This window comes from Thiocystis violacea, from assembly GCF_016583565.1.
GTDB classification, from domain to species: Bacteria; Pseudomonadota; Gammaproteobacteria; order Chromatiales; family Chromatiaceae; genus Thiorhodococcus; species Thiorhodococcus violaceus_A.
The window spans coordinates 1-51,340 of sequence record NZ_NRRF01000035.1; the positions used below are offsets into that span (position 1 = coordinate 1).

Here is a 51,340-nt window from a genome sequence, read left to right on the forward strand (position 1 = left end):
TACCCCTTCACCGCCCCCGCCGTCAGCCCGGCTACAATGCGCCGCTGGAAGAGATGGGTAGGATGGGCAAAGTCCGCGCCCCGAGATCGAGCTTGGCCACAAGACTTGGCGGACGTGCCCATCTTGCAAGACGCCGAGCGGAGATGATGGGCACGCCCGTCGAACGCCCGCCTCCGCAGCCGGACCTCATCACAGGGGCTTTGCCCATCCTACGTGATCTTCCCCTTTCCCACTGACAACCGCCTCACCCCTTCACCGCCCCCGCCGTCAGCCCGGCCACAACGCGCCGCTGGAACAGCAGGATCAGCACGACCACCGGAATCGTCACCACCACCGAGGCCGCGGCGATGGAGCCGGTCGGCTGCTCGAAGCGCGAGGCGCCGGTGAAGAAGGCAATCGCGGCCGGCACGGTGCGCGAGTCCGTCGTCGAGGTCAGTGCCGCGGCGAAGAGAAAATCGTTCCAGGCGAAGATGAACACCAGAATGGCGGAGGCGAAGACGCCAGGCGCCACCAGCGGCAGGATCACCCACCGGAAGGCGCCCAGCCGGGTCGCGCCGTCGACCCGTGCCGCCTGCTCCAGTTCCCAGGGGATCTCGCGGAAGAAGGCGGAGATGGTCCAGATGGCGAGCGGCAGGGTCAGCGTGATGTAGGGGATGATGAGTCCCAGCCAGGTGTCGAAGAGCCCGAGCAGGCGCCAAAGGTCGAATAGCGGTCCGATGATGGCGATGGGCGGAAACATGGCGACGGCGAGCGCCCCGACCAGCACCGCCTGACGCCCAGGAAACCGCAGCCGGACGATAGCATAGGCCGCCAGGGTCGCGAGCGTCACCGAGATGGCGGTTGCAATGAGTCCAATGCCGAGCGAGTTGCCCAGGGCGGCGGGAAACTGCGGATCCCGAAAGACGGCCGCATAGTGCTCCAGACTGATCGCGCGCGGGAAGAAGTGCCCGTCCGTCAGCGTGCCGGCCGGCTTGAGCGAGAGCGATGTCAGCCAGGCGACCGGCAGCAGGGCGTAGACGATCAGAACGACGACGGTGAAACGCCAGAACAGCCGTTCGACCAAGGAACTGCCCTCGCCGGCTGGCCTCGCACTCATTCCTGCCTCCCTGCCCGTCGCAGGACCCCGACGCCGAGCAGACGGACATAGATCAGGGCGATGACAATCGTCCCGACGAAGATGAGCACTGAGACCGCAGACCCGAGCCCAAGGTTGAGTCGGGCGATCAACGCCTGATAGGCCAGGATGGAGACCGACTCCGTATCCTGCGCCCCGCGCGTCTGGACATAGACGGTGTCGAAAATCCGAAAGGCGTCCAGGGTGCGGAACAGCAGCGCGACCAGGATCGCCGGCTTCATCAGGGGCAACGTGATGTGCAGGAGCCGCTGCCAGGCGGTCGCTCCGTCAACGCGCGCCGCGCGGATCAGGTCGCCCGGCACCAGCGTGAGCCCGGCCAAGAGCAGCAACGCAACGAAGGGCGTGGTCTTCCAGATCTCGGTCGCGATGATGACGAAGAAGGCTGACCAGCGCTCCGCGAGCCAGGCCTGATCCAGTCCGAGCAGGGCGTTGACGAATCCGGTCGTGGGATCGAAGGCAAAGCGCCAGCCCAAGGCGGCGACCACGGTGATGATGGCATAAGGCACCAGCGATGCCGTGCGCAGGGCCACGCGGCCGAAGATGGCCCGATGCATCACCATTGCCAGGGCAAAGCCCAACAGCAGCTCGACCGCAACCGACCCGGCCGTGATGAGCAGCGTGTTGAAGAGCGCGCGCCACCAGACCTCGGCGGTCAGCACGGTCGCATAGTTGGCGAGCCCGACGAACGCCTGCTGGTCGGGAAAACGCAGATCGTAGCGGTGCAGCGACAGCCAGATCGCATAGAGGATCGGATAGGCCGTCACCAACAACATCGCAAGAACCGCCGGCGCGCACAACAGCCACCCCAGGCGGCGCTCATCCAGCGCCGGACGGCTCACAGCAACCCCTCCGAATGCAGCGCGCGCTCGACCGCCGCGCGCAGTCGATCGACGTCTCGCTCCGGGTCGATCTCGCGCAGCGGGTGCAGGGTCCGGCTGATGGCGAGCGAGATGTCGCTATACACAGGCGTCGGCGGACGCTGAACCGCGTCCGCAAGGGTCTGCCGCAAGACCTCGGCAAAGGGAAAGATGGCGCGGATCTGGGGGTCGTCATAGAGGGCAGCGATGGTCGGCGGCAGACCGCCCATGCGCGCGGCCAGGCGCTGATTGCCCTCGGACACCAGACAGGTCGCCGCCTCGAAGGCCAGCGCGGGATGCCGTCCCTTGGCGCCGATGCCGATGTTGATGCCGCCGATGGTGACATGACTCTGCATGCCCGGCTCGACCGCCGGCCAACGCGCCCAGCCCATCTGCTCGGCGACCTCAGGGGCATTGGCCTGGGCACTTGGCCAGACATAGGTGTAATTCAGCATGAAAGCGGAGCCGCCGCCCTCGAAGGCGAGCCGGCACTGGTCCTCGCGGCTGCTCGCCAGCGCGGGATCGGAGGCCGGCGAGCTGGCCAGCCGCTTCATGATCTCCAACGCCTTGCGCGTGGGCGCCGTCTCCAGAGAGACCTGCTTGCCGCTCGCGTCGAGCACCGAACCGCCCGCCGACGCCAGCAGCGAGACGAAGAAGACCGTCAGCCCCTCGTAACGCTCGCCCTGCGCCTGGATCCGTCCGTCCGGGCCGATGGACTCGGCCAGCTCGATCATCGCGCCCCAGGTCTGCGGCGGTGTCGGCACACGGTCGGTGCGATACCAGAGGAGCTGGGTATTGGTGGTGAAGGGCGCCGCCCAGAGACCACCCGCATAGGATCCGCTGGCGACGGGTCCGGCGATTCTGCCCCGCAGCACGGATGGCGCGGCCTCCTCCGGCCAGGGAAGGAGCCAGCCCGCCTCGGCAAACTCCGCCGTCCAGATGACATCCATGCCGATGAGGTCGATGTCGGTATCACCCGCGGCCAAGCGCCGGACTAAGAGCTCGCGCTGCAGGTCGGCATCCGTGGGCAGATCGGCGAGATCCAGGCGATAGCGGCCCCGCGATGTCTCAGCGCAGCGGCGGGCCGCCTCCTCGAAGGCGCCGGACTGCTCCTTGAAGACATACCAGCGCAGTGTCGGCGGACCCTCGGGCGCCGCCCGCTCGCAACCGTGGAGCAGGAGCGTCAGGGCGGGAATGAGCCAGGAGATGCGGGTGGATTGGACCGGCATCCCCTGACCTTAGGGGGCTTCCGCCAAGGGGTCAACCGCCCTTCGCGGCAATCGCGGTGGTTCGGCCGCCCGGTCAGTCCACGGCCTGCGCAACCGCCGGGACCGGAAAGCGGGCGCGCACCAGAACGCAGGCGAAGAAAAGCAGGATGTTGATGATCCCGACCAACACGAAGGGCGCCCTGGGATCGATGCCGTCGAAGATCCGTCCGCCCACGGCCGTGATCAGCAGAATGCCGATGGCACCGGCAATATTGAATGCGCTGAGGACGGAGCCGCGCGTCGCCTTGGGCGCCTCCTGGCCGATCAGGGACTGCGCGCCCAGATAGACGCTGATCTGACCAATGCCCAGCAGGATGTAGAACACCAGCCCGCCCCCCGGCGTCGGATCGACGAGCCAGATCACCGAGAGGTTGCCGATGGCCGCGAGCACCATGGACAAGCCCAAGGCGCTGACCCGATCCATCCGATCCATCAAAGGCCCCATGATCGGCGCCCAAACGAGGGCGGCGACCTGTGCGAGGATGAAGATGAGGGTGCCGTTCTTGACCGCCTCGGCCGTATCCATCCCCGCCGCCAGGCCGGCCGTGGTGCCCCAGAGGATGAGGAAGGTCGCATTGATCGACTGGTCGCCGCGCGCGATGAAGGCCGCCGCGTAGGAGAGCAGCACGCGCGGGTTGCGTGCCTGCCTGAAACCGCTCATGAAGAGATCCCGCACGCCGGGGCGCTCCTCACGCCGCACCGGCGTCCCCTTCTGAAGGCCGAAGAGCACCACGAAGGCGACGGCAACCGCCAGCGCGGCCACCGCATAATGGGTGTAGTAGCCCGCCTCGACGCCGTCCATGCCGCCGGCGGTGAGCGTCTTAGGCAAGCCGCCGAAGAACTGGTTGGTGAAGACGATGCCCAAGCCACTCAAGAGACCGACGATGGCGACCAGCTTGCCCCTCGACCGCTCGGCGGGATAGTCGACCAGCACCGTGGAGAGTCCGCCCGCGATGGTCACCACGCCCAAGGCATAGACGAAGCGGTAGACATAGAGATCGTCCACCCCGGTGGCCCGCGGATAGAGCACATAGGTCGCGGCCAGCAGCAGGAAGCCCATCGCGAAGATGGAGCGTCGCCCAATCCGGTCCACGAGAATCCCCACGGGCATGAAGAAGGTCAGGGTGACGATCTCGGTCCAGAACACCAGGTCGCCGCTGATGGTGCCCTGCTCTCCGATCGGGATGCCGAGGTGCTCGTTCAGGATGTAGGTTTGACCGATGGAGATGAAGGTCATCAAGCCGATGGAGAAGAAAGCGCCCACCAGCAGGGTCACGCCCTGCAATCGCGTCACGCTCGGGGCGAGATGGATGGGGCCGATCCGGTAGGTTCGGTCAAGGTCGGACATAGAGGCGTGTCTCTGGGCCGTTGGCCGTTGCGTATGGAGGGAAGGATAAGGGTCGCGATTATTCCATCACTTGCCTGTCTCGCCTAATTCCGCTCACCGCAACGGCATGGGGTGCCTCGACCAGGGTGCCCGGACCAAGCCACGCGCATCCGAACACACGCCATCTCGACTCAAAGCGAGAACGCCTGCTGGGGCAGCCGGGCGAGGCATGGCGATACGGACGCATGCGCGCCTCCAACTGGGTCGGCGAACGCGCGGGGGAGCGACCGGAAGAAGGGAAAACCGAAGGGCCGAAAGAAAAAAAGCCGCTCGAAAGAGGTGAGCGGCTTCTAAAGGAGGAGTGGATGATTTCGCGGGGATAAGGTTAGCAACCTGATCGACCGCGAAGATTTGAGATTTCGCAATCGAACGAAATGAACCGACCATCGTGTGCGGAATCTGAGACCTGCCGCACAAATCGGACGCCTGCCGCTTGACTGGCTCGCGCCTGGAACAGCGGTCCGGATAGGGGCTCTCAGCGACCAGCACGCAGCTTGGCGTAGAGCGCCGGTGGCGGCGTGGCACCGAGGAACAGCGCCACGGGAGCCCGCGAAGCACTCGCATCGGCTCCCGAGCGGGCACCCTCAGGTCAATGCGATGTCGGCAGCCCCAGCTCCTCCCAGAGCCGCAGGACCGGCTTGGACTGATTCATGGTGTAGAAGTGGATCCCAGGCGCCCCGCCCTCGATCAGGTGACGGCAGAGCTTCAGCACCACCTCATGCCCGAAGGCCCGGATGCTGTCGACGTCATCGCCGTAGCTTTCGAGTCGACGGCGTACCCAACGCGGGATCTCCGCCCCGCAGGCATCCGAGAAGCGGGCCAGCTGGGTGTAGTTGGTAATGGGCATGATGCCTGGGATGATCGGCAGATCGATCCCCGCCTCGCGGCAGCTCTCGACGAAGCCGAAATAGGCGTCCGCGTTATAGAAATACTGGGTAATGGCCCCGTCCGCGCCCGCCTCCACCTTGCGTTTGAAATTCTCCAGGTCGCGGGCCGGGCTACCGGACTGCGGGTGGTACTCGGGATAGGCGGCGACCTCGATGAAGAAGGCATCGCCGAATTCCGAGCGCACGAAGCTGACCAACTCGTTGGCATAGCGGAAGTCGCCGCCATGCCCTCCGCCCATGCCAGAGGGCATGTCGCCGCGCAGGGCCACCAGGCGCCGAATCCCCTGGTCGCGATAGCGTTCGAGGATCTCACGGACCTCATCACGGGTGGACCCGATACAGGCGAGGTGTGGCGCGGTGTCGATACCTTGGCCGCGAAGCCAGTCGACGGTCTCGAAGGTACGCTCGCGGGTCGAGCCGCCAGCGCCATAGGTGACGGAGAAATACTGAGGACCGACGGCGTTGATCCGCTCGATCTCGTGCTTGAGCTTTGCCATCCCCTCCGAGGTCTTGGGTGGGAAGAGCTCGACGCTATACATTGGTGCTTCTTGGAGAGGTGCTTCTTGGGTCTCAGTCGACATAGTGAGCCTCCAGCCTCCAGCCGCCACCAACACAACCGGCGGGTTGGCTCATTGCTGGCAACTGGAGGCCCAGATGTTCAAGCGCCCCTTCAGGCCGCGAGCCTGAGGGGGCTTTGGATACGGCCACGCCCACCCGGCGCGACAGGAGCGCCCGATGGAAGCTGGCCGCTGGAAGCGGGCGGCCTTTAGTAGCGGTAATGATCCGGCTTGTAAGGCCCGTCGACACTGACACCGATGTAGGCCGCCTGCGACTCCGAGAGCTTGGTCAGCTTGGCGCCGATCTTACCCAGGTGCAGTCGCGCCACCTCCTCGTCCAGGTGCTTGGGCAGCACATAGACACCGATCGGATACTCCGCCGTCTTGGTGAAGAGCTCGATCTGAGCCAGCACCTGGTTGGTGAAGCTGTTGGACATCACGAAGCTGGGATGACCGGTTCCGCAGCCCAGATTCACCAGACGCCCCTGGGCCAGCAGGATGATGCGCTTGCCGTCGGGGAAGATGATGTGGTCGACCTGCGGCTTGATCTCTTCCCACTCGTACTTGCTGATACCGGCAATGTCGATCTCGTTGTCGAAGTGCCCGATGTTGCAGACGATGGCCTGGTCCTTCATCGCGGCCATGTGGTCGTGGGTAATGATGTCCTTGTTGCCGGTGGCGGTGACGAAGATGTCGGCGATCGGGGCCGCATCCTCGATGGTTACCACGCGGAAGCCTTCCATCGCCGCCTGCAGCGCGCAGATGGGATCGACCTCGGAGATCCAAACCGTGGCGCCGAGCCCGCGCAGCGACTGGGCGCTGCCCTTGCCCACGTCGCCATAGCCGCAGACCATGGCGATCTTGCCGGCGATCATGACGTCGGTCGCCCGCTTGATGCCATCGACCAGCGACTCGCGGCAGCCGTAGAGATTGTCGAACTTGGACTTGGTGACCGAGTCGTTGACGTTGATGCCGGGGAACAGCAGGGTACCGGCCTTCGCCATCTCATAGAGACGGTGCACGCCGGTTGTCGTCTCCTCGGTGACGCCCAGGATGGCGTCCGCCATCTTGTGCCAATGCCGATTGTCGCGCTCGAAGGTGCGCCCCAGCAGACCCAGAACGGCCGTCCATTCCTCGTTGTCATCGGCGGTCGGCGCGGGCACCGCGCCCGCCTTCTCGTACTCGACGCCCTTGTGGACCAGCAGGGTGGCATCACCGCCGTCGTCCAGGATCATGTTCGGACCCTTGCCGTCCGGCCAGTTGACCACCTGCTCGGTGCACCACCAGTACTCCTCCAGCGTCTCGCCCTTCCAGGCATAGACCGGAATACCGGCAGCCGCCATGGCGGCGGCGGCGTGATCCTGCGTCGAGAAGATGTTGCAGGAGCACCAGCGCACCTCTGCGCCTAGGGCGACCAGGGTCTCCATCAGCACCGCGGTCTGGATGGTCATGTGCAGGCTGCCGGTGATGCGCGCACCGGTCAGCGGCTTGGAGGCGCCGTACTTCTCGCGCAGGGCCATCAGGCCCGGCATCTCGGTCTCGGCGATGTTCAGCTCCTTGCGGCCGAAGGCGGCCAGGGAAATATCGGCAACTTTGTAGTCGGTAAACTCACTCATGGTTAATCAACTCTTGATGAATCGTGAGTGAGCGCCGTTGAAAAAGTCGACCCAATCGCCGAGCCTGGCCCGATCCGTTCTGGGATCGGGTCGCAGCGCTCCTCGGCGCAGGGTTGTTGATGGGGCTTAGATCCCCGCGGCCTCTTTCAGCATCTCGGCCTTGTCCGTCCGCTCCCAGGTGAAGCCCGGCTCGGAACGACCGAAGTGGCCATAGGCCGCCGTGTCCTGGTACTTGATGAGATCGCGGTTGGTCAGGTCCAGCATGCGCATGATGCCGTAGGGGCGCAGATCGAAATGCGCGCGGATCAACTCGATGATCCGATGCTCGCTGATCGCGCCAGTACCGAAGGTGTCGATGGAGACAGACGTCGGCTCGGCGACGCCGATGGCGTAGGAGACCTGGATCTCGCACTTCTCGGCCAGGCCGGCGGCGACGATGTTCTTGGCGACGTAGCGCCCGGCATAGGCGGCGGAGCGGTCGACCTTGGAGGGATCCTTGCCGGAGAAGGCGCCGCCGCCGTGACGGGCCATGCCGCCGTAGGTGTCGACGATGATCTTGCGCCCGGTCAGACCGCAGTCGCCCACCGGCCCGCCGATGACGAACTTGCCGGTCGGATTGATGTGGATCTTGGTCTCGGCCTTGAGCCAGCCGGTGGAGTCCAGCACCGGTTTGATGATCTCCTCCATCACGGCCTCGTGCAGCACGCTCTCGCTGACGTCGTCGCTGTGTTGGGTGGAGAGCACGACCGCATCGACCGCGACCGGCTTGCCGTCGGCGTAGCGCATGGTGATCTGGGACTTGGCGTCCGGGCGCAGCCACGGCAGAGCGCCGTTCTTGCGGACCTCGGCCTGACGCTTGACCAGCCGGTGCGCGTAGTCGATCGGCGCAGGCATGAGCATGTCCGTCTCGTTGGTCGCGTAGCCGAACATCAAGCCCTGGTCGCCGGCGCCCTGCGCCTCTTCGCTCTCGCGGTCGACACCTTGATTGATGTCCTTTGATTGCTCGCCCAGCGCGATGAGCACGCCGCAGTTGTTGCCGTCGAAGCCGCAGTCGGAGTTGTCGTAACCGATATCCTTCACAACGCGGCGCACGACCTTCTCATAGTCGATCTTCAGATCGGCGTCGGTGACCGTGATCTCGCCGGCCAGCATGACGAAGCCGGTCTTCACCAGGGTCTCGCAGGCCACGCGCGCCTTGGCATGGTTGGGGTCGCGGCGATAGATCTCGTCGAGTACGGCGTCGGAAATCTGGTCCGCCATCTTGTCCGGATGGCCCTCGGAAACGGATTCAGATGTGAAGATGTAGTCCTTGCTCATAAAAACGAGGCCTGATCGGGGCGCAGGATCGCGCGTGAATGAAGCCGCGCATCATACCGTTTCGATCGCGACCGGAAAACCCAGCCGGCGAGAGAGAACATCGCCGCCGAATCCTAGCGGGACAAAACACGGGATTTGGATTCCACGGCGCTTCCGGTACCATGCCGCGACCACTGTAAACCAAGCACAGAGCTCGGAGGTTCCGCATGGCTTCGACTGAAACCCCCGTTTGCGACTTCGGCGCCCCGGCGCCAGACTTCTCGCTGCCCGGTGTCGACGGCAAGACCTGGACCCGCGACGACTGCAAGGGCGAGCGCGGCCTGCTGGTGATGTTCATCTGCAATCACTGCCCCTACGTGCAGGCGGTGCGCGACCGCCTCGTCCGCGACGCCCGCGAGCTGGCCGAACTCGGGATCGGCTGCGTCGCCATCAGCTCCAACGACGTCAACGACTATCCCGAGGACTCCTTCGACAACATGGCGCGCGTCGCCGAGGAGCACGCCTTCCCCTTCCCCTATCTCTACGACGCGAGCCAGGAAGTCGCCAAGGCTTACGGCGCCGTCTGCACCCCGGACTTCTTCGGCTACAACGCCAACCTGGGGCTGCAGTACCGTGGACGGCTCGACGCCAGCCGCAAGGAGGCCGCGCCCGCGGACGTTCGACGGGATCTCTTCGAGGCCATGAAGCTGGTGGCGGAGACGGGTGCCGGACCGAAAGATCAGATTCCGAGCATCGGCTGCTCCATCAAATGGCTGGCGAGCTGAAGGGCGCGCGAAAAAAGGCGACGGAAAAAGCTGGTCATTTCGGGCGCCAATTCTTAATATTAGCAACTTATAAATCTGTTTCTAGCGCCATAAGTTTGTTTTGATTCCGGGGTTTGGGTGTTTTGGTACAGAATGGCGCTCCTGTGAGGGCACCACGACCCCGCACCCTCGTTTCTGCGGAGGCACCCCCTTCTGGAACGAATCCCGCGCCCTGCGTGGCCGCAAGCCCGCTAACCGCCACCCAGCGCTGCGCCACGACCCGTCTCATCGTTTGTTGCTCAATCAGCTTGTTGGTCAACCAGTTTGTTGTTCAATGAGTTCGTTGCTCAGTGAAATCAGGCTGCCGACGGTTGCGGCCCACGCAAGATTTTGGTCACCGATAGCTTAGAGGAGGGGCTCATGTCCTCACGTAAAGAACTCGCCAACGCCATCCGGGCGCTCGCCATGGATGCGGTGCAGAAGGCCAACTCAGGCCACCCGGGCGCCCCCATGGGCATGGCGGACATCGCCGAGGTGTTGTGGAACGACTTCATGACCCACAACCCGTCCAACCCGCACTGGGCCGACCGCGACCGCTTCGTGCTGTCCAACGGTCACGGCTCCATGCTGATCTACGCGCTGCTCCACCTGACTGGCTACGAGCTGGGCATCGAGGATCTCAAGCAGTTCCGCCAGCTCCACTCCAAGACCCCTGGCCACCCCGAGTACGGCTATGCACCGGGCGTCGAGACCACCACGGGTCCGCTCGGCCAAGGCATCACCAATGCCGTCGGCATGGCGATCGCCGAAAAGGCCCTGGCCGCCGAGTTCAACAAGCCCGGCCATGAGATCGTCGACCACAACACCTATGTCTTCCTGGGCGACGGCTGCCTCATGGAAGGCATCTCGCACGAGGCCTGCTCGCTGGCCGGCGCGCTGGGGCTGGGCAAGCTCATCGCCTTCTACGACGACAACAACATCTCCATCGACGGCGAGGTCCGCGGCCATGGCGACACGCCCGGCTGGTTCCTCGACGACACGCCCAAGCGCTTCGAGGCCTACGGCTGGCAGGTCATTCCCAAGGTCGACGGCCATGATCCCGAGGCCGTCAAGACCGCGATCGAACAGGCGCGTGCCGCCGACGACAAGCCGACCCTGATCTGCTGCCAGACCATCATCGGCTACGGCTCGCCCAGCAAGCAGGGCAAGGAAGAGTGCCACGGCGCCGCGCTCGGCGAGGACGAGATCGCGTTGACCCGCGAGAACCTCGGCTGGAATTCTCCGCCCTTCGAGATCCCGGACAGCATCTACCAAGGTTGGGATGCCAAGGAGCGTGGCGCTTCGGCGGAAGCCGACTGGAACGCCAAGCTCGATGCCTACGCCAAGGCCTTCCCGGCCGAAGCCGCCGAGTTCAAGCGCCGCATGGCCGGCGACCTGCCCGCCGACTGGTCCGCCAAGGCGGATGCCTTCGTCGCCGCCGTGGTCGAGAAGGGCGAGACCATCGCCTCGCGCAAAGCCTCGCAGAACGCGCTCAACGGCTTTGGCCCGCTGCTGCCCGAACTGATGGGCGGCTCGGCCGACCTCGCCGGCTCCAACCTGACGCTCTGGAAGGGCTGCAAGGGTGTCAGCAAGACCGACGGCGGCAACTACATCTTCTACGGTGTCCGCGAGTTCGGCATGTCCGCCATCATGAACGGCATCGCCCTGCACGGCGGCTTCGTCCCCTACGGCGCGACCTTCCTGATGTTCTCCGAGTACGCCCGCAATGCCCTGCGCATGGCGGCCCTGATGCGGATCCAGTCGATCTTCGTCTACACCCATGACTCCATCGGCCTGGGCGAGGACGGACCGACCCACCAGCCGGTCGAGCAGATCCCGACGCTGCGCATGATCCCCAACATGAGCGTCTGGCGTCCCTGCGACGCGGTCGAATCGGCCATCTCCTGGAAGCTCGCCATCGAGCGGACCAGCGGCCCGAGCTGTCTCATCTTCTCGCGCCAGAATCTGGCCCACATGGCACGCACGGACGAGCAACTCGCCAACGTGGCGCGCGGCGGCTATGTGCTGCGCGACTGCGCGGGCACGCCGGACGCCATCATCATCGCCACCGGCTCCGAGGTCGAGCTGGCGATGAAGGCGGCAGAGGCCATGAGCGACAAGGCGATCCGCGTCGTCTCCATGCCCTCGACCAACGCCTTCGACGCCCAGGACGCGGCCTATAAGGAGTCCGTGCTGCCCAAGGCCGTCACCGCCCGCGTCGCCGTCGAGGCCGCGGTCACGGATGGCTGGTGGAAGTACGTCGGCAGCCAGGGCGCGGTGCTCGGCGTCGACCGCTTCGGCGAATCCGCCCCGGCCGGCGCACTCTTCAAGGAATTCGGCTTCACGGTCGACAACCTGGTCGCCACGGTGAAAGGCGTCCTTTAGGACGCGATGACCATCGGGTGGCAGGCGCCACCCGAGCAGGTTGCCTCACTGACAACTGACATCTGACCACTGACAACTTCCCTAACAGGAGCTTAATAAGCATGACCATCAAGGTTGGCATCAATGGGTTTGGCCGTATTGGCCGCATGGCATTCCGCGCGATCAGCAAGGACTTCCCGGACATCGAGGTCGTCGGCATCAACGACCTGCTCGATCCCGAATACCTCGCCTACATGCTGAAGTACGACTCCGTCCACGGTAACTTCCAGGGCGACATCGCCGTCGACGGCAACACCATGATCGTCAACGGCAAGAACATCCGTTTGACGGCCGAGCGCGATCCCGCCAACCTCAAGTGGGGCGACGTCGGGGCCGAGCTGGTCATCGAGTGCACCGGCTTCTTCCTGACCGAAGAGACCTGCCAGAAGCACATCGACGCGGGCGCCAAGAAGGTCGTGCAGAGCGCGCCTTCCAAGGATGCCACCCCCATGTTCGTCTACGGCGTCAACCACAAGACCTATGCCGGCCAGGCCATCGTCTCCGCAGCCTCCTGCACCACCAACTGCCTGGCGCCGGTCGCCAAGGTGCTGCACGACAACTGGGGCATCAAGCGCGGCCTCATGACCACCGTCCACGCGGCCACCGCCACCCAGAAGACGGTCGACGGCCCCTCCATGAAGGACTGGCGCGGCGGGCGCGGCATCCTGGAGAACATCATCCCCTCCTCCACCGGCGCGGCTAAAGCCGCCGGCAAGGTGATGCCCGAACTCAACGGCAAGCTGACCGGCATGGCCTTCCGCGTGCCCACCTCCGACGTGTCGGTGGTCGACCTCACCGTCGAGCTGAACAAGGACGCCAAGTACGAGGAGATCTGCGCCGCCATGAAGGCCGCCTCCGAGTCCGGCGACCTCGCCGGCGTGCTGGCCTATACCGACGAGAAGGTCGTCTCCACCGACTTCCGCGGCAAATCCACGCCGTCCGTCTTCGACGCCGAGGCCGGTATCGCCCTGGATCCGACCTTCGTCAAGGTCGTCGCCTGGTACGACAACGAGTACGGCTACACCTGCAACATGCTGCGCATGGTGCAGCACGTCGCGAAGTAGGATGGGTAGAGCGCAGCGAAACCCATCAAGGCGCCGGACCGACCGGCGTCGCGATGGCGTTCGCTGCGCATCCCGAAACTGATGGGTTTCGCGGCGCTCGCGCCGGCGCGACATTGCCGGGATAGAGGCAGCCGCTCTACCCATCCTACAAGCCGACGGCCCCAAAGAGGCTTCAGGCAAGGCCCACCTTGGACCTGAACCCTTTACATAACAACGATTCAAGAGGATACGACTATGTCCTTCATCAAGCTCACCGACCTCGACCTGGCTGGCAAGCGGGTGCTGATTCGCTCCGACCTCAATGTCCCGGTCAAGAACGGCAAGGTCACTTCGGACGCCCGCATCACCGCCTCCATGCCAACCTTCGAGCACTGCATCAAGGCCGGCGCCAAGGTCATGGTCATGTCCCATCTTGGCCGCCCCGAGGAAGGCGTCTTCTCCGAGGAGAACTCGCTCAAGCCGGTCGCCGACGACCTCGGCGCGAAGATGGGTCGCGAGGTCCGCTTGATCCGCGATTACCTGGACACAGCTCCCGAGATCGCCGACGGCGAGCTGGTCCTGCTCGAGAACGTCCGCTTCAACAAGGGCGAAGGCAAGGACAACGAGGAGCTCTCCAAACACTACGCCGCGCTCTGCGACGTCTTCGTCATGGACGCCTTCGGCACCGCCCACCGCGCCCAGGCCTCCACCCATGGTGCCGGCAAGTTCGCGCCGACCGCCTGCGCCGGCCTGCTGCTGAGCGAGGAACTGGATGCCCTGCGGAAGGCCCTCGCCAAGCCGGCGCGGCCCATGGTCGCCATCGTCGGCGGCTCCAAGGTCTCGACCAAGCTGACCGTGCTCGAAGCCCTGTCCGAGAAGGTCGACCAGCTGGTCGTCGGCGGCGGCATCGCCAACACCTTCCTCGCGGCCGCGGGCCACAACGTCGGCAAGTCCCTGTGCGAGCATGATCTCATCCCGACGGCTCAGGCCCTGATGGAGAAGATGACCGCCCGCGGGGCCACCATCCCGATCGCCACCGACGTGGTCTGCGGCAAGCAGTTCGACGAGAACGAGCCCGCGGTGACCAAGTCCGCCGCCGACGTGGCCGACGACGACATGATCTTCGACATCGGCCCGAACTCCGCTCAGGATCTGGCGGACATCATCGCCAAGGCCGGCACCATCGTCTGGAACGGCCCGGTCGGCGTCTTCGAGTTCGACCAGTTCGGCGGGGGCACCAAAGCCGTCTCCATGGCGATCGCCAACGCGGCCGGCTTCAGCCTCGCCGGGGGCGGCGACACCATCGCCGCCATCCAGAAGTACGACATCTACGACAAGGTGTCCTACATCTCCACCGCCGGCGGCGCCTTCCTGGAGTACCTCGAGGGCAAGACGCTCCCCGCGGTCGCCATGCTGGAAGCCCGCGCCAAGGATTGATCTCACTTCCCGACGCCACCTCCGGTCAGCGCGGCCGGGGGCGGACGACGAGAAGCTGGAAGCTGACATATGCCTAGACGTACAAAAATCGTCGCGACCCTTGGGCCGGCGACAGATCCGATTTCAGTCACCGACGACATCATCGCCGCCGGCGTGGATGTCGTTCGCCTGAATCTCTCTCACGACAGCCACGAGCGCCATCGCGAGCGCGCGGCAAGCATCCGCGCGCGTGCCCTGCACGCCGGACACGAGATCGCGGTCCTCATGGACCTCCAGGGGCCCAAGATCCGCATCGGCAAATTCGCCGACGGCAAGATCCAGCTGGCGCGCGGCGACGCCTTCGCGATCGACGCCGCCTGCGCCCTGGACGAGGGCGACCAGAGCCGGGTCGGAACGACCTATGCCCGACTCGCCAACGATGTCCGTCACGGCGACACCCTGCTGCTCGACGACGGGGCCATCGAGCTGTGGGTCGAGGCGGTCGCCAATGGCCGCATCGACTGCAAGGTGGTGGTCGGCGGCACGCTCTCGAACAACAAGGGCATCAACAAGAAGGGCGGCGGCCTCTCAGCCCCGGCCCTGACCGAGAAGGACAAGGAAGACATCCGGTTCGCGGCCGAGATCGACGCGGACTACCTCGCCGTCTCCTTCGTCCGCAAGGGGGACGACGTCCGGCTCGCGCGCGAACTCTTCCAGACGGCCGGAGGGCGCGGCGGCATCGTCGCCAAGATCGAGCGCGCCGAGGCGCTCGACGACATCGACGACATCATCAACGCCGCCGACGCCATCATGGTGGCGCGCGGTGATCTGGGCGTGGAGATCGGCGACGCCGAGCTGCCAGCGGTGCAGAAGCGCCTCATCAGCCGCGCCCGGGATCTCAACGCCGTGGTGATCACGGCGACTCAGATGATGCAGTCGATGATCGAGAATCCGATCCCGACACGCGCCGAGGTCTTCGACGTCGCCAATGCGGTACTCGACGGCACGGACGCGGTCATGCTCTCCGCCGAGAGTTCGATCGGAAAAAATCCCGCCAAGGTCGTCGAAGCCCTGGACCGCATCTGCCTGGAAGCCGAGAAGAGCGTAACGCGCTCGGGCCACCGCATCGACTCGGTGTTCGGCCGCGTCGACGAGGGCATCGCCATGGCGGCCATGTACACCGCCAATCACCTGGGCGTGAAGGCCATCGCCGCATTGACCGAGACGGGCTCCACGGTGAAATGGATGTCGCGTATCAGCTCGGGCATCCCCATCTACGCGATGACCCGTTTCCACGAAACGCGCCGCAAGGTCCGTCTCTTCCGCGGCGTCTACCCGGTCGCCTTCGATGTCGCGAGCACCGACATCCACGAGGTCAACCGCGAGGTGATCGAGCAACTGCTCGCCAGCGGCACCGTCCAGAACGGCGACCTGGTCATCATCACCAAGGGCGATCGCTCAGGGGTTGAAGGCCAGACCAATATCATGAAAATCATGCGGGTCGGCGAGCACAAGCTTCTGAACGATGACTGAAGGACAGTGGTCGGGGGACGGTCGTCCAAGGACAGACGACACTGACTTGAGACTGGCCACTGACCACAATCCACTGACCACTTAACACTAGACACGAGGACTACCCATGGCCCTGATCTCACTCCGCCAGATGCTGGATCACGCCGCCGAACACGGCTACGGCGTGCCCGCCTTCAACGTCAACAACCTGGAGCAGATGCGCGCCATCATGGAAGCCGCCGACGAGACCGACTCCCCGGTCATCGTCCAGGCATCAGCCGGTGCCCGCAAATACGCCGGCGCACCCTTCCTGCGCCACCTCATCCTCGCCGCCATCGAGGAGTGGCCGCACATCCCGGTCTGCATGCACCAGGACCACGGCACCTCCATGCCCGTGTGCCAGCGTTCCATCCAGCTCGGCTTCTCCTCCGTCATGATGGACGGCTCGCTGGGCGAGGACGGCAAGACACCCACCTCCTACGACTACAACGTCGACATCACCCGTCGCGTCGTCGAGATCTCGCACGCCTGCGGCGTCTCCGTCGAGGGTGAGCTGGGCTGCCTGGGCTCGCTCGAAACCGGCCAGGCCGGCGAGGAAGACGGCATCGGCGCCGAGGGCACCCTGGACCACAGCCAGCTCCTCACCGACCCGGAAGAGGCCGCGGACTTCGTCAAGAAGACCGGCGTCGACGCCCTGGCCATCGCCATCGGCACCTCGCACGGCGCCTACAAGTTCACCCGTCCGCCGACCGGCGACATCCTGGCGATCGAGCGCATCAAAGAGATCCACAAGCGCATCCCGACCACCCATCTGGTCATGCACGGCTCCTCCTCCGTGCCCCAGGAATGGCTGGCCATCATCAATGAGTTCGGCGGCGCCATGGGCGAGACCTACGGCGTGCCGGTCGAGGAGATCGTCGAGGGCATCAAGCACGGCGTGCGCAAGGTCAACATCGACACCGACCTGCGCATGTCCTCCACCGGCGCCATTCGCAAGTTCCTCTCCGACAACCCCAAGGAGTTCGATCCGCGCAAATACTTCATCGCCGCCACCAAGGCCATGAAGGACATCTGCAAGGACCGCTACGAGGCCTTCGGCACCGCCGGCAACGCAAGCAAGATCAAGGCACTGTCGCTGGATGCCATGACCACCCGCTATGCCAAGGGCGAGCTGGATCCCAAGGTCAACTGATCCGCAACGGCTCGACCTCAGGGTCAAGCGAAGGGCGCCGCGAGGCGCCCTTTTTCGTTTGGCGCCCGCGCGAGCGAACCCGCCGATTTGCTATAGTCCACCGACACCAGGATTGTGAGCCGAAGGCGCTGGAGCCTCATGCCATGAAGGAGCACGCGAGCAGGCCCAAGTCACCCTGGCTGGCCGCCCTCCTGGCCATGCTGTTGGTGCTGGCCACGGAGCAGGTGATCGACCGACTGGCCCAGGGGCGCGCCCTGGAGCAGGAGCGCGTCAGCGTCTTGACCAACCTCTCCGCGGTGCGCGCGCGTCTGCAGGGTGTCATCAACGCCCACCTGCTCCTGGTGCACGGCCTGACCGCCGTGATCTCCGCACATCCGGACATCGACCAGGCGGAGTTCGCCCGCATCGCCCGGGGGTTGGTGGATGCGCGCCACGCGCTGCGCAACATCGCCGGCGCGCCCGATCTGGTCGTCTCGCTCATGTATCCCCTCGCCGGCAACGAGGCGGCGCTCGGACTGGACTACCGAACCCATTCCACGCAGAGCCAGACCGCGCTGCGCGCGATACGCACGGGTCAGTCGACCCTCGCCGGCCCGCTGCCCCTGCTGCAGGGCGGCATCGGCATCATCCTCCGCGAGCCGGTCTTCATCCCGGCGAGCGAGCCCGATACGCAACCGCGCCCCTGGGGTCTCGTCTCCGCCGTCATCGACGCCGACACCCTCTATCGCCAGGCGGGGCTCCTGGACGAGCACTCCCAACTGCAGCTCATGCTGCGCGGCACTGACGGGACCGGCGCCAGGGGACCGGTCTTCTTCGGCGACCCGCGGATCGCCGACCAGCAGCCCGTGACGCTCGCGATCGACCTGCCCGGCGGCAGCTGGCAGTTGGCGGCCATCCCCAAGCGCGGCTGGGGAGAGTCATCGCTCATGCTGTGGCTGATCCGGCTGGCCGGGTTGATGACCGCCCTGGCCGCCGGCGTCATGACCTACCTGCTGCTGCGCCGCACCCTGGCTCTCGCCCGCACCCAGGGACGCCTGCGGACACTGCTAGATACCATTCCGGATCTCATCTGGCTGAAGGATCCGAACGGCGTCTATCTGGCCTGCAACCCGCGTTTCGAGCAGCTCTATGGGGCACCGGAGGCCGAGATTCTGGGCAAGTGCGACCGCGATTTCGTCCCCGCCGAGGTTGCGGACCTTTACTGCGCCAAGGACCGAGCCGCCATCGCCGCCGCCGGCCCCGTGGTCAACGAAGAGTGGCGCACCTTCGCCAACGACCGCCATCGCAGTCTGTTCGAGACCATCAATACGCCCGTGCTCGACCCCCAAGGGCGCGTGCTCGGGGTGCTCGGCATTGCCCGCGACATCAGCGCACACAAAGAGGCCGAAGAACGCATCCGTGGTCTCAACCGCATTCACGCCGTGCTGACAGGCATCAATGGGGTCATTATGCGCATGCGCGACCCGGACCGGCTGTTTTGGGAAGCCTGTCGTGTCGCGGTCGAGGTCGGCGGTTTCCGCATGGCCTGGCTCGGCATGGCGGACCCGCAGAGCGGTCTGCTACGCCCGGTTGCCCATGCCGGAGAAACGGGGGACTATCTGGAGCAGTTACGCATCCCGCTCGCCGATACGCCCCGATCGAGCGGCCCCGCCGGCCTCGCCCTGCGCTACGCCGAGCATTGCGTCTGCAACGACATCGTCCAGGATCCGCGCATGGTCCCCTGGCGCGAGGCCGCACTGGCGCTGGACTACCGTGCCGTCGCCGCGTTCCCCATCATGGTCGAGGATCAGGTACGCGGCACCCTGAGCCTCTATACGAACCAGGTGGGCTTCTTCGACGCCGCTGAGCTCGACCTGCTTGACCAGCTCTCGACCGACATCGGCTTCGCGCTCCACCTGCTGGAGAGCGACCAGGCGCGTGAGACGCTCAATCGGCGCCTGGCCGATTTGCTGGAGACCATGAGCGACGGCTTCGTCAGCCTGGACCGCGACTGGCGCTTTCAGTACGTCAATCCCCAGGCCGGTGTCCTGCTCGGCCGCGATCCTGCGGAGCTGGTTGGCGCAGAACTCTGGACCGAATTCCCCGGCGGCATCGACCGTCCGATCCAGGACGCCCTGCAGAAGGCGATGCGCACGGGTGAAATGACTCGGGTGGAGGACTACCTGCCGCCCCAGGCACGTTGGCTCGAGAACCGCATCTATCCGACCCGTGATGGCCTTTCGGTTTTCTTTACTGACATCACCGAGCGCAAGGTCACCGAGCAGGCGCTACGTCGGCAGCGTGACATCCTCGATCGCACCAGTCGTCTTGCCCAGGTTGGCGGCTGGGGATTCGATGTCGGCACGGGTGAAGGCTCCTGGACCGACGAGACCGCGCGCATCTACGACCTCGAGGCGAGCGAGCGGGTAAGCGTCGCCGAGGGGCTCGCTGCCTTCTCCGGCCCCGACCGCCTCGCAATCGAGCACGCGATCCGCGACGCGATCGAAAACGCCCGCCCCTACGAGCTGGAGCTCGAGCTGACCACGGTGAAGGGCGCACGCAAGTGGGTGCGCACCATCGGGCTGCCGGTGCAGGAGAAGGGGCGCGTCGTCCGGCTGGAAGGCGCCATTCAGGACATCACCAGCCGCACGCTCGCCGAGCGCGAGGCACGCGAGCGCAACGCGATGCTGGATCTGGTGTTCCAGGTCCTGCCCGATCTCTTCTTCCTCATGGACGCGGACGGGACCATCCGCGACTACCGCGCCAGCCGCGACGGTGACCTCTATGTCGAGCCGGAACACTTCCTCGGCCGACGGATGCAAGACGTGCTGCCGCCGCCGATCGCTGAACTCTTCGAGCGCAATCGCGTCATCCTGGAGCGCGACGGTGGGCTGGTGACCTACGAGTACGACTTGAGGCTACCCGATGGGGCGCGGCGCTTCGAGGCACGCCTCAGCCGCCTTCCCGAGACCACCAGGCTCGTCGCCGTGGTGCGCGACATCACCGAACGCGTCCACGCCCAGGCGGCGCTCGAAGCCCAGCGCCGGGAGACCGATGTCCTGGCGACGCTGCTCGAGCGCTCCAGCCAGCCGATGGCGGTCGGCTACTTGGATGGACGCCTCGGCCTCTACAACCAAGCGTTCCTCGACCTGATCGGCTACGATCGCACGGATGTCGACGGGGCGAATTGGCTGCAAGCCCTCACCCCGCCAGAGTGGCGGGAGATGGAGCGCGCCGCACTGGAGCGCATCCATCGTGGCGGCCAGCCGCTGCGTTACGAGAAGGAATACACCCGCAAGGACGGCTCGCGGGTCCCGGTCGAGCTCTACGCCCATGAAATGCTCAAGGCCTCGGGAGAGGTCGACTACTACTACGCCTTCGTCACGGACATCACCGAGCGCAAGCGCATCGAGGCGGCCGGCCAACGCCTCAACGCCGAGCTGGAAGCGCGCGTCCAGGCACGCACCGCGGAGCTGGCGGCCATCAACAAAGAGCTTGAGACCTTCACCTACTCGGTTTCCCATGACCTCAAGGCCCCGCTGCGCGGGATCGACGGCTACAGCCGGCTGCTGCTGGAAGACCACCTGGACCAGCTCGACGAGGAGGGCCGGCTGTTTCTGCGCAACGTGCGTCAGGGCGTGGAGCAGATGGGTGAGTTGATCGAAGACCTGCTCGCCTACTCGCGCATGGAGCGGCGCGGACTGCTCGAGGTACCGGTCGACCTCGGCGAGCTGATGACTCGGCTCCTCGCCGAGCGGGAGAAAGAGCTTCGGGCGACAGGCGCGAAGGTCGAGGTCGATCTAACCGGACTCAGTGTCCGCGCCGACCCCAACGGCCTAGCCATGGTGCTGCGCAACCTGCTCGACAATGCGCTCAAATTCCATCGCCCCGACGAGCCGCCCCTGATCCAGATGAGCGGCCGAGCGGCCGCGGATGTCGTCGAGGTCAGCATCCGCGACCATGGCATCGGCTTCGACATGCGCTTCCATGACCGTATCTTCGACATCTTCCAACGGCTGCAGCGTGCCGAGGACTATCCCGGCACCGGGATCGGCCTGGCCATCGTACGCAAGGCCGTGTTACGTATGGGCGGACGCATCTGGGCCGACAGCGCTCCCGGGCAGGGCGCCACCTTCCATCTGGAGCTACCGCGATGATCGACGACACGGGTCTGCGCCCCATCCTGCTGGTCGAGGACAACCCCATGGACCTGGACCTCACCCTGCGCGCCCTCAAGGGCCGCAGGCTCACCAATCCCATCGAGGTGGCGCGCGACGGCCAGGAGGCGCTGGACTGGATCCCGCGCTGGGAGGCCGGTGAACCGCTGCCGCTGGTAATCCTGCTCGACCTCAAGCTGCCCCGCATCGATGGGCTCGAGGTGCTGCGGCAGCTGCGCGCGCACCCGCTCACCCAACCCCTACCAGTCGTGGTCCTGACCTCATCCGGGGAGGATCGCGATGTCGACGCCGCCTACCGCCTCCACGTCAACTCCTACATCGTCAAACCAGTGAATTTCGACAAGTTCATGGAGGTCGCGGCGCAGATCGAGCTCTACTGGTGCCTGTTCAATCGCCCGCCGAGATGATGCCATGCACGTCCTGCACGTCGAAGACAATCCAACCGACGCCGATCTCACCCAACGTTTGTGCACTCGCCAGTCGCCGGAGATCGAACTCGACCTGGTGACGAGCCAGGCCGAGGCACGGGAACGTCTGCGAGACGCAAACAGCTATGACCTGGCGCTGGTTGATCTGCGCCTGCCGGACGGCTCTGGTTTGGAGCTGCTCACCTGGATCCGCGAACACCAGCTACCCCTGGCCGTGGTGATGTTGACGGGTTCCGGGGATCAGGAATCGGCGATCGCCGCCCTCCAAGCCGGGGCGGACGACTATCTGACCAAGGATGTCGATGCCCTGGAGCGCCTGCCCGCGACCCTACGCGACGCCTGCAAGCGCTTTTCCGAGGCCCATCGTCGCCGCGCACGCCCCCTGCGGGTGCTCTATGCCGAGCACAATCGCGCCGACATCGACCTGACCCAGCGCCACCTCGCCCGTTACGCCCCCCACATCCGGCTCAGCATCGTTCGAGACGTGCAGGCGCTACTGGCGCGTCTTCCGGCCGATTTACAGGGTGTTTTGGACTTCGATCTGGTGCTCCTGGACTACCGCCTGCCGGGCCTGGACGCCCTGGAGGCGGTCAAGGTGCTGCGTGCCGAGCGTGGATTGGACATCCCGATCGTCATGGTGTCGGGGCAGGGCAGCGAGGCAGTGGCCGCGCGCGCCATCCACCTCGGGGTCAACGACTATGTCTCCAAGCACCAAGGCTATCTGCACCAGATTCCGGCAACACTTGAGAATGCCTGGGGGCAGGTGGAGCTGGCGCGCGAGCGCGCCAGCCTGCAAGCGACCTCCGAGCGGCTCGCGCTCGCGCTGGCGGCGAGCCCTGTCGTCCTCTATACCCGCAGCCTGAGCGCGCCCGGGCTGCCGCTCACCTGGGTCAGCGAGAACGTCACTCGACTGCTCGGCTACACAGCTGCCGAGATCCTCCAAGCGGACTGGTGGACCGCCCGCCTGCATCCCGACGACCGGGAGGACACGCTGGCACGCCTCGCCGACCTGCCCAAGAGCCGACGCCTGGCGCACACCTACCGGTTCTTCGATGGGCAAGGCCAGGTTCGCTGGATCCAGGACGAGCTCACGCTGGTCGGCACGGGCGAGCCTGGCGAGGCGACCGGGGCCTGGCGTGACGTCACCGGGCCCAAGCAGGCGGAACAGGTGCGCGAGACGCGCATGACCGTGTTGGACGCCCTCATCGAGGATCGCTCGCTCGCCAGCATCCTCGGCGAGATCACCCGGCGCCTGGAAGACATCTGCCCCTACATGCGGGTCATCATCGCGACCCTGCCCGCCCCACGCACACCGCCCGAGCAGGAGGGAACTGACACCTCACCCGCCGATTGGGTCCTACCCCTCGCGGACGAGACGGGGCAGATGCTCGGGCACCTCCAGGTCCGCTACGCGCAGGCGCGCGAACCGACGCCGACGGAGCGCGATCTCGTCGGCGAGTTCGCGCGGATGGCGGCTCTAGTGGTCACGCGCGTGCGCACCGACACCCGGCTGCGCCAGGCGGCCGCCCTGTTCGACGGCACCCGCGAGGGGTTCATCGTCACGGACCTGGACACCAGGATCCTCGCCGTCAACCGCGCCTTCGCCGAGATGACCGGCTACGGCGAGGAAGAGATCCTGGGCCGCACGCCGAGCCTGCTGCGCTCGGGCCGGCAGGACCCCTCGTTCTACCAGTCGATGTGGGCCAGCATCATGGCCTCCGGGCACTGGCAGGGCGAGATCTGGAACCGGCGCAAGGACGGCGAGCTCTATCCGCTGATCCTGAGCATCAGTGCCGTCTACGACAGCCAGCGGCGGCCAACCCACTACGTCGGCACCATGACCGACATCAGCCGCTTGAAGGCGTCCGAGACGCGCCTGGAGCACCTGGTCCACTATGATCCCCTGACCCACCTGCCCAATCGGCGCCTGCTGCAGTCGCGGCTGCAGCACGCCCTGGATCACGCAGATCGGGGCAAGCACCTTGTCGCCGTGCTCTTCATCGACCTGGATCGCTTCAAGACCGTCAATGACAGCCTGGGACACCCGGTCGGCGACGAGCTGCTGGAGGCACTGGCTCGGCGACTCGGCGAGCGATTGCGCGAGGACGACACCCTCGGACGCCTGGGCGGCGACGAGCTGCTGGTGCTGCTCGAGCACCTGGAGCGTCCCGAAGACGCCGCCGGGGTCGCTCAGACACTGCTGAACCTGCTGCAGCAACCCTTTCGCCTGCCAAGCGGACCCGAACTCTACATGGGCGCGAGCATCGGCATCAGCCTCTATCCGGACGACGGCGACACGGTCACGGATCTCATCAAGCATGCCGACGTCGCCATGTACCAGGCCAAGGAAGAGGGCCGCGGCACCTACCGTTTCTATACCCCCGCACTGACGCGGGCGGCACAGGAGCGCCTGGCGATGGAGGCGCGTCTGCACCGCGCGCTCGCGAACAACGAATTCGAGCTCTACTACCAGCCGCAATTCGACGCCCAAGACGGCCGGCTGATCGGCTGCGAGGCGCTGGCGCGCTGGCACTCGCCCGAAGAGGGGCTGATCGCCCCCCTGCGCTTCATCCCGCTCGCCGAGGAGACTGGGCTCATCGTGCAGCTCGGCGACTGGGCGCTACGTAGCGCCTGCGCGCAAGGCAGGGCATGGCTGGACGCGGGTCTGACGGACCTGATGATCGCGGTCAACCTCTCCGGGCGTCAGTTGCGCCAGACCGACCTCGCACATCAGGTCAAGGGCATCCTGGAGCAAACCGGGCTGCCGCCGCAACGGCTCACGCTCGAGCTGACCGAGAGCATGATCATGGACCAGGGCGAGCAGGCCGTTGAGCTGTTGCAGGCGCTCAAGGCGCTCGGCGCCTGCCTGTCCATCGACGACTTCGGCACCGGCTATTCCTCGCTCGCCTACCTCAAGCGCTTCCCCATCGACGAGCTGAAGATCGACCGCGACTTCGTGCGCGACATCCCCGAGGACCAGAACGACATGGAGATCGCCGCGACCATCATCGCCATGGCGCGCAACCTCAAGCTCAGGGTGATTGCCGAGGGTGTGGAGACGCAGGAGCAGCTCGATTTCCTCAAGCGCCAAGGCTGTCACGCCTGTCAGGGGTATCTCCTCGGGCGGCCAGTCCCAGCGGCGCAATTCGAGCAGCTCTACCTCGCCTCGCGCTGAGGCCGCACTCACCGCCGTGGTGCGCGTCCTCGCCCCTTCTTGGTGCGAGCACGGCATCATCGCGCGGAGCAAGACAGACGGCGGCTTTTGTGGGATGGTTAGCCGTCACGCAAGGCTCCGACCGCTTCGACGCCAGCCGCTTCGCGACTCGCCATGGAGCCTTTCTCGCATCCCCCTTGAGATCTCAGCCTAGGAACTCCCTCCCGATGTCGATTCTGGTTGCCCTGAACCACAAGACCGAATATCGCTTCGATCGCTCGGTCGAACTGTCACCCCACGTGGTCCGGCTGCGCCCAGCGCCTCATTGCCGCACACCCATCCGCTCCTATTCGCTGCGGATCGATCCCGGCGAGCACTTCATCAACTGGCAGCAGGACGCCTTCGGCAACTACATGGCGCGGCTGGTCTTCCCCGAGAAGGCACGCACCCTTTCGGTTGAAGTGGACGTGATCGCGGAGATGATCACGATCAATCCCTTCGACTTCTTTCTCGAGGATTACGCCTTTTACTACCCCTTCGCGTACGAGGCGGAGCTGCGCAAGGAGCTGGCGCCCTATCTCGAGATCACCGACGACGGCCCGCTGATCAAGGAATGGCTCGCCAGCGTCGATCTCACCAAGCGCGAGACCGTTTACTTCCTGGTCGATCTCAATCAGCGGCTGCAGGGGGACATCGGCTACGTCATCCGCATGGAACCGGGCGTGCAGAGCTGCGAGCACACCCTCTCGACCCGCCGCGGCTCGTGCCGCGACAGCGCCTGGCTGCTGGTTCAGATCCTACGGCACCTGGGGCTCGCGGCGCGTTTCGTCTCGGGCTATCTGGTTCAGCTGACCGCGGACGTCAAGTCGCTGGACGGACCCTCGGGGCCGGAGCGGGACTTCACCGATCTCCATGCCTGGACCGAGGTCTATGTACCGGGCGCCGGCTGGATCGGCCTGGACCCGACCTCCGGGCTGTTTGCCGGAGAGGGCCACATCCCGCTCGCCTGCACGCCCTCCCCGCGCAGCGCGGCCCCGATCACGGGTGCCACCGGCATCTGTGAAGTCGAGCTCTACTTCCACAACCGCATCGAGCGCATCCACGAAGACCCGCGCGTCACCAAGCCCTACACCGCGGAGCAGTGGGAGTCGATCGAAACCCTCGGGCACCAGGTCGATGCCGAGCTGCAAAGCAACGACGTCCGCCTGACCATGGGGGGCGAGCCGACCTTCGTCTCCATCGACGACATGGACGGCGCGGAGTGGAACATCGCCGCCTTGGGGCCAACCAAGAAGGGCCTGGCCGAGAATCTGCTGTTGCGCCTGAAGAGCCGCTTCGCACCCGGCGGCCTGCTGCACATCGGGCAGGGCAAGTGGTATCCCGGCGAGCAGCTGCCGCGCTGGGCGCTCTCCTGCTATTGGCGCAAGGACGGCGAGCCGGTGTGGCGCGACTCCGGCCTGCTCGGCCAGGAAAGCACCAGCTATGGCCATGGCCCGGAGGAGGCCGAGCTCTTCATCCGCACCCTGGCCCGCCATCTCGGGGTCGACCCGGAGCACGCCGGCAAGGCCCACGAGGATGTCTGGTACTACCTCTGGAAGGAGGCGCGGCTACCGGCCAACGTCGACCCGCTCGACAACAAGCTCAAGAACGCCAACGAGCGCAAGCGCATCGCGCGCCTCTTCAACGAGGGGCTCAACAAGGTCACTGGCTACGTCCTGCCGCTGCGCTGGTGGGGCTTCGGTATCAATGGGGGCTGGAAGAGTGGGCGCTGGAGCTTCCGCGACGGCAACCTCTTCCTGATCCCGGGCGATTCCCCCATGGGCTTCCGACTGCCCTTGGATGCCCTGCCCTACGTGCCGGACGCGGAGCTGGACCAGGTTCCCGAGCGCAACCCCTTCGAGCCGGTCGATCCGCTACGCTCGCCCTTCGACGAGATCGCCCGCCGCTACAGTCAACCGTTGGAGCCGACCCAGGCGCCGCAGACCATCCGCGAGCAAGGCGTCCAGCCGCGCGACCTGGCCGCCCGCTATGGGCGTCTGACCCCGTTGGACGATACGCAGCAGCCGATTCAGCCGCAGGTCGCGCTGCGCGCCGACCTGCACCCGGACCTCATCCGCACCGCGCTCTGCATCGAGCCGCGCGAGGGTCGGCTCTACTGCTTCATGCCGCCGCTGACGCACTTGGAGCACTGGCTGGACCTGACCCTCTGCCTCGAGGACACGGCCGCCGAGCTGGGCATGCCCATCATCATCGAGGGCTATGAGCCGCCGCGCGACTCGCGCCTGCAGAAGCTCGGCGTCACGCCCGACCCCGGCGTCATCGAGGTCAACATCCACCCCGCCGAGAGCTGGGACCAGATGGTGCGCGACACCCACATCCTCTACGAGGAGGCGCATCTCACGCGGCTCGGCACCGAGAAGTTCATGCTCGACGGGCGCCACACCGGCACCGGCGGTGGCAACCACGTCACCCTCGGCGGCGCCACACCGGCGGACAGCCCCCTGCTGCGCAAGCCGGATCTGGTACAGAGCCTCATCGCCTACTGGCAGCACCACCCGAGCCTCTCGTACCTCTTCTCCGGCCTCTTCATTGGCCCGACCAGTCAGGCGCCCAGGGTCGACGAGGCGCGCGACGACCGCCTCTACGAGCTGGACATCGCCTTCCAGCAGATGCCGGTGGGCGAGGTGCCCCAGCCTTGGATGGTCGACCGCATTCTGCGCAACCTGCTGACCGACGTCACGGGCAACACCCACCGCACCGAGTTCTGTATCGACAAGCTCTACTCGCCGGACAGCGCCTCCGGGCGGCAGGGGCTGGTGGAATTCCGCGGCTTCGAGATGCCGCCGCATCCGCGCATGAGCCTGGCCCAGATGCTGCTGCTGCGCACCCTGGTCGCGCGCTTCTGGAAGGAGCCCTACCGGCGCAAGCCAGTGCGCTGGGGCACCGAGCTGCACGACCGTTTCTTGCTGCCGCACTTCGTCCGTCAGGACTTCGAGGACGTCATCTGCGACCTGCAGCGCGCCGGCTATGCCTTCGACATGACCTGGTTCGATCCCTTCTTCGAGTTCCGCTTCCCGCACTACGGGGATCTGGTCACCGAGAATGGCATCGACATGGAGTTGCGCGCCGCCATCGAGCCCTGGCATGTGCTGGGCGAAGAGGTCACGGCACAGGGCACCTCGCGCTTCGTCGACAGCTCGGTCGAGCGCATGCAGGTCAAGGTCAATGGCATGGTCGACGCGCGGCACGTCCTGGTCTGCAACGGCCGGCGCGTCCCGCTACGCCCGACCGGGCGCCGCGCGGAGTCTGTCGCGGGCATCCGCTTCAAGGCCTGGAGCCCGCCGTCCGGGCTGCACCCGACCATCCCGTCGCACAATCCGCTCACCTTCGAGATCATCGACCTCTGGAACCGGCGCAGCCTGGGCGGTTGCACCTACTACGTCGCCCATCCGGGCGGACGTAGCGAGAGCAACTTCCCGGTCAACAGCTACGAGGCCGAGAGCCGGCGCATCGCCCGCTTCCGGGTGATGGGGCATACGCCAGGGCTGATCGATCCGCCACCGGAAGAGCCGGCCGGCGAGCATCCCTACACGCTCGATCTGCGCTATCGGCCCAATTGTTGAGGCGACCCCGCGGACGCGTCGATGCGCTTCTTGACCGAAGGCTCGACTCGCCGCGGGGATCACGACTCCCATCGAGCGCGAGGTTTGACACCTCGCCCGCGTCAGCGGACCAGGGCACGCCATCCCCCAACGCGGGAAAGAACCCCGAGGGCCAACCGTTCCGGCCACGACCGGGCCGATCCACGCCAAGCACCCGTCGCTGGAAGCCGACCTCATTTGCTAAGATCAGGCGTTCATCCTCCGCCATCATCGGAATAGCCTCATTCGCATGAAACACGTCCCAGCCATCTGTCTGCTGCTATCCTGGACCCTGTCGAGCCTGGCGGATGACAGCCCCTTCATCCATGAGCCAAAGACCTTCACGCCCTCCAGCGTCGAACCGGGCACGCCTTGGAAGGAGGCGACGAGCCGGCTACCGCCCTGGCCGCGGGATGCCGATCTCATCGAATTCGAGCTCGACGGTCCCGCGGACGCGTTTCGATACTTCATCGACGGCAAGCATTTGGAGATCGGGCCTGACAGGGTCGTGCGCTTCACCCTCGTGGCGCAGGCGAGCAACGGAACCCGCAACCTGTCGTTCGAGGGCATCCGCTGCACACTCAAGGGTCAATACAAGGTGTACGCCTATGGCGCGGCCGGGCACTTCATGCCCTTGGAGCAAAGCGACTGGCAGAGCCTTTCCGACCTGTCGGCCGAGCCTTACCGCCGCGACCTTTGGCGGTATCATTTCTGCGTCCCGCGGGAGACCGCTCCCCGTCCGAAGAAGGATATGCTCCGCTCCCTAACCGGTCACATCTCACCCCGTCAGAACACCGGCTTCCAGGCCGACTGAGCCGCGCCATGCGCGACGGCCCTGTCGCGACCGGCGAGCCGGGGCACCAGAGCGCGAGCGATTGAATTCCATCATTTCAGCCGTACCCATTGGAATGAGCGCTTCATTCCCCGATGACCACGGCCAGCCAATCACTGACCCCTGTCCACCGAGCACCTCCCTACCATGTCCAATCCCCTTATCGAACAGGCCGGTCTGCCGGCCTTCACCCTGATCCGTCCAGAGCACGTGGAGCCCGCGGTGGACGCCCGGCTCGCCGCCTGCCGCGCAACCATCGAACGCCTGGTCGAGACGGTCGACATCCCGACCTGGGAGAGCTTCATCGAGCCTCTGGAAGAGATGGACGACGTCCTGAGCCGGACCTGGTCCCCGGTTGGGCATCTCAACGGGGTGATGAACAGCGACGATCTGCGCGCCGCCTACAACGCCTGCCTGCCCAAGCTCAGCGAATACGGTACCGAGGTCGGCCAGAACGAGGGGCTGTTCCGCGCCTATCAAAGGGTCGCGGCTCAGGAGCACCTGGACGGCGCGCAGCGCAAGCTGCTGGAGAACGCCTTGCGCGACTTCCACCTCTCGGGCGTCGATCTGCCGCCCGACAGGAAGGCGCGTTACAAGGCCATCAGTCAGGAACTCTCTCAGATCACGAGCAAGTACTCCGAGAACGTGCTGGATGCGACCAATGCGTGGAGCACGCTGATCGAGGATCCCGAGCGTCTCAAGGGGCTGCCCGAATCGGCACTCGCCCTTGCACGCCAGAACGCCGAGCAACAGGGCAAGGACGGCTGGCTCTTCACCCTGGACATGCCCTACTACCTGCCCGTGCTCACCTATGCGGACGATCGGGATTTACGCTTCGAGATGTATGAGGCCTACGGGACGCGCGCCTCCGATCAGGGCCCCCACGCGGGGCGCTGGGACAATGGCGAGATCATGGAGCGCATCCTCGCGTTGCGTCATGAGCTGGCGCAACTCCTGGGCTTCGCGAATTTCGCGGAGCGTTCGCTGGCCACGAAGATGGCGCGGGCCCCAGACGAGGTATTGGGCTTCCTGAACGACCTCGCGGATCGGTCGGTCGCCCAGGCGCGTCATGAGCTCGAGGAGCTACAGAGCTTCGCGCGCGAGCACTATGGCGTCAGCACGCTGGAACCCTGGGACGTCGGCTACTTCTCCGAGAAGCTGCGCGTTCACCGCTACCAGATCAGCCAGGAAGAGCTGCGCCCCTACTTCGCCCTGTCGCGCGTCCTGTCGGGGCTCTTCGGCGTCGTGGAGCGACTCTTCGGCATCCAGATCCAGGAGGTCGAGCATTTCGCGACCTATCACGCGGACGTGCGCTTCTTCGAGATCCGCGACCTGCTGACCGGCGCCCTGCGCGGCCAGTTCTACCTCGATCCCTACGCCCGCCAGAACAAGCGCGGCGGCGCCTGGATGGACGTCTGCACCAACCGCATGCATACCACCTGCTGCGACCAGATCCCGGTTGCCTACCTGGTGTGCAACTTCACCCCGCCCGTCGGCGAAAAACCCTCGCTCCTCACGCACAACGAGGTCGAGACACTCTTCCATGAGTTCGGTCACGGGCTGCATCACATGCTGACCCGGGTCGACTATCCCGCCATCGCCGGCATCAATGGGGTACCATGGGACGCGGTGGAGCTGCCCAGCCAGTTTCTCGAGAACTGGTGCTGGGAGCGCGATTCGCTGGATCTCTTCGCCGCCCACTGGGAGACCGGCAAACCGCTACCCGAAGAGCTCTACGAGCGCATGACCGCAGCCAAGAACTTCCAGTCCGCCATGCAGATGGTGCGTCAGCTCGAGTTCGCCCTCTTCGATTTCCGCATCCATCTGGAATACGACCCAGACAAGGGCGGGCGCATCTACGAGATTCTCGAGGCGGTGCGCGACCAGGTCGCCGTGATCCGCCCACCCGCCTTCAACCGCTTCGCGCACGGCTTCTCGCACATCTTCGCGGGCGGCTATGCGGCGGGCTATTACAGCTACAAGTGGGCGGAGGTGCTCTCGGCGGATGCCTTCTCGCTGTTCGAGGAGAAGGGCGTCTTCGATGCCGAGACCGGCCGCTCCTTCCTCGAGAACATCCTCGAGCGCGGTGGCTCGGAGGATGCCATGCAGCTCTTCACCAACTTCCGCGGACGCAAGCCCAATACGGACGCGCTCCTGCGCCATTGCGGGATCGCGGCATGACCCAGAGACCGGTGGCGCAACCATGAAGTATCGGGATCTGCGCGATTTCATCGACCAGCTGGAGCAGCGCGGCGAGCTTCAGCGCATCCGCGTGGAGGTCGACCCTCACCTGGAGGTCACCGAGATCTGCGACCGCACCCTGCGCGGAGGCGGTCCGGCCCTCTTGTTCGAACGGCCAAAAGGGTCTGAGATACCGCTGCTGGGAAATCTCTTCGGGACGCCGAAGCGCGTGGCGCTCGGCATGGGCGAGGAATCGGTCGAGGCGCTGCGCGAGGTCGGCAAGCTGCTGGCCTTCCTCAAGGAGCCGGACCCGCCGCGCGGCATGAAACAGGCCTGGGAGACCCTGCCCATCTTCAAGAAGGTACTGGACATGGCCCCGAAGGTGCGTCGTCAGGCGCCCTGCCAAGAGGTCGCCTTCAGCGGATCCGAGGTCGACCTGGGACGCCTGCCCATCCAACACTGCTGGCCCGGCGATGCCGCGCCGCTGATCACCTGGGGCCTGGTCATCACCCGAGGCCCCGAGAAGCCACGCCAGAACCTGGGCATCTACCGGATGCAGGTACTCGGGCGCAACCGCGTCATCATGCGCTGGCTTGCCCACCGTGGCGGCGCGCAGGACTATCGCGACTGGCAGCGCGCCAACCCCGGCAAGCCCTTCCCCGTCGCCGTAGCGCTCGGCGCGGATCCAGCGACCATCCTGGGGGCCGTCACGCCCGTGCCGGATACGCTCTCGGAGTATGCCTTCGCCGGGCTTCTGCGCGGCAGCCGCACGGAGCTGGCGGCCTGCATGGAGTCGGACCTCCAGGTCCCGGCCAACGCAGAGATCGTGCTCGAAGGCCACATCCACCCGGACGACCTGGCACCCGAAGGCCCTTTCGGGGACCACACCGGCTATTACAACGAGATCGACCGCTTCCCGGTCTTCACCATCGACCGCATGACCCAGCGCCGGAACCCCATCTATCACAGCACCTACACCGGCCGCCCGCCAGACGAGCCGGCCGTGCTCGGGGTCGCGCTGAACGAGGTGTTCGTCCCCATCCTGCAGAAGCAGTTCCCCGAGATCCAGGACTTCTATCTGCCGCCCGAAGGCTGCTCCTATCGGCTCGCCGTCGTCAGTATCAAGAAGCAGTATCCGGGGCACGCCAAGCGCGTGATGATGGGCGTTTGGTCCTTCCTGCGGCAGTTCATGTACACCAAGTTCGTCATCGTCGTCGACGAGGATATCTGCACACGCGACTGGAAGGACGTCATCTGGGCCATGACCACCCGGATGGATCCCGCGCGGGATACGGTGATGATCGAGAACACGCCGATCGACTACCTGGATTTCGCCTCGCCGGTCTCGGGGTTAGGCTCCAAGATCGGGTTCGATGCCACCAACAAGTGGACGGGGGAGACGCAGCGGGAGTGGGGGCAACCGATCCGCATGGACGCGGTGGTGAAGGAACGGGTCGATCGGATCTGGGACGGCTTGGGAATCCACCTGAACCAGGCGCCCTGAGTCGAGCGACGCTGGCGTTGCGCCGGCTTGCCGATGAGCCGACCCCGTTGCGGGGTCGGCCCAAGGTCGAGGGCGTCAGAACCGACCGCCACCTCCGCGTGGTCGCTCGGCACGCGGGCGTGCCTCGTTGACGGTGAGCTTGCGCCCTTTCATCTCCGCCTCGTTCAATGCCTTGATGGCGGCATCGGCCTCCGAGTTGCTGGGCATCTCGACGAAGCCGAATCCCTTCGACTGACCTGAAAACTTGTCCTTGATCACCTCCGCGCTCGCCAGTTCGCCGAATTCGCCGAACAGGTCCCGCAGGTCGTCGTCTGTCACGCTATAGGGCAGGTTGCCTACGTAAATCCTCATCGCTTTTTCTCGCGCTCATCATGTGCGTTGATCGAACCAATACCGTCGGTGGCCAACACACAAGCCGACTCGACGGCAGAATGAACTCGAATTGCGCTCGCAACAGCGCCGATCATTCGCGGGCATTCCGGCACTCCATGGGCACGCGCCCGCCTCGGTCGGCCACCTGGATGTAAGCGTCAAGCAACGAGGGACTCGCCTGGGGGCATCGGGTGCGGGGGAAATCGAGGGCCATGCCGCACAGAAAAACGATCAGCGAATGGATCGTTCTCTGCAGTTCGCCGCGTGCGGGCTTGGATCCCAAAGTCGCACACCGGATAGCTCCGGGGTGACCGTGGTGCTTATCGTTGCTTGGGCGTTACGGGATCCTGGCAGGCGCCGCGATTAGGTCTAAGAAAAAACTAGTGGATGGACGGTCTTGCGTCAACAGAACCGCCATAAAAAAACCTGATCGCCGGAAAGGCTTTTTAAGATGAGGGCGCCTGCGCCTGAAAACCGGCCTGCTCGATCACCGCAACCAGACGGCTCGCGTCCAGACGCTTACCACGAATTCTGACCAGGCCAGCGCCAAGATCGGGAACCGCCTCCTCGACCGAATCGAGTCGCTCAAGTGCGGTCTTGACGCTTGAGACACAGTGTTGACAGGACATGCCCTGGACCTGAATGACCAAATCCGCCTCTGGGACGATCATCGGTGAAAAACGCGCCTTCAGCCGACGGTAGGACAGATAGAGCATGAGGGCGATCAAGACCAAGGCACCGAGCGATCCCAGCCAGTCGACCCCGGCGGCATGCACATGGGCCGCGGCCCCCGCCGGCGCCTCGATCAGGCGATCGAACAAGAGCCCGAAGAGGACGCTCATGACGACGACCGTGCCCAGGTAGATCAGCAGAACGGAGCGACCCAGGGTGCGGTAGACCGCTCCGAAGGTCGCGACATTGGTCGCTGGACCCGCCATGAGGAACACCAGGGCCGAGCCTGCCGGCAGCCCAGCGGCGATGAGCGAGGCGGCGATGGGCACGGAGCCGGTCGTGCAGACATAGAGTGGCAGAGAGATCGCTAGGACCACGAGCATCCCGAGCGATCCTCGCGCCCAGGATTGGGACGCGAAGTAATCCGCCGGCAGCAGCACCGTCAAAAGGGCCGCGATGATGACGCCGGCGAGGATCCACGCGTCGATGGCGCTCAGGAGATCGAGCACGGCATAGCGCAGGACGGGGACCAGGCCCCGCTCGCGCCGCTGCTCGGCCGACAATGCCGCTTCCGCGGCGAGCGGTTCCGGCTCCGTGAACCGATTGACGAGCGCGCCGCCGATGAGTCCGGTCACGAAGGCGGCCACCAGCTTGAAGATGGCGAACGGCCAGCCCAGGAAGGCCGCGCTCACCAGAATGGAGTCGACGCCGGTCTGCGGGGTGCTGATCATGAAGGCGGTGGTTGCCCCCTTGGAGGCACCTTCCTGTCTGAGCCCGAGCGCGGTTGGGATGACGCCGCAAGAGCACAGCGGCAGCGGCACCCCGACGAGCGAGGCCCGCGCAACGCTGCGAAGATCGGGGCGGCTGAGTCCGCGATGGACGAATCCGGCGGGGAGATAGACGTGCATCAGGCCGGCGATCAGCAGACCCAGCAGAAGCGATGGCGACAGCTCGACCATGACCTGCCAGAACGCCGTCAAGAATGCATCGAGAAACATGACCTCACCCCGCTCAGCCGTCCCTGGCATGACAACCTCGGACGCCCATAGCGGCGTCGATTGCGTACCGGAGAGGCAGATCGCAATCGCGCCTTCCGAACCCTCTGTCGCGCCTTCCGGACCCTACGGCCCTTCACGTCCAGCGAGCAAAGCTGCGCACTGGGATGATTCGTAGGCCCGCCTTCCACAAGGCTCCAAACGGAGCCCAGCGTGCCCGCGCCACCCAGCCTGGGCAGGCGGCGCGTTTGGCATCTTGGTCCCCGGAATGCGACTCAGGACCTCAATCGATATACCCCTTCTCATGCTGATCGTAGAGGTAGCCGCCAAGCGCCCCCACCCCTGCGCCGATCAAGGCACCCGCTCCCGCGTCTGCACTCAGGGAGCCGATCAAGGCACCACCAACCGCCCCCATGGCGGCACCGCTCCCGGCGCGACTGCCAGTCGTGGTCCCGCATCCGGTCAACGCCAAAGTACCCAAGATCACCATCAAGATCGTCGTCGTTCTCATCGTCCTTCTCCAGAATAGGTCGTCAGTGGAGGACTCGCACCCCCGCCAAGACAGGGCGGGCGGCAAAGGTCGAGTGCCTGAAAGCCGATCGCGCGGGCCGCTCATTTCGCGCAGGGGTACTTGGCCGCTAGCGCCCGCACCAAGCCAACGACCGGCTGTTCGCTCATCAGCTTCTTGTCCCCCGAGTGGGCGCTCGCCCACGCGATGAAGGCCTGCTTGCCGTCCTCGATGGTGGCCGTCTTGGGATAACAGATGAGACGCTTGAGCTTCTTGCGGTTACTGATCTCATCGTGGTACTGGACCGATGCCTCGATGAAGGCGCGGCACGCCTGATTGGCCACGACGTATTCCGAGGCATCCTGCGGGACCGCGCAAATTTCATAAAGACTGGTCGTGGTGTCGAAGCGAAAGGCGGCTTCATCGACGGCATTCGCGTCCTGACCGAAGAGTCCCCAGGTGCAGGTTGCGGCAATCATCACGGCGAGCGAAGACTTCTGTTTCATATCGGGCTTCCTGTCTCATCGTTCGTAGTGTCCGGGATCGCTGGCCAGACGAGGGCCAGTCGGCCGACTCCGCCGGACAGACACTGGGTCGACCGTCATCGCGACAGGGTCCGGCGGGCAGCGTCGCCGCGGCACCCTGTCCTGGTTCTAGCCTAGCGGTCGAATCACACCTCAGTCCCGCGCCAAAGTCCACCCAATGAGCCTGCGTGGCGCGGAACGCCATGGCGTCCCTCCCCCTAAAGCGCGCTGCGCAAACCCTCCGCCAGCGACGGATAGATCAGCTCCACGCCGAGCTCGTCGAGCAGCTTGCGATTGGACAGCCGCCGCGACTCGCTCATATAGCTCATCATACCGGCCGAAAGCTGATCCGGCGCCTCGGACATAGGGATCAGCGGCGGACGAGGCAATCCGGCGGCATCCGCGATCTGGATGAAATAGTCCGTCATGGTGCTCGGATTGCCGTCGCTCACGTTGAAGACGGCACCGTCCTCGGCCTTGTCCATCGCGGCGAGACTGATCCTCACCAGGTCGTCGACGTGGATCCGATTGCTGTATGGCGCCTCCTCCGGACGGACCATGGGCACCCTCTGACGCAGCCGGGCCAACGGCAGTCGACCCGGACCATAGATGCCTGACACGCGCAGCACGACCAACTCGCCCCCCGTGTCATGGCTCCAGCGCCTCAGGGTCTCTTCGGCATCGAGACGCCGGCGGGAGCGATCGACCGTCGGCCGCGTTGGCCAACCCTCGTCGACCCATTCGCCGCGACAGTCGCCGTAGACGCCCGTGGTGCTCATATAGAGGATGCGCTTGGGCTGCCCCGCCCGATCGAAGGAGGAGACCAGTCGCCGGGTATGGGCATCCTCCACACCCTGCTCGACCGGGGGCACCAGATGAAAGAGCCGCACGCCCTCGAGCACACCGCTGGGCGGCTCTTCGCGCGCAAGGTCGCAGCGCATCCCCGCAAGACCAGCCTCCTGAAGTCGCGCGAGCCCAGCCTCGCTTCGCACCCAGCCGACCACCGCCTCGCGCCGATCGAGACATTGGCGCGCGATGCGCATGCCCACATATCCACAGCCTAAGATGACAGTCTCACTCATCGATGCGCTTCACTCCGTTTTTCGAATGGGCCCAACCTGAACGACGATCGGGGGCCGCCCGCCACTTTGCAAGGGATGAAATGACCTTCAAGATCCAGATAGTTCCAGAGGAGACGACATTCGAGGCCGAGCCCGGCGAGACCCTGCTCGACGCCGCGCTGCGCCAAGACATTCGGCTACCCTATGGCTGCCGCAACGGCCAATGCGGATCCTGCGCCGCGCACCTCGTCTCCGGCTGGATCGGGTACCCAAGCGGTCTCATCACCGCGCTCGAGGGCAAGAAGGCCGGCACCTGCCTGACCTGTCAGGCGGTGCCGACGTCGGATCTGACCCTGGAGATCGCGCAACGCCGCCTCCCCATGGAGATCGAGGTGCGCACCCTGCCCTGCCGCATCGAGCGCAAGGAGCGACTGAACCATGATGTCATGCGATTGATGCTGAAACTGCCGGAGCAGCAGCGGCTGCAGTTCTTCGCCGGCCAGTACCTGGAGTTCATCCTCAAGGACGGGCGCAAACGCGCCTTCTCGATCGCCAACGCCCCACACGACGATGGGCTCATCGAGCTGCATGTGCGACATGTCGCCGGCGGCGAGTTCACTCAGTACGTCTTCGATGAGCTGCGGGAGAAGAGCATCCTGCGTATCCAGGGGCCCCTGGGCGACTTCTTCCTGCGCGAAGACTCGCCGCGTCCGATCATCATGATGGGCGGTGGAACCGGCTTCGCCCCCTTGAAGGGCATGATCGAGCATGGCATCCACATCGGCCTGGATCGACCGATCCACCTCTATTGGGGGGTGCGCTCGCGGCATGACCTCTATCTCGCCGACCTGCCGCAACGCTGGAGCGAGACGTTGGCGCGATTCAGCTATACGCCCGTCCTCTCCGAGCCGGATGCCGATTGGCTGGGTCGCACCGGCTTCGTGCATGAGGCCGTCATCGAGGACCACCCCCAGCTCCATGACGTCGAGCTCTACATGAGCGGCCCACCGGCCATGATCGATGCGGCACGCATCGCCTTCGAGGCGCGCGGCTTGGGCATGGATCAGATGTTCTCCGACGCCTTCACCTTCGGCGCCGACCGCCTGAGCGGGGGCGCGAGACCCGGCTGAGCCGCCGCGCGGACAGACCGGCCGTCAGGCTGGTTCTTGCCGCTCTGACCCCATGCGGGCAAACTACCGCGACCCTGGTTCAGGCCAGAGGTGTCGCTCGGCTGGGCGCCACCCGCGCCGACCTCAAGTCCCGATCCCACGTCAAGGAATCCCTCGATGCGACCTGTCTTCCGCGCCGTCACCATCGGCCTGCTCGCCATGTTGACGAGCGCCTGCACGACCGGCCGCATCGCCTCCGTCTGGACCAATCCCGACAGCCAGCCGACCCGCTACCACAAGCTCATCGTCTTCGGGGTCACCAACAACCCCAAGGTTCGGCGCGCCTATGAGGACAATTTCGTCACGCGGCTGCGCGAGATCGGCGTCAAAGCCGAGCCCGGACACGACTTCGTGTCGGACGCGAACCTCAGCCTGGTGGTGCGCATGACGGAGGCCGTTTCCAAGACCAAGGCCGATGCCATCATCATCACGCATCTGGTCACGGACGAGCCACAAGCGCAAGCGTCAACGCTGTCCTCGCGCCTCGCCAGGGTGCCGGATCACTACCGCAACCTGGTGCCCTACTTCAGCCAGGTCTACAACGACGTCTGCGGACCCGACTATTACGCCGACTTCAAGGCGTTGCGCCTGGAGACCAACCTCTACGATGCCAAGGGTGAGCGGCTGGTCTGGTCGGGACGCTCGGAGCAGCTCGATCCCAGCTCGGAGAACATGACCATTCGCGATGTGATTGTCGACACCATCTCCCAGATGTCGCTCGACGGCTATCTGCCCTGGGTGTCAGCTGGCGCCCGCCAGGTCGCACAGTGAGCGCAGAATCGCGGCGTCCTCGGCACGCTCCGCAACACGGATGCGGGTGAATCCGAGCTCCCGAGCGGTCTGCGCGGTGCGCTCCGCAATCACGACCAGGGGTGTCGCGATGAGCCGATCCCGACCGCTCGGACCCAAGATTTCGGCCAGGTTGAGCAGCACCTCGTCACTGGTCGCCATGGCGTAGTGGACCTCCTCGGACCAGCGTTCGAGCAGCGACCGCGGGTCCAGGCTCGGCATCACGCGCCGGTAGACCTCGGCGAAGCAGACCTCGGCACCGCGCGCCCGCATCGCCTCCGCGAAAACGCCCCGGCCACCCTCACCGCGCACGATCAAGACCCGGCGGCCACGCATATCGGCCAGCTCCGGCATCTCCAGCAAGGCTTCGCTCTCGTAGCGCTCGCTCGGTACCAGGTCCGGCGCGCGTCCGGCCGCCTTCAGCACCTTGGCCGTTCCGCGCCCGACGGCGGCAACCCAGGCGACCTCAGGCCAGCGTGGGTCGGCGACCTGCGCCAAGGCCTGGTCCACCGCGTTGGGACTGACGAAATACATCAGATCCCAGGTTCCGGCGAGCAAGGCGCGCGTCTGCGAGGTGTCGACCGGCTCGATGGCGATGGTCGGAAAGCGGATCGCCCGCCCCCCGGCCGCCTCGATGAGCTGGCACAACCCCTCCGCCTGAGCGGCTGGGCGGGTGACCAGAACACCGCGGCCGCCGAGATCACAGGGCGCGCTCATTTCAGTGATCCATCAAGGCGGTGAGGATCTCGTCCGCGCCTTGCGCGAGCAGATCCTCGGCGACGCGGGTACCGATGGCCTCCGCCTCCGCGCGCGGCCCCTCGGAGGCGGCACGCAGGATGCGTGACCCGTCCGGGTCGCCGACCAGGCCCTTGAGCCGCAGACGGTCGCCATCGAGCACGGCGTATCCGGCGATGGGTACCTGGCAGCCGCCGTGCAGACGCGCGTTCATCGCGCGCTCGGCCAGCACGCGGTCGGCGGTATCGCGATCATGCAGGGGTGCGATGAGCGCGTTGATGCGGGGATCATCCACGCGGCACTCGATTCCAATGGCGCCTTGCCCGATGGCCGGCAGGCTTGCAGTGGGCTCGATCCGGCTGCGGATGCGCTCCTCGAAGCCGAGACGGATGAGGCCCGCCGCCGCCAGGATGATGGCGTCGTACTCGCCGGCATCGAGCTTGGCCAAGCGCGTATTGACGTTACCGCGCAAGGGTTCGATCCGCAGGTCCGGACGCCGCTCGGAAATCTGGCACTGACGGCGCAGGCTCGAGGTGCCGACACAGGCCCCCTGGGGGAGCTGATCGAACGCCTCGAAGGTGTTGGAGACGAAGGCATCGCGGGGATCCTCGCGCTCCATGATGACGGCCAGATAGAGTCCATCCGGGAAATCCACGGGGACGTCCTTCATGGAGTGCACGGCGATGTCCGCCTCGTTCTCCAGCATGCCCTGCTCGAGCTCTTTGACGAAGAGTCCCTTGCCACCCACCTTGGCCAGCGGTGCGTCGAGGATCTTGTCGCCCTTGGTCGTCATTCCGATGATCTCGATCTCGAGATCCGGATGGAGCGCCTTCAAGCGAGCGGCGGTGTATTCGGCCTGCCACATGGCCAAGGGTGACTTACGGGTGGCGATTCGGATGCTATTCGACATGTTGGATCCTGCGGACTCACTCGGTAATGGGCGCTCTTTGCGTGAACAAATCACGCTAGCGAAACGCGATTGTGTCACGTGCAATTGTGTCACATGCAATCGCGTCACATGCAATCGCGTCATATGCAATTGTGTCGTATGCACAATTGTGTCGCATGCAAGGGTGTCACATGACGACCCGGAAGGTCTCACCATCCGAGTCTCGGTCGGCATGAAGCCAGATCGGTCCCTGCTGAAAGCCGGGAAATGCGGGCAGCGCGATCAAGGCACTCGAGCGCGTGCCAAAGCCGTCCGCGCGCTCGAGCCGCATGGCCGCGTCCGGACCGAGCGCCTCGGGTGCATCTCGGTCGGCAAGCAGAGCTCGCCAGTCGCGCCAATCGTCGCGCTCGGGGTCTGGCACGGCCGCGGCTTGGAATCTGGGGAGATACCGGGCGATGCGGGGATGCGCCGGGTCGTCCAGCTCCGTCGAGCCGAGCAGATGCAACCCGGGCTCGATACCACGGACGCCAATGACACCATCGCCGCCATGCCGGAGCCAGAAGGCCATGCGCGGATCGGCGATGACCAGGTTGAACGGACGGTAGGCGGCGGGATCCAACTCGGCGAGGGCGCGAGCCGCCTCGTCGGCCTCCGCATGATCGAGCGCCTCCAACACCAGTTCGCCGCGGCTGCGCTTGCCTGGCAAACGCCCAAGGCTGTCCTCGCGATTCAGGACGGCCGCGACCACGCCGTGATCGTTGATCCCGAGCCAGCTGCCGCCCGCCTCCAGGTCCAGCCCGGCAACGACCTCTGGCCGGTCGTCCCAGTGGCGCGCGGGCGCACGGGATGACCGCCCGGCCATCTCGTCCCGGTTGGCGCCCAGCAGAAGGGGCCAGTCGTGCCCAGGGCGTCTGAGGATGATCAGTGTGCACATGTGCCTGCGTCCGCCTGCCGCCTTGGATCCGCTCAGCCCAGATCCAGGAAGCGGCGCTTGACCTTGAGCACCTTGGTCGCGACCGTCTTGTGCAGCAGATCGAAGACCTTGCGCTGCGCCGCGCGGTTGCTGGAGTTCGGCTCGCCGATCAGCTCCAGGCGCGCCTGGAAGTAGGCCATATCGGCCTCCAGCCTGGCCAATCGCACGCGCTGGCGCTTGCGCTCGTCAGAGTCGGCGGACTTGGCGTTCTTGACGTCCTTGTCGTCGCTGGTGCGGCTCACGCTGGTTGCAACTCCTGGAATCCGTCTCGACCTTGCAAGCTCATGGGTTGGGCGAAGCCTGTGGCGCGCGTGGACGTCGCGAGATCCTGCGACAGGGCAAGCCGCGACTGGGTGAGATCTTACCAGCCTTTGGTGCGGGACCGGATATCCGGCGCCGACAGCCGGCTGCCAGCCATCCTGGGCGCCCATCGCCAGACCGCCTTCGGCCGGCTCTGCCCGGGCGGCTTGAGGTCTTAGCTGGATATGTTATAAACCCGCGTTCTCAAAAACAAAAAGCCACCAAGGGTCTCAATACTCAGCATGAGCACACTCCTCGATCTGTTCAGCAGCTCCAGTGCCCTCTATGGTGGCAATGCAGACTTCATCGAAGACCTCTACGAACGCTATCTGATCGATCCCGACAGCATCGACCTGGCCTGGCGCGCGCGTTTCGACACCATGCGCCAAGAGGCCGCCAACGAGCCCAGTGTCAGCGAATCCCCCCATGGCCCGGTGCGCGAGAACTTCCTGCGCCTCGCCCGCGAAAGCCGCCTGCGGGCGCGCAGCCGCTCGACGGAACAGCTCGAGCCGGTCGCCGCGGAGAAACAGGCCGCGGTCCTGAGTCTGATCAATGGCTACCGCTACCGCGGACACCAGATCGCGGACATCGATCCCATCAAGCTGCGCGAGCCGCCCAAGATCGCCGACATCGATCCGGCGCACCACAATCTCGGTCCGGACGACATGGACCAGATCTTCCACACCGGATCGCTCTATGCCCCGGATCGCATGCCGCTGCGCGAGATCATCGCCACGGTCGAGCAGACCTATTGCGGGACGGTCGGCTCCGAGTACATGCACATCACCAACACCCAGGAGAAGCGTTGGATCCAGAAACGCATCGAGGGCTACCGCGCCAGACCCGAGCTGGACACGGCGGATCGGCGCTGGCTCCTGACCCTGCTGACGGCCGCGGAGGGGATCGAGAAATACCTGCACCAGCGTTATGTCGGGCAGAAGCGCTTCTCGCTCGAAGGGGCGGATGCGCTCATCCCCATGCTCGATGAGCTGATCCAGCGCGCCGGGCGCAAGGGCCAGCAGGAAGTGGTCATCGGCATGGCCCACCGCGGGCGCCTGAACGTGCTGACCAACATCTTCGGCAAGCCGCCGCAGGACATCTTCGACGAGTTCGAGGGCCGGGTGAAGATGGACTGGCGCCAACAGGTCGGCGACGTCAAGTACCACATGGGCTTCGCCACGGACATCGAGACCTCGGGCGGCATCGTCCACCTGGTGCTCGGCTTCAACCCCTCGCATCTGGAGATCATCAATCCCGTCATCGAGGGCTCGGTGCGCGCCCGGCAGCGCCGCCGCCGCGACCACGCCGGGGATCAGGTGCTGCCCGTGCTCATCCACGGCGACGCGGCCTTCGCCGGCCAGGGCGTCGTCATGGAGACCCTGCAACTCTCCCAGACGCGCAGCTACTCCACCGGCGGCACGGTGCACATCGTCATCAACAACCAGATCGGCTTCACCACCAGCCATCCGCTCGACACCCGATCCACGCCCTACTGCACCGATGTCTCCAAGATGGTGCAGGCACCGGTGTTCCATGTGAACGGGGACGACCCCGAGGCGGTCATCTTCGTCACCCGCCTGGCGCTCGATTTCCGCAACCAGTTCCATCAGGACGTCATCATCGACCTCATCTGCTATCGCCGCCTGGGGCACAACGAGGCGGACGAGCCGGCGGTCACCCAACCGATGATGTACAAGAAGATCCGCAAGCACCCGACCCCACGAGCGGTCTACGCGGACCGGCTCATCGCCGAGGGGCTCGTCTCCAAGGATGAGGCGAACCAGATGACCATCGACTACCGCGACTCGATCGAGCAAGGCGTCGTCATCACCCGCCCGGTGCTCTGCGGGCTCGACAACACGGCGCGCGTGGACTGGAGCTTCTGCCACGGCACCACCTGGAACCAAGACGTCGATACCGGGGTGCCCGTCGAAAAGATCCAGGCCCTGACCGAAACCCTGCTCCAGGTTCCAGAGGGCTTCGAACTCCACGCGCGCGTGGAGAAGATCTGGGACGAGCGGCGCAAGATGGCGCACGGCGACCAGCTCATCAATTGGGGGTATGCGGAAAATCTGGCCTACGCCACCCTGCTCGACGCGGGCACCCCGGTGCGCCTCTCCGGCCAGGACGCCGGCCGTGGCACCTTCTTCCATCGCCACGCCAAGATCCACGACCAGGTCACCGGCAATTCCTATACGCCGTTGCAACACCTCAGCGAGCGCCAGGGTGCCTTCATCGCCATCGACTCCATCCTCTCGGAAGAGGCGGTACTCGGCTATGAGTACGGCTTCGCGACCGCCGAGCCGGAGGCCCTCACCCTCTGGGAGGCGCAGTTCGGCGACTTCGCCAACGGCGCCCAAGTCGTCATCGACCAGTTCATCACCTCGGCCGGGAGCAAGTGGGGTCTTTGCTGCGGCCTGGTCATGCTGCTTCCGCATGGCATGGAGGGCCAGGGTGCCGAGCACTCCTCGGGGCGCCTGGAGCGCTTCCTGCAGCTCTGCGCCGGGCACAACATCCAGGTCTGCGTCCCGACGACCCCGGCGCAGATGTTTCATCTGCTGCGCCGACAAATGGTGCGCGACTACCGCAAACCGCTGGTGGTCATGACCCCCAAGAGTCTGCTGCGCCATCGCCTGGCCGTCTCCTCGCTCGAGGACCTCGCGCGCGGTCAGTATCAGACCGTCATTCCAGAGGCCGACCCCATCGATGCAAGCGCTGTCGAGCGTGTCGTCTTCTGTAGCGGCAAGGTCTACTACGACCTGCTCGAGGCGCGTCGCGCACGCGGCCAGACCAACGTCGCGCTCATCCGCATCGAGCAGCTCTACCCCTTCCCGAAAGAGCAATTCGCCAGCGTGATCGAGCAGTACGGCAACACCGAAGAGATCATCTGGTGCCAGGAGGAACCGCAGAACCAAGGGGCCTGGGACCAGATCAAGCACCGCTTCCACAATCTGATCCAGAACGGCAAACGCCCCTACTATGTCGGCCGTCCGGCCTCCGCCGCGCCGGCCGTCGGCCACCGCGCAGCCCATGTCGAGCAGCACGAGCGCCTAATCGATGAGGCCCTGAGCGGCCATTGCAATCCGAGCATGAACAAAAGGATCCCGCCCCAATGACCAGCGCCCCCCCGATACGCAGCGAAGTCCGCGTACCCGCCCTTCCCGAATCCGTCTCTGACGCCACCGTCCTGACGTGGCACAAACAGCCCGGCGAGGCCGTCAAGGAGGGCGAAAACCTGGTCGAGCTAGAGACCGACAAAGTCGTGCTCGAGGTCCCCGCGCCGAGGGACGGCATCATGGGCGAGATCAAATCCAAGGAGGGCGATGTCGTGCAGGCCGAGGACATCCTGGCGATCGTCGAGGCAGGCACGGCGCCCGCCCAGCCAGCGAAGCAGCCAGCGGCGCGCTCCGCGCCGACCACGCCCCGCACCCAGGGCGCAACCTCGGACAAACCGGCGTCTGGCACGCCCCAGAAGGCGTCAGCGGGGGCGGCGCTCGTGACACCGTCCGCCCGCCGCCTGGTCAGTGAGATGCATCTGGATCCGGCCGAGATTCACGGCACGGGTCGGGATGGTCGCATCCAGAAGAGCGACGTGCTCAGCTATCTGGACCAGCGCGAGCACGCATCGGACTACGTCGTGCCCGCGGAGGTGGAAGCCATGGTGCCCGCGCAGCCCATCCCAAGGATGAGCGGCGAGGCTGGCCGCCCGGAGCAGCGCGTTCCCATGACGCGGCTGCGTGCCCGCATCGCCGAGCGCCTGGTCCAGGCCCAGCAGCATGCCGCCCTCCTGACCACCTTCAACGAGGTCGATCTCAAGGCGGTGATGGAACTGCGCGCCAAGTACAAGGACGAGTTCGAGGAGCGCCATGGCGTGCGGCTCGGCTTCATGTCCTTCTTCGTCAAGGCCGCGGTGGAGGCCCTGCAGCGCTTCCCGGTCGTCAACGCCTCGGTCGACGGCAACGACATCATCTACCACGGCTATTACGACATCGGCATCGCCGTCAGCTCACCGCGCGGCCTGGTCGTTCCCATCCTGCGCAACTGCGACCATCTCAGCATGGCCGACATCGAGCAGGGCGTTGCCGAGTTCGGCCAGAAGGCCAAGGACGGCAGCCTCAGCTACGAAGAACTCACCGGCGGCACCTTCTCCATCACCAACGGCGGCGTCTTCGGCTCTCTGCTCTCCACGCCCATCCTGAACCCACCGCAGAGCGCCATCCTCGGCATGCACAAGATCCAGGAGCGCCCCATCGTCTCCGAGGGCCAGATCATCGCCGCGCCCATGATGTATCTGGCCCTCACCTACGACCACCGCATCATCGACGGTCGTGAGGCGGTGCAGTTCCTCGTCACCATCAAGGAGGCGCTGGAAGAGCCGGCGCGCTTGCTGTTGCGCGTCTAGGCGCCTGTCGGAGCAAGGATGAATCGGCTGCGAACGCGGGAGACAGCGGAAAGCGGGGCGCGGATCTCAGACTCCGCCGTCCCGCGACTTCGCGCCGCGCCGCTCCTGCCACTCCGTCAGCAGATCCCAAGCGACCGGGACGATGAACAGCGTCAGAAAGGTCGCGGCGGCGAGGCCGGTGACGAAGGTCGAGGCCATGGTGCCCCAGACCAGCGAGTAGTCCGGGATGCCCAGCGCCATCGGCAGTAGACCGAGCACGGTGGTCAAGGTCGTCAGCAGGATGGGGCGCAGGCGCACGTTCACGCCGTCGATGATGGCCTCATAGCGGCTCATCCCCTCCCGATAGCGGCGGTTGATGAAATCCAGCAGCACGAGCGAGTCGTTGACGACGACGCCGGTCACGCCCACGACGGCGATGAAGCTGTTGACGGTAAAGAGCGATTGGGTGGCGAGCTTGCCGAAGACCACGCCGATGATGGAGAACATGACCGCCGAGAGGATGATGAGCGGTTGGGCATAGGATTTGAACTGGGTCGCGAGGATCAGATAGATCAGCAGCACGGCCAACCCGAAGGCCCGCGCCAGACTGTCGAAGGAACGCTGGGTCTCCTCGTAGGCGCCGCCGAACACCAGATTCGCGCCCGGAAACTGGTCGCTCATCTGGCGATACTGGTCGCGGACCCAGGCGACGATCTGTGGCGATGAGACCCCGGATTCCGGCGCGATGTTCGCCGTGATCGCCAGGCTGCGCTGGCGCTGATAGCGCTTGAGCTCGCCGGGCTGACGCTCGATGACCGGCCTGACCAGATCGCCCAGGAGCACCGGACCCGAGGGGTGCTCGAGCACCGGGATGTCCAGCGCGGACTCAGGGGCGTGGAGATAGCCGGGATCGATACTCAGCTTGAGGTCGACCTCCTCGTCGGCGAATCGGAAGTGACCGATGTAGCGCCCGTCCAGCACGGCGGCCGCCAGCCTGGCCGCGGCGCCCTGCGTCAGCCCCAGCTCCCGCGCCCTTTCCTCTTCGACTCCCATGCGAAAGACCCGCGACGGGCGGCCGCGGTTGTCGGCCAGGTCGATGAGACCCGGCCCGAAGCTCGGATGCGCGCGCAGCCGTTCCAACAGCGCGTTGCTCAGGGCGAGCACGGCGTCCTCGTTGGAGCCGACGATCTGGATGTTGAGGTCCTTGCCGCTCGGCGGACCGTCCTTCTCCGCGCGCACCCGCACCCGGAAGCCAGGCACCGCGAACTGCTCGGTGAGCCGCTGGCGCATCCGATCGAGGTGCGCCAGGGGATCGTCGAAGGCGCGATCCGCCTTGCGCGGCAGCGCGACCATGAGCGTGCCGAGGTTGTGTCCGAAGCTGTTTTCGTAGTCCTCGGTCACGGTGAAGCCGGCGAAGCCCGCGGCGGAACGCGCATAGCCAGGCCCATCGGCCATGACGAAGCCTTCCATCTCCGCGAGCCGCCTGTCGATCAGCTCGATCGAGGTCTCGGGCGGACCCTCGATGAAGGCGTAGTAGAGGTTGTAGTCGTCCGGAAAGAACTGGATCTTCACCAGCGGCAGAATGCCGGCAATGGACACGCCGAGGATGCCGACCGACAGCAGGAAGACCAGCGTCACTATCGCCAGGCTCGCGACGCGGAAACGCAGCGCGATGCGAATCAGCCAGTCGGTCAGCCGGCGCGCCAGCCGCAGCAGCCGATTGTCGCGCTCGCTCAGCGCCAGACCGTCGTGCGTCGGCCGCGGGCCGAAGTGGTGGTAGTGCAGCGGCAGAATCAGCAGACACTCCACCAGCGAGGCGACGATGGCGAAGCTGACCGCCTTGGGGATGAGGGCGAAGAACTCGCCCGTCGAGCCGGTCATGATGAGCATCGGCAGAAAGGCGGCGACCGTGGTCGCGGTCGCCGAGATCACCGGCCAGGCGACCTCCGCGGTCCCGGCGACGATCGCCTGGTCGATGGACTCGCCCTGCTGGACGCGCCGGTAGATGTTCTCCACCACCACGATGGCGTCGTCGACGATGATGCCGGACACCAGCACGAAGCTGAACAGGGTGATCTCGTTCAGCGAATTGCCGGTGACCTGCATCAGGACCATGGTCACCATGAAGGAAAACGGGATGCCAAGCGTGACCAGACCGGCGTTGCGCGCCCCCATGAAGTACCAGAGGATGAGCCCGACCAGGACGATGCCGACGGCCATGTTCCAGCCCAGCGTCCCGATGGACTCGTGGATGTAGGTGGTCGAATCCTGGGTGAGCGCGACGGCGATTCCTTGACGCTCGAGTAGCGGCGCGAAGTCCGCGAGCACCGCCTCGGCGGCGGCATAGATGTCCAGCGCGTTGCCGTCCTCCGCCTTGGCGAGCATGAGCGTGACGCAGGGCCGGCCGTTCACCGAGGTGATGACGTTGGGGTCACGGTACCCGGCCTCGGCGGCGCTGATGAGGTCGTCGACACGGACGAAGGATCCATCGGCATCACGCCTGACGATGGTGCTCACGACCTGTTCCCGGCTGCGGAAGCGCTCGTCGACCCGCACCACGAACTCGCCGGAGGCGTCGGTGAAGTCGCCCGCGGGGATGTTGATGTTGGCGTCTTCCAGTGCGGCGGCGACTTGCTCGAAGCTCACGCCATGCTCTCTGAGCTTGTGCGGGTCGAGAAAGACGTGGAACTCCCGCTCCTGCTCGCCCTCCAGGCGCGCCTCCGTGACGCCTGGGATCTGCCCCAGCGGCACCTGCAGCTCCTTGGCCATCAGCACGAGCGCCCGGTTGGAGCGCTCGCCGATGAGATTCACGGCGACCACGGGCAGCCAGAAGGAGGTGCGGATGAGATCGAAGCGCGGTGGGTCGATGCCCTCCGGCAGTCGCCCCAGGACACTCAGGACGCGAAAACGCAACTCGTCGTAGAGCGCCTCGTAGTCGCTGTCGTCGCGGAACTTGACGGTCATGCTGGAGCGCTCGCGCAGCGAGGTCGAGCGGATGAACTCCACGTTCTCCAGGCCGTCCAGGGCGTCCTCGATCTCGCGCGTGACCAGCGCCTCGACATCGCGCGGCGAGGCGCCGGGGAAGATGGTCGTGATCTCGACCTTGCCGAAGTTGATCTCCGGATAGCGCTCGACCGGGATGAGCCCCAGCGCGAAGACACCGGCCACGATCATCAGTACGAAGACGAGATTGAAGAGAACGCGCTGACGCAGCGTGAAGCGGACCAGGGATTCCACGGATCAGACTCCTGGCGGCAACCGCACCGCGTCGCCGACCCTGAGCGCGGGCGAGACGACGCGGACCTGCCCCGGATGCAAGGGATCCGGGCCCAGCATGAGCACGGGCAGGCGCTCGCCGCCCGGGCGCATCACCCAGTATTCGTCGTAGCTCGACGCGACGGCCTCCGACGGCAACCGCACGGCGCCGCTCGACTCCGGCAGTCGCAGCTCCAGCCCTGCGCGCAGCCCCCCGCGCCGCTCCGGCGGCGGCTCGGTCAGCGTAAGCTCGACAGCGATCTTGCGCGTCTCGGGATCGAATCCCGGATTGATCCGATGAATGCGCGCCGGCAGCTGGCGGCTGAGATCGGTGAGTTCGAGCTGCAGTGCCGTGCCAGCGGACTCCAAGGCGGCCAGCTCCCGCGGTGTCAGCGCGAAGGGGACGAGCAGGGTCGAGAAATCCTCGGCGTGACCGACCGTCTCCCCCACGGAGACCCATTGACCCGGCTCGACGCCGCGCCCGGTGATGCGCCAGCCCGCGGGGCCGTGAATGCGCATGCGCGCGAGCCGCTCCTCGGCGATGCGTCGCTTCACGTCCAGCTCCGCCAGCGCATGCGTGTTGTCTCGCAGGGATTGCTCCAGGGCATCCAGCTCCGACACCGAGGTATTCTTCGCCCGAGCCAGCTCGCGGTAGCGTGTCACCTCGCTCCGGTCGAAGGCGATCCGCGAGCGCAACCGCTCCTGCTGCACGCCGATCTCGTCGAGATCGAGCCGGACGAAGGTCGCGTCCAGCTGCGCGAAGCGACCCCTGTCATCCAAGGCATCACCGATATCGCCGAAGACGGCTTCGACCCGTCCGGCCTGCTCCGCGACCAGGGGCACCTGTGCCCGCGCGCGCGTGAAACCGCTGAGCAGAACGCTGCGCTCGGCCGCCTGGACGATCACCGTCTCCGGTCCAAGGTCGCTCCCAGGACCGGCCCATGTCAGGGCCGTCGTCCAGACGAGCAACAACACGACAGAGGCACGGCGCCGGGCGGCTCCCGCTAAAGATCTCAGATTCAGAGCATTCATCGACCAAAGACTCATCCGTCCAGGAAATGCAGGGTCCCGCGGCGGGAGGCGGCACCAACTCAACGCGGATCCTCAGGGAGCTGTTCATTTTTGGCTCTCCAGGATTTCATGGGGAATCACAAGTCATTTTAAAACAATTGCTTAGAGCGGATTTTAGCGTACACGACAATGCCAAAATATAGTCGAGCGATTCTATTTTAAGTTTTTGATTTTTCAGTGTTCGATGCCAAGCTGAGCGTATCCGTTGAGATATAAGTACACTCTCTGATAAAGGTGATTGAGGTTCGTCATTCCATAGCAGCGGCGTTTGATGACCTTGAGCTTATTGTTGAGACCCTCAACGAAACCGCTGGTTTGACGACCGACAAAATAATTGGCAATTTCCTCGAAATGCG

The 51,340-nt window shown here is 65.5% G+C and carries 36 protein-coding genes and 1 riboswitch; of the genes, 17 read left to right on the top strand and 19 right to left on the bottom strand.

Going from position 1 to position 51,340, the window contains the following annotated elements:
* Nucleotides 1-244 precede the first annotated feature (244 nt).
* The 7 genes from CKO23_RS14550 to metK form a co-directional block, all read right to left on the bottom strand.
* The gene (locus CKO23_RS14550) at nt 245-1,096 is read right to left on the bottom strand and encodes a carbohydrate ABC transporter permease (protein ID WP_200332431.1); all 852 of its coding nucleotides are present in this window, start codon (nt 1,094-1,096) and stop codon (nt 245-247) included.
* Nucleotides 1,093-1,974, bottom strand: coding sequence for an ABC transporter permease subunit (locus CKO23_RS14555; protein WP_200332433.1), 882 nt, complete (start codon nt 1,972-1,974; stop codon nt 1,093-1,095). The genes CKO23_RS14550 and CKO23_RS14555 overlap by 4 nt, the downstream gene beginning before the upstream one ends.
* The gene (locus CKO23_RS14560) at nt 1,971-3,221 is read right to left on the bottom strand and encodes an ABC transporter substrate-binding protein (protein WP_200332435.1); all 1,251 of its coding nucleotides are present in this window, start codon (nt 3,219-3,221) and stop codon (nt 1,971-1,973) included. The genes CKO23_RS14555 and CKO23_RS14560 overlap by 4 nt, the downstream gene beginning before the upstream one ends.
* Before the next feature lie 73 nt (nt 3,222-3,294).
* Nucleotides 3,295-4,608: an MFS transporter gene (locus CKO23_RS14565; protein ID WP_200332437.1), complete on the bottom strand. Its 1,314-nt coding sequence runs from the start codon at nt 4,606-4,608 to the stop codon at nt 3,295-3,297.
* 628 nt (nt 4,609-5,236) lie between these two features.
* Entirely contained in the window at nt 5,237-6,073 is an 837-nt protein-coding gene (metF, locus tag CKO23_RS14570; protein WP_242482451.1) for a methylenetetrahydrofolate reductase [NAD(P)H], read from the bottom strand.
* Between the two features lie 227 nt (nt 6,074-6,300).
* Complete coding sequence (ahcY, locus tag CKO23_RS14575; protein WP_200332442.1) at nt 6,301-7,707, bottom strand: adenosylhomocysteinase; 1,407 nt, start codon at nt 7,705-7,707, stop codon at nt 6,301-6,303.
* Between the two features lie 22 nt (nt 7,708-7,729).
* Nucleotides 7,730-7,817: riboswitch (S-adenosyl-L-homocysteine riboswitch) on the bottom strand.
* A gap of 16 nt (nt 7,818-7,833) precedes the next feature.
* On the bottom strand, nt 7,834-9,024 hold the full coding sequence (gene metK, locus CKO23_RS14580) for a methionine adenosyltransferase (protein ID WP_200332444.1): 1,191 nt from the start codon (nt 9,022-9,024) through the stop codon (nt 7,834-7,836).
* Nucleotides 9,025-9,230: 206 nt separating this feature from the next.
* On the opposite strand from metK, the gene CKO23_RS14585 reads away from it, so the two are divergent.
* The 13 genes from CKO23_RS14585 (at nt 9,231) to ubiD (ending at nt 33,290) form a co-directional block, all read left to right on the top strand.
* On the top strand, nt 9,231-9,788 hold the full coding sequence (locus tag CKO23_RS14585; RefSeq protein WP_200332446.1) for a thioredoxin family protein: 558 nt from the start codon (nt 9,231-9,233) through the stop codon (nt 9,786-9,788).
* Between the two features lie 399 nt (nt 9,789-10,187).
* Nucleotides 10,188-12,191 carry a transketolase gene (gene tkt / locus CKO23_RS14590; RefSeq protein WP_200332448.1) on the top strand — a complete coding sequence of 668 codons (2,004 nt, stop codon included), beginning with the start codon at nt 10,188-10,190 and terminating at the stop codon, nt 12,189-12,191.
* A gap of 101 nt (nt 12,192-12,292) precedes the next feature.
* Nucleotides 12,293-13,294: a type I glyceraldehyde-3-phosphate dehydrogenase gene (gene gap, locus CKO23_RS14595; RefSeq protein ID WP_200332450.1), complete on the top strand. Its 1,002-nt coding sequence runs from the start codon at nt 12,293-12,295 to the stop codon at nt 13,292-13,294.
* 234 nt (nt 13,295-13,528) lie between these two features.
* Nucleotides 13,529-14,710, top strand: coding sequence for a phosphoglycerate kinase (locus CKO23_RS14600; protein ID WP_200332451.1), 1,182 nt, complete (start codon nt 13,529-13,531; stop codon nt 14,708-14,710).
* Nucleotides 14,711-14,779: 69 nt separating this feature from the next.
* Complete coding sequence (gene pyk, locus CKO23_RS14605; protein ID WP_200332452.1) at nt 14,780-16,222, top strand: pyruvate kinase; 1,443 nt, start codon at nt 14,780-14,782, stop codon at nt 16,220-16,222.
* Nucleotides 16,223-16,328: 106 nt separating this feature from the next.
* Complete coding sequence (gene fba, locus CKO23_RS14610) at nt 16,329-17,393, top strand: class II fructose-bisphosphate aldolase (protein WP_200332453.1); 1,065 nt, start codon at nt 16,329-16,331, stop codon at nt 17,391-17,393.
* Between the two features lie 143 nt (nt 17,394-17,536).
* A complete protein-coding gene (locus CKO23_RS14615) occupies nt 17,537-21,529 on the top strand; it encodes a PAS domain-containing protein (protein ID WP_200332458.1) in 3,993 nt (1,330 codons plus the stop codon).
* On the top strand, nt 21,526-21,957 hold the full coding sequence (locus CKO23_RS14620) for a response regulator (RefSeq protein ID WP_200332460.1): 432 nt from the start codon (nt 21,526-21,528) through the stop codon (nt 21,955-21,957). Before CKO23_RS14615 ends, CKO23_RS14620 begins: the two co-directional genes overlap by 4 nt.
* A 4-nt stretch (nt 21,958-21,961) precedes the next feature.
* The gene (locus tag CKO23_RS14625) at nt 21,962-25,153 is read left to right on the top strand and encodes an EAL domain-containing protein (RefSeq protein WP_200332462.1); all 3,192 of its coding nucleotides are present in this window, start codon (nt 21,962-21,964) and stop codon (nt 25,151-25,153) included.
* Between the two features lie 206 nt (nt 25,154-25,359).
* Nucleotides 25,360-28,755, top strand: coding sequence for a transglutaminase family protein (locus CKO23_RS14630; RefSeq protein WP_200332464.1), 3,396 nt, complete (start codon nt 25,360-25,362; stop codon nt 28,753-28,755).
* 268 nt (nt 28,756-29,023) lie between these two features.
* Nucleotides 29,024-29,587: a CNP1-like family protein gene (locus CKO23_RS14635; protein WP_200332466.1), complete on the top strand. Its 564-nt coding sequence runs from the start codon at nt 29,024-29,026 to the stop codon at nt 29,585-29,587.
* 165 nt (nt 29,588-29,752) lie between these two features.
* A complete protein-coding gene (gene prlC, locus CKO23_RS14640) occupies nt 29,753-31,786 on the top strand; it encodes an oligopeptidase A (RefSeq protein ID WP_200332468.1) in 2,034 nt (677 codons plus the stop codon).
* 22 nt (nt 31,787-31,808) lie between these two features.
* A complete protein-coding gene (gene ubiD, locus CKO23_RS14645; RefSeq protein ID WP_200332470.1) occupies nt 31,809-33,290 on the top strand; it encodes a 4-hydroxy-3-polyprenylbenzoate decarboxylase in 1,482 nt (493 codons plus the stop codon).
* Nucleotides 33,291-33,365: 75 nt separating this feature from the next.
* Here the strand turns inward: ubiD and CKO23_RS14650 are convergent, their stop codons facing one another.
* The 5 genes from CKO23_RS14650 to CKO23_RS14670 form a co-directional block, all read right to left on the bottom strand.
* On the bottom strand, nt 33,366-33,641 hold the full coding sequence (locus CKO23_RS14650; protein ID WP_200332472.1) for an RNA recognition motif domain-containing protein: 276 nt from the start codon (nt 33,639-33,641) through the stop codon (nt 33,366-33,368).
* A 467-nt stretch (nt 33,642-34,108) separates the two neighbouring features.
* The gene (locus CKO23_RS14655; protein ID WP_242482452.1) at nt 34,109-35,362 is read right to left on the bottom strand and encodes a permease; all 1,254 of its coding nucleotides are present in this window, start codon (nt 35,360-35,362) and stop codon (nt 34,109-34,111) included.
* A 250-nt stretch (nt 35,363-35,612) separates the two neighbouring features.
* Nucleotides 35,613-35,840: a glycine zipper family protein gene (locus tag CKO23_RS14660; protein WP_200332474.1), complete on the bottom strand. Its 228-nt coding sequence runs from the start codon at nt 35,838-35,840 to the stop codon at nt 35,613-35,615.
* 101 nt (nt 35,841-35,941) lie between these two features.
* Nucleotides 35,942-36,343, bottom strand: coding sequence for a Rap1a/Tai family immunity protein (locus CKO23_RS14665; RefSeq protein WP_242482453.1), 402 nt, complete (start codon nt 36,341-36,343; stop codon nt 35,942-35,944).
* A 236-nt stretch (nt 36,344-36,579) separates the two neighbouring features.
* Nucleotides 36,580-37,404: an NAD-dependent epimerase/dehydratase family protein gene (locus CKO23_RS14670; RefSeq protein WP_242482454.1), complete on the bottom strand. Its 825-nt coding sequence runs from the start codon at nt 37,402-37,404 to the stop codon at nt 36,580-36,582.
* A gap of 119 nt (nt 37,405-37,523) precedes the next feature.
* Between CKO23_RS14670 and CKO23_RS14675 the strand changes: the two genes are divergently transcribed.
* Complete coding sequence (locus CKO23_RS14675; RefSeq protein ID WP_200332478.1) at nt 37,524-38,552, top strand: CDP-6-deoxy-delta-3,4-glucoseen reductase; 1,029 nt, start codon at nt 37,524-37,526, stop codon at nt 38,550-38,552.
* A 156-nt stretch (nt 38,553-38,708) separates the two neighbouring features.
* Complete coding sequence (locus tag CKO23_RS14680) at nt 38,709-39,362, top strand: hypothetical protein (RefSeq protein ID WP_200332481.1); 654 nt, start codon at nt 38,709-38,711, stop codon at nt 39,360-39,362.
* Here the strand turns inward: CKO23_RS14680 and CKO23_RS14685 are convergent.
* The 4 genes from CKO23_RS14685 to CKO23_RS14700 all read right to left on the bottom strand — a co-directional run bounded on the left by CKO23_RS14685 (nt 39,333) and on the right by CKO23_RS14700 (nt 42,219).
* Complete coding sequence (locus CKO23_RS14685) at nt 39,333-40,097, bottom strand: uroporphyrinogen-III synthase (RefSeq protein ID WP_200332483.1); 765 nt, start codon at nt 40,095-40,097, stop codon at nt 39,333-39,335. The two genes, CKO23_RS14680 and CKO23_RS14685, sit on opposite strands and share 30 nt — an antisense overlap.
* Before the next feature lies 1 nt (nt 40,098).
* On the bottom strand, nt 40,099-41,025 hold the full coding sequence (hemC, locus tag CKO23_RS14690; protein ID WP_200332486.1) for a hydroxymethylbilane synthase: 927 nt from the start codon (nt 41,023-41,025) through the stop codon (nt 40,099-40,101).
* A 166-nt stretch (nt 41,026-41,191) separates the two neighbouring features.
* The gene (locus CKO23_RS14695; protein ID WP_200332496.1) at nt 41,192-41,938 is read right to left on the bottom strand and encodes an NRDE family protein; all 747 of its coding nucleotides are present in this window, start codon (nt 41,936-41,938) and stop codon (nt 41,192-41,194) included.
* Between the two features lie 32 nt (nt 41,939-41,970).
* Complete coding sequence (locus CKO23_RS14700; protein ID WP_200332498.1) at nt 41,971-42,219, bottom strand: hypothetical protein; 249 nt, start codon at nt 42,217-42,219, stop codon at nt 41,971-41,973.
* Nucleotides 42,220-42,519: 300 nt separating this feature from the next.
* On the opposite strand from CKO23_RS14700, the gene CKO23_RS14705 reads away from it, so the two are divergent.
* Both CKO23_RS14705 and odhB read left to right on the top strand, forming a co-directional pair.
* A complete protein-coding gene (locus CKO23_RS14705) occupies nt 42,520-45,393 on the top strand; it encodes a 2-oxoglutarate dehydrogenase E1 component (protein WP_200332500.1) in 2,874 nt (957 codons plus the stop codon).
* Nucleotides 45,394-45,407: 14 nt separating this feature from the next.
* The gene (gene odhB / locus CKO23_RS14710) at nt 45,408-46,679 is read left to right on the top strand and encodes a 2-oxoglutarate dehydrogenase complex dihydrolipoyllysine-residue succinyltransferase (RefSeq protein ID WP_200332517.1); all 1,272 of its coding nucleotides are present in this window, start codon (nt 45,408-45,410) and stop codon (nt 46,677-46,679) included.
* Nucleotides 46,680-46,745: 66 nt separating this feature from the next.
* Here odhB and CKO23_RS14715 read toward each other — a convergent pair whose 3' ends face one another.
* From CKO23_RS14715 to CKO23_RS14725, 3 genes are all read right to left on the bottom strand, one after another.
* Nucleotides 46,746-49,895, bottom strand: coding sequence for an efflux RND transporter permease subunit (locus tag CKO23_RS14715; RefSeq protein WP_200332502.1), 3,150 nt, complete (start codon nt 49,893-49,895; stop codon nt 46,746-46,748).
* 3 nt (nt 49,896-49,898) lie between these two features.
* On the bottom strand, nt 49,899-50,945 hold the full coding sequence (locus CKO23_RS14720) for an efflux RND transporter periplasmic adaptor subunit (protein WP_200332504.1): 1,047 nt from the start codon (nt 50,943-50,945) through the stop codon (nt 49,899-49,901).
* 213 nt (nt 50,946-51,158) lie between these two features.
* A partial coding sequence (locus CKO23_RS14725; protein WP_200332511.1) for a transposase occupies nt 51,159-51,340 on the bottom strand: 182 nt, incomplete at its 5' end.

Excerpts from the sequence above, each read along its gene's own strand:
- hemC (WP_200332486.1), bottom strand. The coding sequence starts at position 41,025 with ATGTCGAATAGCATCCGAATCGCCACCCGTAAGTCACCCTTGGCCATG.
- tkt (WP_200332448.1), top strand. The coding sequence starts at position 10,188 with ATGTCCTCACGTAAAGAACTCGCCAACGCCATCCGGGCGCTCGCCATG.
- CKO23_RS14630 (WP_200332464.1), top strand. The coding sequence starts at position 25,360 with ATGTCGATTCTGGTTGCCCTGAACCACAAGACCGAATATCGCTTCGAT.
- CKO23_RS14695 (WP_200332496.1), bottom strand. The coding sequence starts at position 41,938 with ATGTGCACACTGATCATCCTCAGACGCCCTGGGCACGACTGGCCCCTT.
- CKO23_RS14635 (WP_200332466.1), top strand. The coding sequence starts at position 29,024 with ATGAAACACGTCCCAGCCATCTGTCTGCTGCTATCCTGGACCCTGTCG.
- CKO23_RS14675 (WP_200332478.1), top strand. The coding sequence starts at position 37,524 with ATGACCTTCAAGATCCAGATAGTTCCAGAGGAGACGACATTCGAGGCC.
- CKO23_RS14655 (WP_242482452.1), bottom strand. The coding sequence starts at position 35,362 with ATGCCAGGGACGGCTGAGCGGGGTGAGGTCATGTTTCTCGATGCATTC.
- CKO23_RS14650 (WP_200332472.1), bottom strand. The coding sequence starts at position 33,641 with ATGAGGATTTACGTAGGCAACCTGCCCTATAGCGTGACAGACGACGAC.
- CKO23_RS14600 (WP_200332451.1), top strand. The coding sequence starts at position 13,529 with ATGTCCTTCATCAAGCTCACCGACCTCGACCTGGCTGGCAAGCGGGTG.
- CKO23_RS14685 (WP_200332483.1), bottom strand. The coding sequence starts at position 40,097 with ATGAGCGCGCCCTGTGATCTCGGCGGCCGCGGTGTTCTGGTCACCCGC.
- CKO23_RS14620 (WP_200332460.1), top strand. The coding sequence starts at position 21,526 with ATGATCGACGACACGGGTCTGCGCCCCATCCTGCTGGTCGAGGACAAC.
- CKO23_RS14550 (WP_200332431.1), bottom strand. The coding sequence starts at position 1,096 with ATGAGTGCGAGGCCAGCCGGCGAGGGCAGTTCCTTGGTCGAACGGCTG.
- CKO23_RS14665 (WP_242482453.1), bottom strand. The coding sequence starts at position 36,343 with ATGAAACAGAAGTCTTCGCTCGCCGTGATGATTGCCGCAACCTGCACC.
- pyk (WP_200332452.1), top strand. The coding sequence starts at position 14,780 with ATGCCTAGACGTACAAAAATCGTCGCGACCCTTGGGCCGGCGACAGAT.
- CKO23_RS14660 (WP_200332474.1), bottom strand. The coding sequence starts at position 35,840 with ATGAGAACGACGACGATCTTGATGGTGATCTTGGGTACTTTGGCGTTG.
- CKO23_RS14625 (WP_200332462.1), top strand. The coding sequence starts at position 21,962 with ATGCACGTCCTGCACGTCGAAGACAATCCAACCGACGCCGATCTCACC.
- CKO23_RS14680 (WP_200332481.1), top strand. The coding sequence starts at position 38,709 with ATGCGACCTGTCTTCCGCGCCGTCACCATCGGCCTGCTCGCCATGTTG.
- ubiD (WP_200332470.1), top strand. The coding sequence starts at position 31,809 with ATGAAGTATCGGGATCTGCGCGATTTCATCGACCAGCTGGAGCAGCGC.
- fba (WP_200332453.1), top strand. The coding sequence starts at position 16,329 with ATGGCCCTGATCTCACTCCGCCAGATGCTGGATCACGCCGCCGAACAC.
- prlC (WP_200332468.1), top strand. The coding sequence starts at position 29,753 with ATGTCCAATCCCCTTATCGAACAGGCCGGTCTGCCGGCCTTCACCCTG.
- CKO23_RS14720 (WP_200332504.1), bottom strand. The coding sequence starts at position 50,945 with ATGAATGCTCTGAATCTGAGATCTTTAGCGGGAGCCGCCCGGCGCCGT.
- gap (WP_200332450.1), top strand. The coding sequence starts at position 12,293 with ATGACCATCAAGGTTGGCATCAATGGGTTTGGCCGTATTGGCCGCATG.
- CKO23_RS14615 (WP_200332458.1), top strand. The coding sequence starts at position 17,537 with ATGAAGGAGCACGCGAGCAGGCCCAAGTCACCCTGGCTGGCCGCCCTC.
- CKO23_RS14560 (WP_200332435.1), bottom strand. The coding sequence starts at position 3,221 with ATGCCGGTCCAATCCACCCGCATCTCCTGGCTCATTCCCGCCCTGACG.
- CKO23_RS14585 (WP_200332446.1), top strand. The coding sequence starts at position 9,231 with ATGGCTTCGACTGAAACCCCCGTTTGCGACTTCGGCGCCCCGGCGCCA.
- CKO23_RS14705 (WP_200332500.1), top strand. The coding sequence starts at position 42,520 with ATGAGCACACTCCTCGATCTGTTCAGCAGCTCCAGTGCCCTCTATGGT.
- ahcY (WP_200332442.1), bottom strand. The coding sequence starts at position 7,707 with ATGAGTGAGTTTACCGACTACAAAGTTGCCGATATTTCCCTGGCCGCC.
- CKO23_RS14670 (WP_242482454.1), bottom strand. The coding sequence starts at position 37,404 with ATGCGCATCGCGCGCCAATGTCTCGATCGGCGCGAGGCGGTGGTCGGC.
- CKO23_RS14565 (WP_200332437.1), bottom strand. The coding sequence starts at position 4,608 with ATGTCCGACCTTGACCGAACCTACCGGATCGGCCCCATCCATCTCGCC.
- metK (WP_200332444.1), bottom strand. The coding sequence starts at position 9,024 with ATGAGCAAGGACTACATCTTCACATCTGAATCCGTTTCCGAGGGCCAT.
- metF (WP_242482451.1), bottom strand. The coding sequence starts at position 6,073 with ATGTATAGCGTCGAGCTCTTCCCACCCAAGACCTCGGAGGGGATGGCA.